Source organism: Pseudomonas fluorescens, from assembly GCF_000802965.1.
GTDB classification, from domain to species: Bacteria; Pseudomonadota; Gammaproteobacteria; order Pseudomonadales; family Pseudomonadaceae; genus Aquipseudomonas; species Aquipseudomonas fluorescens_A.
In genome coordinates this window covers 1-57,671 of record NZ_JSAK01000040.1, presented here as the reverse complement: position 1 = coordinate 57,671, position 57,671 = coordinate 1, and the positions used below count along the sequence as shown (strand labels likewise).

General features: G+C 56.0%; 52 protein-coding genes and 1 pseudogene (1 of these 53 running past the window's edge). 34 read left to right on the top strand and 19 right to left on the bottom strand.

Annotated features, from left to right (window positions below; all coding sequences use genetic code 11):
* A protein-coding gene (locus NL64_RS27600; protein WP_052321326.1) for a trifunctional serine/threonine-protein kinase/ATP-binding protein/sensor histidine kinase crosses the window boundary here: on the bottom strand, positions 1-1,019 show its 5' portion. The gene continues 4,531 nt to the left of window position 1, outside the view; only the first 1,019 of its 5,550 coding nucleotides appear in the window; its start codon is at positions 1,017-1,019; its stop codon lies beyond the left edge, outside the window.
* Between the two features lie 395 nt (positions 1,020-1,414).
* The gene (locus NL64_RS27595) at positions 1,415-2,431 is read right to left on the bottom strand and encodes a GlxA family transcriptional regulator (RefSeq protein ID WP_253277129.1); all 1,017 of its coding nucleotides are present in this window, start codon (positions 2,429-2,431) and stop codon (positions 1,415-1,417) included.
* A gap of 156 nt (positions 2,432-2,587) precedes the next feature.
* Here NL64_RS27595 and NL64_RS27590 point away from each other — a divergent pair, with 156 nt between their 5' ends.
* The gene (locus NL64_RS27590) at positions 2,588-3,379 is read left to right on the top strand and encodes a cysteine hydrolase (protein WP_172668712.1); all 792 of its coding nucleotides are present in this window, start codon (positions 2,588-2,590) and stop codon (positions 3,377-3,379) included.
* A gap of 97 nt (positions 3,380-3,476) precedes the next feature.
* Here the strand turns inward: NL64_RS27590 and NL64_RS27585 are convergent, their stop codons facing one another.
* On the bottom strand, positions 3,477-4,370 hold the full coding sequence (locus NL64_RS27585; protein ID WP_052321325.1) for a SphA family protein: 894 nt from the start codon (positions 4,368-4,370) through the stop codon (positions 3,477-3,479).
* A gap of 707 nt (positions 4,371-5,077) precedes the next feature.
* Between NL64_RS27585 and NL64_RS27580 the strand changes: the two genes are divergently transcribed.
* Positions 5,078-6,196, top strand: a complete 1,119-nt coding sequence (locus NL64_RS27580; protein ID WP_034151225.1) for an iron-containing alcohol dehydrogenase — start codon at positions 5,078-5,080, stop codon at positions 6,194-6,196.
* On the top strand, positions 6,193-7,557 hold the full coding sequence (locus tag NL64_RS27575; protein WP_034151224.1) for an amidase: 1,365 nt from the start codon (positions 6,193-6,195) through the stop codon (positions 7,555-7,557). The genes NL64_RS27580 and NL64_RS27575 overlap by 4 nt, the downstream gene beginning before the upstream one ends.
* Before the next feature lie 4 nt (positions 7,558-7,561).
* Here NL64_RS27575 and NL64_RS27570 read toward each other — a convergent pair whose 3' ends face one another.
* Complete coding sequence (locus tag NL64_RS27570; RefSeq protein WP_034151223.1) at positions 7,562-8,473, bottom strand: LysR substrate-binding domain-containing protein; 912 nt, start codon at positions 8,471-8,473, stop codon at positions 7,562-7,564.
* Positions 8,474-8,808: 335 nt separating this feature from the next.
* Here NL64_RS27570 and NL64_RS27565 point away from each other — a divergent pair, with 335 nt between their 5' ends.
* Entirely contained in the window at positions 8,809-9,702 is an 894-nt protein-coding gene (locus NL64_RS27565) for a tryptophan 2,3-dioxygenase (protein WP_034151222.1), read from the top strand.
* A gap of 65 nt (positions 9,703-9,767) precedes the next feature.
* Here the strand turns inward: NL64_RS27565 and NL64_RS27560 are convergent, their stop codons facing one another.
* Complete coding sequence (locus NL64_RS27560) at positions 9,768-10,829, bottom strand: glutathione S-transferase family protein (RefSeq protein WP_216594589.1); 1,062 nt, start codon at positions 10,827-10,829, stop codon at positions 9,768-9,770.
* Positions 10,830-10,997: 168 nt separating this feature from the next.
* Between NL64_RS27560 and NL64_RS27555 the strand changes: the two genes are divergently transcribed.
* Positions 10,998-11,606, top strand: a complete 609-nt coding sequence (locus tag NL64_RS27555) for a glutathione S-transferase family protein (protein ID WP_034151220.1) — start codon at positions 10,998-11,000, stop codon at positions 11,604-11,606.
* Between the two features lie 50 nt (positions 11,607-11,656).
* Here NL64_RS27555 and wrbA read toward each other — a convergent pair whose 3' ends face one another.
* From wrbA to NL64_RS27540, 3 genes are all read right to left on the bottom strand, one after another.
* On the bottom strand, positions 11,657-12,286 hold the full coding sequence (gene wrbA, locus NL64_RS27550) for an NAD(P)H:quinone oxidoreductase (protein WP_034151219.1): 630 nt from the start codon (positions 12,284-12,286) through the stop codon (positions 11,657-11,659).
* Between the two features lie 81 nt (positions 12,287-12,367).
* Entirely contained in the window at positions 12,368-13,318 is a 951-nt protein-coding gene (locus NL64_RS27545) for a ring-cleaving dioxygenase (protein WP_034151218.1), read from the bottom strand.
* Between the two features lie 80 nt (positions 13,319-13,398).
* The gene (locus tag NL64_RS27540) at positions 13,399-14,082 is read right to left on the bottom strand and encodes a nitroreductase (RefSeq protein ID WP_034151217.1); all 684 of its coding nucleotides are present in this window, start codon (positions 14,080-14,082) and stop codon (positions 13,399-13,401) included.
* A gap of 548 nt (positions 14,083-14,630) precedes the next feature.
* On the opposite strand from NL64_RS27540, the gene NL64_RS27535 reads away from it, so the two are divergent.
* On the top strand, positions 14,631-15,041 hold the full coding sequence (locus tag NL64_RS27535) for a cupin domain-containing protein (RefSeq protein WP_034151216.1): 411 nt from the start codon (positions 14,631-14,633) through the stop codon (positions 15,039-15,041).
* 462 nt (positions 15,042-15,503) lie between these two features.
* Here the strand turns inward: NL64_RS27535 and NL64_RS27530 are convergent, their stop codons facing one another.
* Positions 15,504-16,706: an NAD(P)/FAD-dependent oxidoreductase gene (locus NL64_RS27530; protein WP_034151215.1), complete on the bottom strand. Its 1,203-nt coding sequence runs from the start codon at positions 16,704-16,706 to the stop codon at positions 15,504-15,506.
* A 248-nt stretch (positions 16,707-16,954) separates the two neighbouring features.
* Complete coding sequence (locus NL64_RS27525; protein ID WP_034151214.1) at positions 16,955-17,347, bottom strand: response regulator transcription factor; 393 nt, start codon at positions 17,345-17,347, stop codon at positions 16,955-16,957.
* Between the two features lie 393 nt (positions 17,348-17,740).
* Between NL64_RS27525 and NL64_RS27520 the strand changes: the two genes are divergently transcribed.
* The 3 genes from NL64_RS27520 (at position 17,741) to NL64_RS27515 (ending at position 20,438) form a co-directional block, all read left to right on the top strand.
* Positions 17,741-18,664 (top strand): LysR family transcriptional regulator, encoded by a 924-nt coding sequence (locus NL64_RS27520; protein WP_034151230.1) that lies wholly within the window; start codon positions 17,741-17,743, stop codon positions 18,662-18,664.
* Between the two features lie 405 nt (positions 18,665-19,069).
* Positions 19,070-19,678, top strand: coding sequence for a lecithin retinol acyltransferase family protein (locus NL64_RS29935; RefSeq protein WP_080758159.1), 609 nt, complete (start codon positions 19,070-19,072; stop codon positions 19,676-19,678).
* A gap of 109 nt (positions 19,679-19,787) precedes the next feature.
* Entirely contained in the window at positions 19,788-20,438 is a 651-nt protein-coding gene (locus NL64_RS27515) for a response regulator transcription factor (RefSeq protein ID WP_034151213.1), read from the top strand.
* A gap of 23 nt (positions 20,439-20,461) precedes the next feature.
* Here the strand turns inward: NL64_RS27515 and NL64_RS27510 are convergent.
* Positions 20,462-21,913 (bottom strand): annotated as a pseudogene (locus NL64_RS27510) (catalase).
* A 178-nt stretch (positions 21,914-22,091) separates the two neighbouring features.
* Positions 22,092-22,922 (bottom strand): alpha/beta fold hydrolase, encoded by an 831-nt coding sequence (locus tag NL64_RS27505; RefSeq protein WP_216594591.1) that lies wholly within the window; start codon positions 22,920-22,922, stop codon positions 22,092-22,094.
* 922 nt (positions 22,923-23,844) lie between these two features.
* Here NL64_RS27505 and NL64_RS27500 point away from each other — a divergent pair.
* The 14 genes from NL64_RS27500 to NL64_RS30830 all read left to right on the top strand — a co-directional run bounded on the left by NL64_RS27500 (position 23,845) and on the right by NL64_RS30830 (position 36,787).
* Positions 23,845-24,855, top strand: coding sequence for a GlxA family transcriptional regulator (locus NL64_RS27500; RefSeq protein ID WP_034151211.1), 1,011 nt, complete (start codon positions 23,845-23,847; stop codon positions 24,853-24,855).
* 132 nt (positions 24,856-24,987) lie between these two features.
* Complete coding sequence (locus NL64_RS27495; protein WP_034151210.1) at positions 24,988-26,190, top strand: NAD(P)/FAD-dependent oxidoreductase; 1,203 nt, start codon at positions 24,988-24,990, stop codon at positions 26,188-26,190.
* A gap of 399 nt (positions 26,191-26,589) precedes the next feature.
* Positions 26,590-27,024 carry a CBS domain-containing protein gene (locus tag NL64_RS27490; RefSeq protein WP_034151209.1) on the top strand — a complete coding sequence of 145 codons (435 nt, stop codon included), beginning with the start codon at positions 26,590-26,592 and terminating at the stop codon, positions 27,022-27,024.
* 66 nt (positions 27,025-27,090) lie between these two features.
* The gene (locus NL64_RS27485) at positions 27,091-27,465 is read left to right on the top strand and encodes a CoA transferase (protein ID WP_253277128.1); all 375 of its coding nucleotides are present in this window, start codon (positions 27,091-27,093) and stop codon (positions 27,463-27,465) included.
* 583 nt (positions 27,466-28,048) lie between these two features.
* Positions 28,049-28,531 carry an MSMEG_0572/Sll0783 family nitrogen starvation response protein gene (locus NL64_RS27480; RefSeq protein WP_034151208.1) on the top strand — a complete coding sequence of 161 codons (483 nt, stop codon included), beginning with the start codon at positions 28,049-28,051 and terminating at the stop codon, positions 28,529-28,531.
* Positions 28,532-28,615: 84 nt separating this feature from the next.
* A complete protein-coding gene (locus tag NL64_RS27475) occupies positions 28,616-29,560 on the top strand; it encodes a Nit6803 family nitrilase (protein WP_034151207.1) in 945 nt (314 codons plus the stop codon).
* Positions 29,561-29,564: 4 nt separating this feature from the next.
* Positions 29,565-30,644 (top strand): MSMEG_0568 family radical SAM protein, encoded by a 1,080-nt coding sequence (locus NL64_RS27470; RefSeq protein ID WP_034151206.1) that lies wholly within the window; start codon positions 29,565-29,567, stop codon positions 30,642-30,644.
* A gap of 13 nt (positions 30,645-30,657) precedes the next feature.
* On the top strand, positions 30,658-31,221 hold the full coding sequence (locus NL64_RS27465) for an MSMEG_0567/Sll0786 family nitrogen starvation N-acetyltransferase (RefSeq protein WP_034151205.1): 564 nt from the start codon (positions 30,658-30,660) through the stop codon (positions 31,219-31,221).
* Positions 31,211-32,206 (top strand): sll0787 family AIR synthase-like protein, encoded by a 996-nt coding sequence (locus NL64_RS27460; protein ID WP_034151204.1) that lies wholly within the window; start codon positions 31,211-31,213, stop codon positions 32,204-32,206. Before NL64_RS27465 ends, NL64_RS27460 begins: the two co-directional genes overlap by 11 nt.
* A 1-nt stretch (position 32,207) precedes the next feature.
* Entirely contained in the window at positions 32,208-32,534 is a 327-nt protein-coding gene (locus NL64_RS27455) for an MSMEG_0570 family nitrogen starvation response protein (RefSeq protein ID WP_034151203.1), read from the top strand.
* A gap of 26 nt (positions 32,535-32,560) precedes the next feature.
* Complete coding sequence (locus NL64_RS27450; RefSeq protein ID WP_052321324.1) at positions 32,561-33,784, top strand: MSMEG_0569 family flavin-dependent oxidoreductase; 1,224 nt, start codon at positions 32,561-32,563, stop codon at positions 33,782-33,784.
* A gap of 56 nt (positions 33,785-33,840) precedes the next feature.
* Positions 33,841-34,689 carry a Pnap_2097 family protein gene (locus NL64_RS27445; protein ID WP_034151201.1) on the top strand — a complete coding sequence of 283 codons (849 nt, stop codon included), beginning with the start codon at positions 33,841-33,843 and terminating at the stop codon, positions 34,687-34,689.
* The gene (locus NL64_RS27440; RefSeq protein WP_253277126.1) at positions 34,686-36,413 is read left to right on the top strand and encodes a methylmalonyl-CoA mutase family protein; all 1,728 of its coding nucleotides are present in this window, start codon (positions 34,686-34,688) and stop codon (positions 36,411-36,413) included. Before NL64_RS27445 ends, NL64_RS27440 begins: the two co-directional genes overlap by 4 nt.
* Entirely contained in the window at positions 36,410-36,787 is a 378-nt protein-coding gene (locus NL64_RS30830) for a cobalamin-dependent protein (RefSeq protein ID WP_253277125.1), read from the top strand. The genes NL64_RS27440 and NL64_RS30830 overlap by 4 nt, the downstream gene beginning before the upstream one ends.
* A 25-nt stretch (positions 36,788-36,812) precedes the next feature.
* Here NL64_RS30830 and NL64_RS27435 read toward each other — a convergent pair whose 3' ends face one another.
* Positions 36,813-37,316 carry a DUF934 domain-containing protein gene (locus NL64_RS27435; protein ID WP_034151200.1) on the bottom strand — a complete coding sequence of 168 codons (504 nt, stop codon included), beginning with the start codon at positions 37,314-37,316 and terminating at the stop codon, positions 36,813-36,815.
* Complete coding sequence (locus NL64_RS27430) at positions 37,313-38,986, bottom strand: nitrite/sulfite reductase (protein WP_034151199.1); 1,674 nt, start codon at positions 38,984-38,986, stop codon at positions 37,313-37,315. Before NL64_RS27430 ends, NL64_RS27435 begins: the two co-directional genes overlap by 4 nt.
* Before the next feature lie 344 nt (positions 38,987-39,330).
* Between NL64_RS27430 and NL64_RS27425 the strand changes: the two genes are divergently transcribed.
* Positions 39,331-41,235, top strand: coding sequence for a sigma 54-interacting transcriptional regulator (locus tag NL64_RS27425; protein WP_034151198.1), 1,905 nt, complete (start codon positions 39,331-39,333; stop codon positions 41,233-41,235).
* 2 nt (positions 41,236-41,237) lie between these two features.
* Here NL64_RS27425 and NL64_RS30825 read toward each other — a convergent pair whose 3' ends face one another.
* From NL64_RS30825 to NL64_RS30810, 4 genes are read right to left on the bottom strand one after another with little or no spacing between them, the layout of a single operon-like run.
* Positions 41,238-41,522 (bottom strand): hypothetical protein, encoded by a 285-nt coding sequence (locus tag NL64_RS30825; RefSeq protein WP_253277124.1) that lies wholly within the window; start codon positions 41,520-41,522, stop codon positions 41,238-41,240.
* Between the two features lie 7 nt (positions 41,523-41,529).
* On the bottom strand, positions 41,530-41,760 hold the full coding sequence (locus NL64_RS30820) for a hypothetical protein (protein ID WP_253277123.1): 231 nt from the start codon (positions 41,758-41,760) through the stop codon (positions 41,530-41,532).
* Entirely contained in the window at positions 41,721-42,005 is a 285-nt protein-coding gene (locus NL64_RS30815) for a LysR family transcriptional regulator (protein WP_253277122.1), read from the bottom strand. Before NL64_RS30815 ends, NL64_RS30820 begins: the two co-directional genes overlap by 40 nt.
* The gene (locus tag NL64_RS30810; RefSeq protein WP_253277121.1) at positions 41,920-42,627 is read right to left on the bottom strand and encodes a hypothetical protein; all 708 of its coding nucleotides are present in this window, start codon (positions 42,625-42,627) and stop codon (positions 41,920-41,922) included. Before NL64_RS30810 ends, NL64_RS30815 begins: the two co-directional genes overlap by 86 nt.
* Before the next feature lie 604 nt (positions 42,628-43,231).
* Between NL64_RS30810 and ccoN the strand changes: the two genes are divergently transcribed.
* The 4 genes from ccoN to NL64_RS27400 all read left to right on the top strand — a co-directional run bounded on the left by ccoN (position 43,232) and on the right by NL64_RS27400 (position 46,831).
* Positions 43,232-44,659, top strand: coding sequence for a cytochrome-c oxidase, cbb3-type subunit I (gene ccoN / locus NL64_RS27415; protein WP_034151197.1), 1,428 nt, complete (start codon positions 43,232-43,234; stop codon positions 44,657-44,659).
* Positions 44,660-44,673: 14 nt separating this feature from the next.
* Positions 44,674-44,895 (top strand): hypothetical protein, encoded by a 222-nt coding sequence (locus NL64_RS27410; protein ID WP_034151229.1) that lies wholly within the window; start codon positions 44,674-44,676, stop codon positions 44,893-44,895.
* Positions 44,896-45,058: 163 nt separating this feature from the next.
* Entirely contained in the window at positions 45,059-45,985 is a 927-nt protein-coding gene (locus NL64_RS27405) for an alpha/beta fold hydrolase (RefSeq protein WP_437176937.1), read from the top strand.
* A 192-nt stretch (positions 45,986-46,177) separates the two neighbouring features.
* The gene (locus tag NL64_RS27400; RefSeq protein ID WP_253277131.1) at positions 46,178-46,831 is read left to right on the top strand and encodes a cysteine hydrolase family protein; all 654 of its coding nucleotides are present in this window, start codon (positions 46,178-46,180) and stop codon (positions 46,829-46,831) included.
* A 29-nt stretch (positions 46,832-46,860) separates the two neighbouring features.
* Here NL64_RS27400 and NL64_RS27395 read toward each other — a convergent pair whose 3' ends face one another.
* On the bottom strand, positions 46,861-49,782 hold the full coding sequence (locus NL64_RS27395; RefSeq protein WP_052321323.1) for an ATP-binding protein: 2,922 nt from the start codon (positions 49,780-49,782) through the stop codon (positions 46,861-46,863).
* Positions 49,783-50,786: 1,004 nt separating this feature from the next.
* Here NL64_RS27395 and NL64_RS27390 point away from each other — a divergent pair.
* The 6 genes from NL64_RS27390 (at position 50,787) to NL64_RS27365 (ending at position 57,561) form a co-directional block, all read left to right on the top strand.
* The gene (locus NL64_RS27390) at positions 50,787-51,134 is read left to right on the top strand and encodes a hypothetical protein (RefSeq protein WP_034151194.1); all 348 of its coding nucleotides are present in this window, start codon (positions 50,787-50,789) and stop codon (positions 51,132-51,134) included.
* A gap of 363 nt (positions 51,135-51,497) precedes the next feature.
* The gene (locus tag NL64_RS27385) at positions 51,498-52,355 is read left to right on the top strand and encodes a c-type cytochrome (protein ID WP_034151193.1); all 858 of its coding nucleotides are present in this window, start codon (positions 51,498-51,500) and stop codon (positions 52,353-52,355) included.
* A 15-nt stretch (positions 52,356-52,370) separates the two neighbouring features.
* A complete protein-coding gene (locus NL64_RS27380; RefSeq protein WP_034151192.1) occupies positions 52,371-53,741 on the top strand; it encodes a cbb3-type cytochrome c oxidase subunit I in 1,371 nt (456 codons plus the stop codon).
* Positions 53,741-54,556 carry a CbbQ/NirQ/NorQ/GpvN family protein gene (locus NL64_RS27375; protein ID WP_080758157.1) on the top strand — a complete coding sequence of 272 codons (816 nt, stop codon included), beginning with the start codon at positions 53,741-53,743 and terminating at the stop codon, positions 54,554-54,556. Before NL64_RS27380 ends, NL64_RS27375 begins: the two co-directional genes overlap by 1 nt.
* The gene (locus NL64_RS27370) at positions 54,557-56,578 is read left to right on the top strand and encodes a nitric oxide reductase activation protein NorD (RefSeq protein ID WP_034151191.1); all 2,022 of its coding nucleotides are present in this window, start codon (positions 54,557-54,559) and stop codon (positions 56,576-56,578) included.
* Between the two features lie 239 nt (positions 56,579-56,817).
* Positions 56,818-57,561, top strand: a complete 744-nt coding sequence (locus NL64_RS27365; RefSeq protein ID WP_034151190.1) for an SDR family NAD(P)-dependent oxidoreductase — start codon at positions 56,818-56,820, stop codon at positions 57,559-57,561.
* The last annotated feature ends 110 nt before the right edge of the window (positions 57,562-57,671 follow it).

Sequence of the window (57,671 nt, the reverse complement as noted above, 5' to 3'; positions counted from 1 at the left end):
AGCTCATTGACGACGGAGGTTTTTCCAATGCCGGAATATCCCGAGACAAGCACGAGTTCCGGTGAGCCGCTTGTCACCACACGGTCAAAGGTTGTGATCAATATTTCGACTTCGCGCTCCCGGCCGTACAGTTTCTCGGGGATCACAAGCCGGTCGGGTATGTCGTGTTCACCAAGCGGGAACTCGTCGATCTGGCGATCACGCTCCCAGCTTGCGAGGCAGCGTTGCAGATCCTGCTCAGCGCCGGCCGCAGTCTGGTAGCGTTCCTCGGCCGTCTTGGCGAGTAGCTTCATGACTATATGGGAGAGCGGAACGGGTACCAGCGTCAACCGCTCGCTGGGCGGCACCGGTTTTCGCGCGATATGGCAATGCACCCATTCCATCGGGTCGACCGCCGAAAAAGGTAGCGCGCCGGTAAGCATTTGGTAGATCACGACGCCGAATGAATAGAGATCGCTACGCGAATCGATGGAACGATTCATTCGACCGGTTTGTTCGGGTGCCATGTAGGCGAGCGTGCCGGCAATGGTTTCGGGCGATTCAGGCGCTTGGTGCTCGCGCGGCAGCCGCGAGGCAATGCCGAAGCCGGTGATCCGAGGCCGTCCGTCCCTGCAGTTCACAAGGATATGGGCAGGCTTGAGATCCTTATGGACGAGGCCGCACTGATGGAGTTGGCCCAGCGCCGCTGCGATGCCTACTGCGAAACGCAAGACCCTCTCCACTTCCATGGGCGCGGCGAGCATCCGCTCGAGCGGTTCACCGCCCGGATCCTCGAGCACTAATATAGTCTGGCCGTCTTCGCACAGAAGCTCTAGTGGCCGCACCGCCCACGCGCTATCGAGCTCATCCTTGAGTCTGAATTCGTGAGCGAGACGATCGAGGCTGGCGGACGTTGGGTAGTCGGCGGCGGGCCGTACAATCAGAACGCTGTCGGCGCCGCCATTGCCCGGGTACCGGCCTCGACAGAAGACGCGCTCGCCATCTTCCCACAAGATTTGAAGGCTTAGGTTGTTAACCATTGGCGCTGAAACCTAGTGAAGTGTCAATCTTGCACACTACTGTAGTCTGCTGCCCGGCGCAGCGCTGAGAGGACGGCTGATTTGTCTGCCAAAACCGGACAGGCTGCGCTCAACCAATCAAACCACGGCGTTTCCGCAGCATCGAGGTTGCAGCAGTAGACAGCACTCTATAGTACACCTCTGCGACCAATAGCACCTGTGGATCAGGTTGCCGTCGGGTGGCTCGCATCGGCCTTAGCCAACGTACGCGCCCGTCAGCAAAGGCAGAGACGCGTGTAGTCAGTCTGGATCGATGGTGGCACCCTCCCCTCAAGGTGTTTTGCGTGAAGTGATTGAGTCTGGTTTTGGACATTTCGCCGGCTGCCGGGGTAATAGGTTCGCGTGCAGTCTAGATACTATAGATCCACCTTTCTCCCAGACCGGCCATCTCCTTTGGTCTGGCGGGCGCTGCGGCGCAGTTCTTGTGGCGTCCGCCCAACGACTCTCACGAAGCAGCGAAGCATGTGATCGGCATCGCCGAATCCGAAGCCCTTGGCGATCTCCTCGAAAGTTTGGTGCCCGTCCTCAACCAGCGGCCGGGATGACTCGATACGAAGGCGTTCGATAGCTTTGGCCGGCGTCACCCCGATAGACGCCGCGAACACACGGCCGAACTGGCGTACGCTCATATGTGCGACGTCTGCCAAGCGTTCAACCGACAGATCGTCACGCAGATGATCACGCGCATAGCTCAGCACTTTGCGGATGCGATCTGAACCAGGGTCGAAATCCAGCAGCGAAGAGAACTGATATTGGCCACCTGCTCGCCGATAGTAGACAACCAGCATGCGCGCGACGGACCGCGCCACCTCCTTGCCCAGGTCCTGCTCGATCATGGCCAGTGCCATGTCAATGCCAGCCGACATACCGGCGGATGTCCAGACATTCCCTTCTTCGGTCCAGATTCGATCTCCGTCCACGCGCAGCGACGGATAGCGTGCTTGCAATTGCGGCGCGTAGTTCCAATGCGTGGTCGCGACACGACCGTCGAGCAGTCCGCTTTCGGCGAGTAGGAAGGCGCCAGTACAGACGCTGGCAGTGCGGCGAGAACGCGGGGACATGTGCCGTATCGCAGCCGCCATCGGCATCATCCTGTCATCGATCGGCGCGGTTGGCGCGCCGACGATGATGAGCGTGTCGAGGCGGTCGACAACCTGCAATGTTTCGGTCGCGACTTGTAATCCGCTTGAGGCGTAGATCAATCCGCCCTCTAGCGAAGCGACCGTGAATCGATAGCTCGAAGGGCGCGCACGATTTGCGTTGGAGAAGGCTTCGAGCGGGCCGCTAAGATCTAGCAATACGAAGCCCGAGTAGACCAAGAAACATATGTGACGCTGCATGAACGGAATGCCCGGAGTCTGGCTGGGAGTCATTAGACGCCCTTCCTGTTTGGAAGGTCAACGGGGTACCGAGCACGCCTGCCACATACAAGTAGCTATGCCTGTCGGCCGAAATACAAGGATAAATGTCCATTTCGTACCGTCTTCTCTCTGTACCGTAAATGCACCACCCACATTGAGGACGTGTAAATGACCTTCAACAGTATTCATCCCAGGAGAATGATCTCCTACGCCACGTTACTGACGGCCATCCTGATGGCGCCCGGTATCGGCTTCGCCGCCGAGAACCCTTACGCCGATCCGGTCAAGCCCTCGCTTCCGGCCTCCAGCTTCCAATGGGATTCAAGTCGAACTGCTCTGGTCGTGATCGACCCGCAGATCGACTTCATGAGCCCGGAGGGTGCGGGCTGGTCGGTCTTCGGTCAGAGCGTTACCGAGCAAAATCTAGTGCCGAATCTGAGCCGCCTTTTCGCGGCATCCAAGAAGGCCGGGACGGCCGTAGCCATCTCGCCGCACTACTACTATCCCCACGATCATAAATGGGAATTTGAGGGGCCGGCGGAGACCGTTCAGCACAAGCTTGGTCTGTTCGATCGCAAGGGTGCCTTGACGCTGGATGGTTTCCGTAACTCGGGTGCCGACTTCATGCAGGAGTTCAAGCCCTTCATTGAAGACGGCAAGACCATCGTCGCATCACCGCACAAATTGTATGGCCCCCAAAGCAACGACCTGATGCTGCAGCTGCGTAAGCAGCGGGTCGACAAGATCATCCTTGCCGGTATGGCCTCCAACCTTTGCGTCGAATCGCACCTTCGCGAGTTTCTGGAGCGTGGATTCGAGGTGGTCGTCGTACGTGACGCTGTCGCCGGACCGAAGCTTCCTGATGGTGACGGATACGGTAGCGCCCTGATCAACTTCCGCTACATCGCCAACGGTGTGATGACTACCGATGAGGTAGTGAAAAAACTGGAAGGGCACTGACCGTGGGTAGGACCCATTTCTCAGCCATTCACGGGAGCCGTTGTGGCTTCTGTGCATGCCGACTGACACGGTGTCACGCAGTGGCTCATCTATTTTTTTAAAAAGGTATGCTCAACTTAAGCCAATAAGCGTTACCGTCAGGACGGTTACGTACCTGAGTTTCATCTTGCCATTTTGCCGTCAAGAACCACCCTTTGTTACTGGTGTACTTGATCGAAGGACCAATGGCCAAACTGCGGCCTTTGTTATCCTCCAGCGTTTGGCCGTTATGCCGGTCGTCGGTGGTCTGCCATAGCGCATAACCGCCGACGCCTATCACCCAGCCGTTACCCAGCCCCCACCCCACCGCGTAATCCATGTGCAGTTCCTGGCCGGAGAGATAATCGGTGGCGTCGTTTTTGCGGTTGAAGTCGTACATGGTTTTGACATCGACATTCAGGCCCTGGGGGTCTACATAAGACAGCGCAATGACGGGCTCGAACACCCAGTAATTACGGCCGGTGTTGGCAAGGTCATTGCGATCGTATTTGCCCGTGGGCGCGATCGTATCGACGGCGAAGGTGACATGCAGCTTCTCGCTGAAGTGGTAGCCCAATGCCGGGGCAAAGATGATGTCGCCTAAACCGCTGTTGCTCTGTGATTGACCATTGAGGCTGACCGTCAAATCCACCAACGGCACGATGATATGAAAGGCCAGGTTGCCGCCGAGAATTTGCTGGTCTGTTACCCAAATCAACCGAGGGGCGACGCAGTCCACTCGTATGTCAAAGTTCACTGGCAACTTCTGGCCATGATTGCCACGAAACGTATCCGCTTCATAATGGGTGACGAAAAGCTGCCCATAAACACCCGGAGGCGGCATCGCGCCGGCCATGTAATTTTCGGCACCCATTGGATAAGACGAACCACCCCTTTCACTGGCATGGGTCAACCCGCCAATCAATGCGATAACAGTGAAACCCGCTAACTTAAACAACAAGCATTGTTTCATAATCAAAACCTTTTTATTATTATTCGGCGAACACGCAGGCAAAGCGAACGACAACATCACAGCGCGCCAGAGTCAGTTTCTTTAACAAGTATCGATAGCGAGGCATGCTGGAACCTCGGCAGTTTTATAAAGCTGCTTTATGCAAATGTCACGTGCAAAAAATGACTTTTACCGACTCTGGCGCGATGGCAGACAAGGCAACAACATTTGTTTGTAGCTGCCGACCGAAGACTCTTTGCCCTTGGATGTAGAGTGTTCGCTTCGGCGCCAGGCCATATTTTACAGGGCTTTGCGATGCATCGATCGGATAGATTACCGAGGCGACAGAGGCAGGCTCTACCAAGCCACCGGGAGCCAGCGGCACCTTATCGTTCGCAAATATGAAACTGTGCGTACAAACTCCAATTGTCAATTAATAACATGGATGTCTCTACACAAGTGCGCCTGCAAAACTGTAATCAAGAGCTGCTCTTGATGATTAATTTAGCGCCTTACAGAATTAACAGCTGACAGTTTTGTCAGTGACTCATTTGGGTAGCGCCCGCTTTCCAATTGTCCAAAACTCTGGACGCTACTTCCACATTAACCGGCTTGTGACTGCATCACCGATGCACTCATGCTTTCAGTACAAACACGTCCAAGACTCTCACACTGGAGGCAGTGCATTGCCGCCAATCTCTATTCAACACCCGTCTAGGTTGATAAAAATGAATCAATTGAATTGCCTGCCGCAGGATTCAGTCATTTGGGGCGTAAACATCGTCGCAGATACCGTTACCCGTCTTGGCGACTACGGTATTTACCGTCCGATCACATTCACGGTAGAGGCCCTGGAGCGCTTGAGCAGGACTTACCTGCAACCGCATATCAAGCAAGGGGTGGGCATCTTTACCGATCTGCCTGCGCATGTGCCCGATGTCGCGGTCCAGGAGGGATTAGCTGCCTGCATTCGTCTGAAAGCCAGTTCGATCATCGCGCTTGGCGGTGGCTCGGTGCTCGACGCGGCCAAGGCGGTGTCGTATTTGCACTTCCAGCAGACGGGCCGTTATCTTCCGATTGCGGCCCTGCCGACGACACTGTCCGGTTCTGAATTTTCGCATTATTTCGGTATCACCGAGACTGACGGCCCAGAGAAATTCAAACGCAGCTATGCGATCCGCGAAACGGTGCCCAAGGTGGTGGTGATCGACCCCATTCTCTTGCTTGATACGCCACGTCCTCTGTTGCTTTCCTCGGCCATCAAAGGCATGGACCATGCGGTAGAAGGGATGCGCCTGGTCGGTACGGATCATCCACACACGATCATGGCGGCAAGCGGATTAGAGCGTTTCTTTACCGTGCTCGAGAAATGGCCCAAAGAGATCGATACGCGCCGCGCCATTACCAACGGACTGGTCACAATCGACGACCTGATGCAGCTTCAGCTTGCCGCCTGGCAGTGTTATTTCTCCCCAGCATCGGTCATTTACGGGCTCAGTCACCGGATCGGTCATATTCTCGGTGGCACCTTCGGGCTGCCTCACAGTGCCACCTCGTGCATCACGCTGGCACCCGTCATTCGTGCGTGCGCCGAGTATTACGGTGCGAAATTCGATGCATTGTCCGAGCCGCAAGGCAACGAATCCGCCGCAGAGCAACTCGCCAACAGGATTGCCAATCTGGTGACCACCCTTGGCCTGCCAAACCGGATCAGTAGCTTCGATGTGGACAAGTCGCAACTGGCGAAAGTCGCCGATTTGCTCAAATCGAATTACCCGAAAGAGGTCGATGATCTGGGCAGCAATGCATCAGCCAAGCTCGATATGCTGCTGGAGAGTCTCTGGTGAGCGGCCTCTCTTCGGACAACCGGGCGCCGGGATTGCGCGAAGCCCGTGATGCGTTGGCGGGCGGGCGCACAAGTGCTTTTACCCTGACACTCCACGCATTGAGCGTCGCCTATGCGAGCCAGCGTGCGGTTAACGCATTCGCTACCATTGCGCGGGACAAGGCACTGGCGGCCGCGGCAGAAAGCGATCGCAAGTACACCATGGGTTGCGCCCGACCGCTCGAGGGCTTGGCGATCGGCGTCAAGGACCTCATCAATACCCAGGGCATCGAAACGCGTTATGGCTCAGCGGCCTACATCGGCAATCTACCGTCGGCAGATGCCGCTATCGTGCGCAGGCTGGTCGAGCAAGGCGCGATAATCATCGGCAAGACGACGACCCACGAATTCGCCTGGGGTGTCACGACGGCCAGCCACGAGTTTGGCAACACGCTTAATCCGCTCGATACACGCTGTATTCCCGGGGGTTCCAGTGGCGGTGCGGCGGCGGCAATTGCATACGGAGCCGTCGCGGCGGGCCTGGGTACCGATACCGGTGGCTCCGTGCGCATTCCGGCCGCTCTGTGCGGAGTGGTCGGCTTCAAACCGACCTTTGGGACATTTTCCACGCAAGGCATCTTTTCGCTGGCGCCCAGCCTGGACCACCCGGGTCTGCTTGGCGCCAGCGTCGACGACATAATTGTACTGGCGGATGCGCTGGGCGTTGCGCTCCAGGGCGGCGAAACTGCCAATTCGCCGCGCTTTGGGGTAATTCGCAACATCGAGCCGGTCCCCTTGAGTGCTGACGTGGCAAAGTCTTTCGAGCATGCCATAGACACCCTGGGCCACACTTACTCATGTGACGAGGTCGACACAGCCGGTCTGTTCGACGGGGCTTTCCAGGCATTCGCCGGCATTGTTCTGACCGAAGGTGGTATTACCCACTTCGCGCACAATGACTGGGACTTCATCACCCGCCATTACGGTGCCGAGACGGTTGACCGACTTGACCGCGCCAGAAACGTTGCCTTGAGCGACTACGCGAACTGGCAGCAAACGAGACGGCAATTCACGGCGAAGCTCAGCCGAGCCATGGCAAACGTCGATTATCTCGTACTGGCGACCTGCCCATGCACCGCGCCACGCGTCGATACATCTACGATGAGCATTGGCACTTGGCAGGGTACAGTTCGCGAAGCGCTGATGACCTACACTGCGCCGTTCAATCTCTCCGGCTTCCCGGCAATCTCGATTCCGTTGCCCCTACACCAGGGCCACCTTCGCGCAGGGTTGCAGATCGTAGCACGCCCCGGGGATGATCGTGGTCTACTACAGGTCGCGCTGAAGCTGGAACGCCTGCTGGCATCGGGCGCAAAGGTTTGAGGGGCTACTCGTCGTCGAAGGTTGTCGCCTTAGGGATCTCGACGGCGAGGAAATCTATCAGCGCCCGTACTGCAGGCAAAAGTCCGGTCCTATAGGGCATTAATGCGGTCATGCGCGCGTCGGCGACCATCCAGCCAGGCAATACGCGCCGCAACTTGCCGGCCTTTAGTTCTGCCCTGCAGATATAACCTGGCAGCGCAGCGATGCCCAGGTTTGCACAGGCTGCCTCCTTGGTTGAAGTCATGTCGTTGCTTTGGAACCTGGGGGTAATGGGTACTGTGATTTCCTTGCCTGAGGTTTCGTTCAACTGCCATTGCGCAGGTCCTCCCCGCACGATCGAAATCGTCGCGTGCTGTGCCAGATCTTCGGGGCTTGCGGGCGCGCCCATCTGTTCCAGGTATTGCGAACCGGCAAACAGGCACCACGGGACCTTCCCAAGCGCGCGCTGTATCAAGGACGAATCCTGCAACGGCGTGATGTGCCCCCGTATCGCCAGGTCAAAGCCTTCACCGACAATATCGACCAGCCTGTCAGTCAGTATTTCGACAATCTGCACTTTAGGATAGCGGGCAAGGAAGACCGGAAGCAGGTCACGCAGCGCGAACTGGGCGATTTCGACGGCGGTGGTGATGCGGATAATGCCGCTGGGTTCGGCAAGCCTTTGTCGCACGGCCTCTTCTGCGACGTCCGAGCTATGCAGCATGGCAATGGCGTGTTGGTAAAATTCGGCGCCAACGTCCGTCATGCTGAATTGACGCGAAGTGCGGTTAATCAGGCGGACGCCGAGATAAGCCTCCAATTCTTGAATCCGGTGACTGAGCGTTGATTTAGGTATGCGCAGGCTGTTACCAGCGGCGGTGAAGCCACCACGGTCGACTACTTGAACGAAGTAATAAACGTCCTTCAAATCCAGCATCTGGGTTCTAGCCTGAATAGAATCATGGTGGCGTGTGTCCTGAGCAATAATGTCGTGAAATTAAGCATAGGCACTGGAAGCACAAGTTTAGCCGTACGCCGCCACATGATAATGCACCGCAACTTCCGTGAGTACGAGAGATCGTTCACTTTTTTGGAACCTACCGTACAAGACCACCAACTTCTAAAGCCCTGCGAACAAATCTAATATTCCTTTATCTCCAAACAATATCCATTGCGCCGAGTTTTATTAAAGTCGCGTGCCGACTGTGCTTGCTGACAAGTGGCACTCACCCGAGGTCGTTGATGGGCGTGAAAACAACCAGGAGCATAGAAGTGAACGATACCTTTAACCTTGAAAAGCACGAGCCGAGCATCACTCCGACCGGGCAAACGCCCTACAGCGCGTGGATCCAGACCGACGCGCTGCACTCCCTCCAACGTACAGTCAGCGATCATCCTGGCGAGCATGCCTGGATCGCTCACGTGCAAGTATCCGAACTTTACTGGATGCTCATCATCAAGGAATTCCAGACCGCGCAAAGGCAATTACGCGCCGATGATTTGCCCCAGGCCTACCGAACGATGCTGCGCGTGGTTGAACATCAAAAAGTGATTGACGCGACTTGGGGCTCGATCGCCTGGATGACCCCAAACGACTTGCTGGCCATCCTTTCGCGTGCCGCTGCCACTTATGGCAAAGACACAGCACTGCAAGGGTGGACGTATCGGCATATGGTGTATCTGCTTGGGATCAAGCAAGCCGTGCATCTGCAACATTTCATGCCTCAACCCGAGCGCTGGGCACAACTTGAAAAGGCACTGGCTGAACCAAGCATCTATGACGATGTGCTGGCCTATTTGAGCCGCCGCGGCATGAATGTGCCAAAAGCGGTGCTCGAACGCGATCTGAGCGCGCCCTACTCCGCCAGCAAAGAAATCGAGCAGGTTTGGCGTAATATCTACGCGAGCTCCGACACGAACATCGAACTCCAACAGCTCGGCGAGTCGCTCGCCGATATCGCCGAGGGGTTCAGCAACTGGAAGTATCGCCACTTGATGGCAACACGCCGAACCTTCGGCGCACGGCCTGCCTACTTTGGTACCGAAGGCGTCGCATGGCTGGTGCCCACGCTGGATGAAATTCCGTTCCCGGAACTTTGGTCGGCACGCACCTTCATCGGCGATCCGCCACTGGTTTGTCCGCACACGGCCAAGCACGGGAGCTGACGACCCGCTAGCGGAGTCGACGTGCTCCCATGTTGTTCATCAAAAGTGCCCCGCTGAGCCGCAGCCTAAGCTCGGCGGGCCACCAGTGCATTCAGGTAGCTAGAGGGCGGCAGCGAGTCGATCGAAGCCAGGATGGCTTCTTTGCACAGGGAGGGCCGCTTGGTAAGCGCATCGACATACCGCGCGACGTTGGGAAGCTCATCCCACAGGGATGCCAGCCCGAGATACGCCAAGCGAACAAGGTTGACGCCCCAGACGACATCGCCAAGCGAGAAGGAGTTACCGTCCGGACAGGGGAATGATTTCTCGGCCAGTGCATGATCGAGCTCCATCAACAAATTCGCCACGTGCTTGCGAGCGGCCCGTTGAAACTCCGCGTCATGGCATACCATCTTGCCGCCGCTTTCCTTTGCGATCTTGGCGCGATAGGCGGCGACTAGAGCAGGCTCGCCAGCGTTGGAGGCGGCCAAAGCCTCTAGCGCAATGATTTTGCAGTCGTAAACTGTTTCCATCACCGACTTGAGAATATCTGGCCGCCTGTCGTCATCCGGATGGAAGCCGTAGAGCAGTGCTCCATTCGGAATTCTGTCGACAATGTCCACTTGGCGCATCACCTCGGCGCGTGCTTGCGCCTCATCGCACAACAGCTGAACCGGCTCACGTGACACAGTATCGAGATAGCAACATATTCGTTTGGAGTCCACGATCACCCGACCGGCCTCATAATCAATGAGCAACGGCACAACACAGGGATCAAAGCCTTCCGTTTCGACCGACGTCCGCCCACTGTAACGGGTGACGAAATCCTGGTTCAGCTCTCGGCTTGCGATCAAACGTAAACGGACATAGGCGGGACTGTAATGTTCCGCCGGGATTATCCCGTCAACACCCATCGCACACAGAATGATCATGTCATTCGAACGGTAGGATAACCCCTTCTCAAAAAGAACCGACCGCACCTTTTGCGAGCACAGCGAGCTCGCAGCATGGAACAGTTCGAAGCGCGGGGCCGGATCACCACCCACCAAGGTGATGCGAGCTTGGTCGACAATGGCAGCGCGAGCGGCGGCCGCCATTTTCATCAATTGCTCATTACTCACCATTACATCTGTATTATCAACACGCACAAATGATACTCCTTCGATCTAAGCAACGTTTTTTATAAAAGCTCTGCCTATAAAGTTATTACTTGATAAACGCGGTTCTGAAGTTAAAAGGACGATATGATTACTTCAGGCGCTGGCCCCGAAGAGAGTGCCGGTTATCTGTTGGGACCACGTTTCTCTGGAGTGAACATGTTGCGACTCTATGACAGTCGGTTCTCGGGGAACTCGTGGAAAGTACGCATACTGCTTAATCAGCTCGGGATACCGTACGAACGCATCACCCTGGATTTGGCCAAAGGTGAAGCAGCAAGTCCTGCGTTCAAGAAGATCGGCCGTTTCGCTCGAGTCCCCGTACTGCAACTTGACGACGGCAGGACCATCGTCGAGTCCGCTGCCATCCTGTTCTACCTGGCGCACGACAGCCGCTACCTTCCTGACGATCCCTATCTGCGCGCTGAAATATTCAGCTGGCTGTCATTCGAGCAGGCGGATCTGCAAAAGCCGCTTGCCCTGTGCCGCGTGTACCACCTGAGGGGTGTCGCTGATTCCATGGCACAGCAGATCCAGCAATTTCACGCCGACGGTTACCCCGCGCTGGAAAAGCTCGAGCAATGGCTATCCGGGCGCAACTGGCTTGTCGGCGACGCCTATACCGTGGCCGATCTAGGGGTATTTGGTTATGTCTCGCTGGCAACCGAGGGTGGATTCGACATGGACAAATTCCCGTCCATTCAACGATGGATAACACGGATCAAAGACCAGCCAGGATGGATCGATCTCATGCCGGTTGAAAAGTGAGGCGCCTGCAGTCGCTTCACTTAATAGAGGGATGAGCTTGGCTGTTCGACTCAGGCCGCTTCAGTGATTCGTTGTGGGCACCGCAATGACCTAGCGACAGAGGCGACTCGGCGGCCCTGGTATTGCGCGACTGCAAGATGGTCAGAATCCGGCATCACGGTATCGTGATCCGACACATGGGTTGCGCCATACGGCGTACCGGCCTTGAACATCGCCGGGTCAGCGTACCCGAGCGGCACGATGATGAGGCCGAGATGGGCCATCGGGCCATAGATCGACAGGAGGGTCGATTCGTTGCCGCCATGTTTTGAGGATGTCGCGCCAAACACTGAGCCCACTTTCCCATTGAGCTTGCCTGCAAACCACAAGCCGCCGAGGCTATCGATATACGCTTTCAGCTCCGAGGCGATGGAACCAAACCGCGTTGGTGTACCGAAGATGATGGCGTCGGCCCATTCAGCGTCAGCTTCGGTCGGCCTTTCGTACTTCTCATTCATGGCCTCTGCACTATCGAGCCAGCCGGGTGCTTGCAGCATGACTTCGTGGCTGACCAGTTCCCGAGCCCGGCGCAGCCGAACTTCGGCGTCTTGCGCGATCGCGCCTTGGGCAATCGCGTTGGCGAGAATTTCCGTGGAACCTGCACGAGAGTAAAAAACAATCAGAACTTTGGGTTTTGACATGATGGAACCTTTGTTTTACGGGGTGTGAACCGCGACGCTAAGCCGGCGTCGCGGGCGTGTTGGCAGTTGCGTTGCCGAGGTCTAGACAGAAATCGGCTCCAGCCGGGCGAGCAATTCGTCCTTGCGCTCGCTGAGCCACGCTGGGAGCTGGAACTCTGAACCAAGCTGGTCTTGCGGTTCGTCGATGGCAAAGCCGATGTCGGTGGTGGCCGCCTCGAACATCACCCCACCCGGCATTTTGAAATACATGGAACGGAAGTAATTCCGATGCACTGATTCGGAGGTATCGATATGCCCCATCGCCATCAACTTTTCTTTCAACGCCATTTGCTGCTCGACGTTATCCACGGCAAAAGCGACGTGATGGATTGTGCCTTCCCCGTAGATTGACGAGCCTTGCAAGCGATCGGGTTCATGCTGGAACTCGACGATGGTTCCCGGTGCACCACTGGCTGTTTCAAAACGGTGATAAGGGCCATCTTCAGCTGCATGGCGGAATCCAAGAGCGTCCTTCATAAAGATGATTGATTCAGCCACTTCGCGCAGCGACAGCGTGATGCTGTGCACACCACGGATGGCGAACTCTTCTGGAATGTCACTGGAGATGCACGGTGGACGGGTGTCCTGATCAGTGGCTACCAGATCGAACTCGATGCCGCACGGATGCTGAAAGCGCTGGCGCGTTTCGCCGAAACGCGACACCACTTCCTGATCAAACGGGACGCCTTTTGCGGCGAAACGGGCTCGCCAGAAGTCCAGGGAATGTTTGGGAACGGAATAGTTGATGACCCTGATCTGACCAGAACCCGGGCGAGCTTTCACGCCCCTTTGCTTGAATGGGAAAGACGTCACAAGCGTACCCACATCCCCTTGGGAGTTACCGTAATACAAATGGTAGATGGGTTCGTCACCATCAAGCAGGACCGTCTTCTTGATTAGGCTCTGGCCCAGCAGCTTCACGTAGAAGTCAACATCCTCTTGCGCGCCGGCGACGCCGACAGTCAGATGGTGAAAGCCTTTTATGGTTGTCATGTAGCTCTCCAGTTTTGTTTGGTCGAGCAAGGCCGCCACGGCTGTCAGCGCGGCTGGCGATTGCCTGGGAATTGCTGAAGCTATTCGTGGACGAAGGTGGTGAACTCTTCCATCTGCACCTTGGTCATACTCATCTGGTTCTCTGCCAGGCTGTTGTCGGCCCAGCCCAGAGACATGCCCGCTACAATCATTTGATCGTCGGGAAGGTTGAGTTCAGTGCGCAGCACTGGGTGCTGCAGGGACCAGATTTGTTGAGGGCAGGTATCGAGACCACGGCCCTTGGCTGCCAGCATGACGTTCTGGAGAAAGCAGCCATAGCAAATGAAACTGGCCCATTCCAGACGGCGATCCATCGTGAAAATGATACCCACCGGTGCGTCGAAAAAACGGAACTGGCGCTCGACGTCTCTACGCCGCCCGGATACGTCGCTTCGGCAGCAGCCTTGAGCGTCGCCCAGTTGACCGCGAAAGGAATTGAAACGGGTCGCATAGGGCTCATGTAGCGGCTGAGGAAAGAAGGAATATTCCGGTGCTAGGCCATCGGGCGCTGCGCGGTACGCCTCCACTGCGGCCGTGGTAATACGCTCGCGCGCCTCACCGGTTATCACATAACAGCGCCACGGCTGGCTGTTACTCGAACTGGGCGCATACTTTGCCGCTGAAAGGATGTCCTTCACCATTTCCATCGACACTGGTTGATCCAGAAAACCACGCTTGGTACGGCGTTCGCGTATCAGATCATCAATGAACGGGCTGGTTGGCATCGTTCTCGTCTCCTTATTATTAGATTGGTGTCTAAGTTATTTCGGTTTTATTTGCGTCCAATATCTTCCCGTTTCTGTTGACTTCCCTAGACGTAGCTAAAGCATATGAGCCTTCATGTATGCTGAGAAGGCGCTGGGTTTGTACGTTGGGTTCCGAATTGTCGAACGATGAATCCCGCTATTTCCTCTTTGATCGGCGAATTCCGTGATATGGCTTCTACAGCTCAATTCCCTTGACTGAATCAAACTTCGGGTTCCAACTAGATCCTCAATTTGAATTACTGGCGTTGCGGCAAAACCCAACATGCCCCACGGGTGGGCACGAGTGGATGCTCGCCAATGGTTACTTCCGGGCCAAGATGGCCTAGGAGAAGCTGATCGAGGACTCGGTGTGACCCACTTCGAGGCATGGCTCAAGCGTTGTGACTCTGCGCGCTAATCGGTGGGCCGACAGTTGGCGACCGCGCTTCAGATAGCCACCTACCCGCCTCTACCTCCCTGTCGGCGACATCAGCCGTCTTCCAGGCATTTCAAAAGAGGATATCCAAATGCAAATCCATCATCTTTTCGCCCTGCTGGCCTTTGTGTGCACTGGGCTAGTCATGGCTCAGGACAAGGCAGTATCCGCGCCCGTCCCGACCGTCAATAAAGTAATGGTCCAACCACTTCCCGAGTACCCCGGAAAGGAAGCGCTAATGCTCACGGTGGAGTATCCGCCCGGCGGTGCCGATCCGGTTCATCGTCATGATGCCCATGGCTTTATCTACGTACTCGAAGGCTCCATCGTCATGGCAGTGGCTGGCGGTAAGGAAGTCACGCTGACACCTGGGCAAAGCTTCCATGAAGGACCAGAAGACGTGCACACGGTTGGACGCAATGCCAGCCAGGACAAGCCCGCAAAGTTTGTGGTCTTCCTTCTGAAGGATGCAAATAAGCCCGCTTTCATCCCAGTCAAGTGACTGGAATTACCCAAAGACATTAGACCGAAAGCCGACGACGCCCTGTTAGTTGAAGAAAGGCTCGCCGGCATGTAGTGCTGGTGGGCCACCGAGTGGAACTTGAGGGGCTGTGCGCATCCGGTGCAGAGCGTTTGGTTTGGTGCAGTTCTCTTGTGCATTTTGAGGCTGTATTGCGTTTGCAGTCGTATCATTCCGCCGACTTTCATTGATTTTCGCCCCGAAACGATCAGCAGGTGGGCCAAATACCAGGCAGGTTATCGAGACGTAGACACTAAGGCTGTAGGTCAGCAGAGATCCGATTACCAGCATCGCCATTGCGCATATAACCAAGTGGCCGGCCAGTTTCAGGACGCGTCGCGGTGATTCTAAGAAAGCGAACATAGATAGCTCTCAAAAGAAGTTGTAGCGTCGCTCGGCGGGAGCCCGTCATGCTGTCACGGACGCTACGTTCAGGTTGGATTTTCAAGCCACGGGAATCATCGGGTCAGCTGCTGCCAGGGCGGTGGCCCGATCAGCTGCTGGCGGGTAGATCCACTGCGTGTTGATCTGCGTCTTGAGTTCCTTGGCCGATTCCTTGACCAACTTGAGCTGGCGATCCCAGCCTTCTGTAAACACCGCACCCCAAGTACCCAGATCGAGGCAGGTCGCATACTTGGGCTGACGATAGGGGGTGGGCGCAACACCTAGCAGGTCCGCAGCGACATTATTGCCGGCGTGACGGCCTAGAGAGATCGCATGCTGGCAGGACATGGCTGCGAAGTTGCCGAGGTCGTCGGTGGCGGCATAGGCGACGTCCCCAGCAGCGTAGACATGTTCCTGGCCTAATACCTTCAGATTCTCATCGACGTGCAAGCGACCTAGGACATCGCGCACACTGGACACCTGTTCGGTCAGCGGGCTGGCGCGAAAACCGACGGTCCAAATTACTGTTTGACTTTCGATTTGGCGACCGTCGGCGAGGGTCACGCCATAGGCATCCACCGCTGTCACACTGGTGTTGAGCACCCATTCGATACCCAGGTGTTCGGAGGCCGCGATGATCGACGGACTAATCCCATCTCCCATAGACGCGCCGATCTCAGGTCCACGGTCGATGATGATCACGCGGATATCCTGGTCGGTACCGAGCACGGCACGCAGGCGTGCCGGCATTTCGGTGCCGGTCTCGATACCGGTAAAGCCGCCGCCTACGACCACTACGGTATTGCGGGCAACGCTCTCGGGCCGATGCTTGAGGGATTTCAGGTGACTTTCTAAGCGCACAGCCGTCTCGATCTGGTCGACATCGAAGGCGTGGGTCTCAAGGCCCAGTACCTTAGGTCGGGCCAACTGGCTGCCGGCTGCAATTACCAGGCGGTCGTAGCTCAGGGCGCCTTGACGGCCAGTCTCATCGCGGTAGGCAACGGTCCTTGCCTGTTCATCGATGCGCACGGCTGCACCTTTGACAAAGCGCACGCCCACCGATTCGAACAACCCGCCCAGGGGGGCGAACATTTTGTGCACATCGGTTTCGTAGAAACGGGGGCGTATGCGCAATTCCGCTTGGGGCGCCAGCAGGGTGATTTCCACGTCAATACGACTGTACATGTCCAGCAGGCGGGCGGCGCTCAATGCACTCCATACACCACCGAAACCCGCGCCAATCACAAGAATTTGTTGCTTCATGATGTGTTCCTCAGAAGAAGTGGACAGCAATCTTGAATTTATTTTTCAAGCTTCATGGGACGATAACCCGGCACCAACAAAATGAAGGGACCTTTACTCGTTACAGCGAGTCGTCGGCTGTGAGTTCATGTTATTGATGGATTCGTCCAAGCGCACTGCTACTTCGGTTCAGCGAAACCATACGTCAGTGGTAGGCATATATACGAAGGTGCATGCCGAGTGCAGCGAGAAATTCCAGAGTGCGCTCATCAGTGCCGTTGGCCTAGGGCGGTTTCGATGTAGCTCAGCAGCCTGTTAGCATCACAGGGTTTTTGTAGGCAGGTAACCAAAGTCGGAGTATCGGCGCCAAGGCGTGGGGCCATTCCTAGATAAGCGGTGATGAATATAGTGGGGATGTGGAAGTCCTTCGCAACGAGCTGCTCATGCATCTCTACACCGCTCATTCCCGGCATCTGGATATCGGAAATCAGGCATTGTATTTCAGCGGGGTTGTTCCCGTTGAGAAACTCCAGTGCGCTGCAATACGTTCGAACTTCATAACCGCTGGACCGCAACAAGCTTTCCAAGGCTGTCCGAATGGAGTCGTCATCATCGACAACTGCAATAATCGTCGCATTGCGTATTTGAGTGTCTGGGATCATTTGGGTCGTTCGTGTTTGCGCCTGTTTTTATTACAACATACGCGGTCTTATAGCGTAGAGAAGTATACCTATGTATAGCTCGCCAAGATCAAAGTATTGATGTCGGACGCAGCAATCCGATGAAATTACCTGAGTTAAAGGGCCATCACCCTCCGATCTCAGGTGCCGTCGAAGTCATGTGCCAGACGACTCGTGTTTTTTGATAGGGCATACCCACGTACAAGGGCGCGAAACCAAGGGATACTCAGGCTGAACCCACGTACAAGTGACGTCTCGCACCTGGCTCGCATAAGCTGGAGCTGCATCGTTGGACTCCGACGACACTGGATGCGAAACGAGCGGTTGTTCGATATCCACTCACTCTACGGGCCTCGCGCCTGGGCGGCGAACATGATGAACAGAAATGACCTGCGTCACGCCGATATGAATCTGCTGGTTGTCTTCGAAACCATGATGCGCGAACGCAACGTTACCCGGGCCGGGGAGAGGTTGTTCCTGGGACAGACCACGATCAGCTGCGCACTCGGAAGGCTGCGTTCGATGTTCAATGATCCGCTGTTTATTCGTACTGGCCGGACTATGGAGCCGACTGCCCGCGCAGACGAAATCCATGCACGGCTCGCGCCGGCGCTGGATGGCATAGCCGTCGCCCTGAGCTGTACCCGGACTTTCGATCCGTGCACTAGTGAAGGGACGTTCCATGTCGGACTCTCTGATGACGTCGAGTACGGGCTGCTTCCACGCTTGATGAAGCACTTGCGTGACGAAGCACCAAACATCACCTTGGTGGTACGCAGGGTGGACCAACGGCAATTGGCCCATCTGCTTACCTCTGGGGAAATTTCCGTGGGTATCAGCCTTGCGCAGGAGTTGCCGGCCAGTGCCCATTGCAAGAGCCTGCGACCGATGCAACCAATGCTACTGCGCGCCGATTCGATCCCCGGCCCCTTGACACTGGATGACTTCTGCAAACGGCCTCATGTTGTGGTGTCTTCAATGGGAAATGTCATCGACGATGCCGACCATGCCCTAGGTCTGATCGGGCGGCAGCGCAAGGTGGTGCTGGCGGTACCGCAGTTCAGCGCCTTGCCTGCTTTGCTGACCGACAGCGACATGGTTGCCATCGTACCGGACTACGTTGCCCAAGCCATGGTGCGACTGGAGGGAATGCGTGCCGAGCTTGCACCGTTGGATCTGCCGACGCCGGACCTGTCCATGGCCTGGCGCGGCGCGATGCACAACGACCCACGTGAAAGCTGGTTACGTTCGTGTTTCTGTCGTTTTCTCGGCGAACAACAGGAACAGTCCGCGGCCTGAAGAAGGGGGCGGCTTCAGATCGATTCGCGCAGCGATCTCTATATCTTCGGCGTCACGCTTTACCAGATTTTGACCGGCTCGCAGATGCGCACGGTACTGTGGGCGACGACTCGCTAGGCGTTGATCGAGCGACGGGACGGCGCCTTCAGTTCTATTCACGACCGTATTCATGAGGCAGCCTATTCACGGATCCCCAGGGATTCACGCGACGGCCTCTCCCCGTACGTAAAGCCACCGTTCATCAGTACCAGCCCGGTATGCCTGTCGCCTACAAGTCGGCACTCCGCTTAATACTTAGGTTTAGAAGGAGCATATTAATGGGTCTATTAAAGTAATCGTACGTACAAATGTAATCTCACAACCCATGCGATATATTTCACATTAAAGGTTGTGGAGGATTTTATCGTGAGCAATATAAGAACCAGGATAGCAAGCGGCCTTTCATCTCTGCGCTCAACAATGGCTGCCTGCTTAACGCTAACAATAGCGAGCATATTCAAGCACTTGAATGCTATAATATTTGAAAGCCCCCTGCCCGTTGCGCTCCGCAACAGCAGAAAATCGCAAAAATGTTTATTTAGTTCTCCATTGATATTGGTGAATATCGAACAGGCAGCAGACAACTTACCTATAGGCGCACACCTGATTAGCCCACGTAAGTTTTATATGCATCATGGAATACATGTTGGCGGCGGAGACGTTGTTCACTACTCTGGATTCAGCAGTGCACTCAAATCCGGCCCTATCGAAGTAATTGACCTTGAAATCTTCGCAGATGGCAAGACAGTCTGGATGCTTCAAGAAAAATGCGAGTATTCCAACGATGAAATCGCTAATCGTGCGCGCTCAAGAGTCGGCGAGAGCCAATACAAAATTCTATCCAACAACTGCGAGCATTTTTGTAGTTGGTGCACCAGTGGAAAAAGTTACAGCGCTCAAGTCAAAGCATACCTGCATTGCCCACTTTTTCTTTTATCTTTTATTTCAACTTTAGAACCATTCCTTACTGCATGATTTCCATCAAGCCTCCCAAGCGGTTACAGTCGTACAACGAGCTTCTCAACACGCACCAAGGCGCTGTGCTATACTTTTTTCTCTCCGGATTTCTCAAAGAGAATCGTGTATGAAAGGCAATCTTCCATCCAATGAGCCGGGCAGTAAAAATTTTATTGTGTTCGTGGTGGATGACGATGCCTCGATACGCGACGCATTAAGTAGTCTTTTGCGCTCGGCCGGGATAAGAGTTGAGACGTTCGCGTCCACTGCGGAATTTCTTCAGCAACCGAAGACAAATGGCGCCAGCTGTTTAGTACTTGATGTACGACTTCAAGGTAATAGCGGTCTGGACTTCCAACGTCAGTTGGTTGAATCAAACGCAAACATTCCGATTATTTTCATCACCGGCCATGGGGACATTGAAATGTCCGTTAAGGCGATGAAAGCTGGTGCCGTGGATTTTTTGGCAAAGCCGTTTCGTGAACAAGATCTATTGGACGCGGTGTCAGCCGCACTTCAGGCCGATGTCAGACGCCGGGAAATCGAGCAACAACTTTCAGACCTGCATACGAACTACCAATCGCTGACAGTTCGTGAAAAAGAGGTTATGGCACTTGCAGCCAAAGGTCTGATGAACAAACAGATTGCCGGACAGATGAACCTGAGCGAGATCACCGTGAAAATTCACCGCGCACATGCAATGAAAAAAATGTACGCAAAGTCCTTTGCAGACCTGGTTCGAATGGCTCAGTCATTAGGGATTGGACATAATAGTTGATCAGAACGGTAGGCCTGATTGGTTTAAAAAGCCCGAACGTCCGACGCTCTAGTATCGGGGATTGGGCGTGGTCCCGAATGTACCAATGCAACACTAGGTATCAGCGCGGAGTCCATATATTTCCCGATTGATCTTGCTACAACCGGACCATATTCGGGATCGGCCTTGGAGCAATTGATGATATGACGTTGTTAGACATTCTGGGATACCGAGCGGAGTGAACGCGCGGTGTTGCCAAATAACGCTTATTTCTCCTTCGCAGTCATGGTCATCGTAGGGTCGATGATCCCAATGATCGGCGGCACCGGGCAACTCCAGCGGCGGGCCACGCCAATCCGGTTGGTCCGCCCATTCACCCTGGCTGTTGGACACATAAGACAGCGAGCCACCATGGTTACCGTGAACGCGCATTGCGCCATCACGATGGAAGCTGTGTACTGGGCACCGGCCGTGTTGACCGGAATCTGGTAATGATTGAAGCCCAGTCGATAGCGCGCCGCATCACTATAGGAAAACAAGTGCGCCTGCAACATCCGCTCCGGAGAAAAGCTGATGCTCGGCGCGATACTGGAGGGGGCAAACGCTGCATGCTCGACTTCAGAAAAGACGTTTTGCGGGTTGTGATTGAGTTCGATGAAACCGACCTCGATCAGTGGGTAGTCACCATGGACCCAGACCTTAGTCAAGTTGAGCGGGTTGACCGGATGAGACTTGGCCTGGGCCCCGGTCATGACTTGGATGTACAGCGTCCAGCTTGGAAAATCCACTGCCTCAATGTTGTCGAACAAATCGCGGTGGTGGCTTTCCCGATCCTCGTCGATCAGGTGTTCGAGTTCTTCATCGCTGAGGTTCGCAATGCCTTGCTGCGTCTTGAAGGTGAACTTTACCCAGTGCCGCTCATTGTTGGAATTGATGAGTGCCAAAGCCGTGCTGGACCGATAACTGCGCGGGATCCCCCGTTGGCTCATGACGATGGTGACCTGCTGCAGGCAGCGAAGACCAGAAGTCCCAGTTGCTTTGTGCGTTACGCATTCCCGTGTACGGATCGCGTTTTCACCGCGTGATTTGGGTCGAGGAAGCGCAATGGGGCGCTGAAGAAAAACTCCGGGGTATTCTGCCTTGTTCGGTATAGAACTTCATGGCAAAGCCGCGAATGTCCCTCTGGGCATCGGCTGCCCCCCGCTCTCCGGCCACCGTCGAAAAACGGATGAACATCGAAGTTTGTTTTCCTACGGCGCAAAACAGATTGGCTTTTGTATAGCGGGTGATGTCTTCGGTCACGATAAAGGTATCGAGAGCGCCAGCACCTTTGGCTTGAATACGACGTTCCGGAATCACTTCGCGATCGAAGTGGGCGAGCTTTTTCTGCAGCCGGACATCTTGTAGCAAGGCGGGCTCACGGGGGCCGGCGGTCTGGATGATGAAGTTGTTAACGACGGGGGGCCGTTGACCGTTGTCAGTCTGTTTTTTGACATGGCTTTGGTTCTAGATAGAGCGGGCTCTTAAAAAAAGCTACGGGGGTGACGACGAGAGGGTTTAAATCGATATGATCTTTCGATACATCGTACCTCTCGTATTCATCCGCCTACGGCAGGACGAACCCGGCGTCGCCGTAGCTGAGGCGGGAAGCAATAAGAACGGTGATGCGCCGAATCAGCTGCGCAAGAAGGCCAGCAAATCGTGGTTGCACTGGTCTTTATGGGTTTCGGTCAGACCGTGCGGCGCACCCGAATACACTTTCAAAAGCGCGTGCGGTACCAGTTTCTTCGAAGCGCGGCCCGCCGCGTCGATTGGTACAATCTGATCGTCATCGCCATGAATGATCAGGGTCGGCTTGTCGAATTTTTTCAGGTCCTGGGTGAAGTCGGTTTCGGAGAACGCTTTCACCGAATCGAAGGTGTTTTTGAAGCCGCCGGTCATCCCCTGCCGCCACCAGGAGTCAATCATGCCCTGGGAAACCTTGGCGCCTGGACGGTTGAAGCCGTAGAATGGACCGCTTGGAATGTCTTTGAAGGTTTGCGAACGATCGGCCAGCATGCCGGCGCGAATGCCATCGAACACCTCGATAGGCAAACCGCCCGGGTTGGCAGGGGTCTTGAGCATCAGAGGCGGAACGGCCGAGATCAGGCCGATTTTCGCGACGCGTGAAGTGCCGTGGCGACCGATATAGCGCGCCACTTCACCACCGCCGGTGGAAAATCCGAAAGCGTTCACGTCGCGCAGGTTCAGCGTGTTGATGACCGCGGCCAGATCGTCGGCGTAGTGTTCCATGTCATTTCCGTCCCATGGCTGGCTCGAGCGACCGTGGCCGCGACGGTCATGGGCAATCACGCGGAAACCGTGAGAAGCCAAAAAGTAGGCTTGGTAGTCCCAGCTATCGGCATTCAACGGCCAGCCGTGGCTCAAGGTGACGACCGGGCCATCCTTCGGGCCCCAATCCTTGTAATAAAGCTCAACACCCTCTTCGGTAACGATCGTTCCCATGATCCGCTTTCCTTTAATGTTGGCTAAAGCGGTTTTGGCGGGAGTCTGCGCTGACGCAGAGGTCGGCAGGGCCGCTACGGCCGCAATAGCCAAGCCGCCCAGCAATAGTTTTCGACGCAAAGACTCGTCAACTGAAAGTGAAGAATTGTCAGCCATGTACATGCTCCTGATAGTTCGGAATACAGCCGTTAAATATGAGCAAACACTATTGGTTATTTTTTATGTAATAGTATATGCGCCTTGTTACCTGACAAATATAAATTGAGTGAGTAGTTCAATCCATGATATGAGCAATGAAGCACTCATACTATTCGTCTTTGTAGATTGGTGAAGCGCACATACTCTAAATATTTTTTCCCCGTTTTCGCCATTAGTGTTCGCCTATCAATAACTACGCCAGCTTCATTGATGAACGTAAACAACATACCAGTTCGCGACTACGAATAGCGAACGAGGCACCGTTACTTTCCAGTGGTCTTTCCTATGGGTATAAACGACAGGGTGTAAATCACAGGACTTCAACGAAAGCCCATTTGCTAGGATCGTTCATGCACAAGCCTCGCTTACTCATATCTCAAGTTGTATATCAAGGCGCCAGACAGCAATTGAACGCCCTATAATTCGACGTGAGTTTTAGTAAGATTGAGACGTGTAGCGGTTCAAAACTCAGCATTCAGAGTTTTCGTATCGCGAACAAGACTATGACGCCCTGAAAGGGCCCGCCATGACATATGACCCTGATTTTCAGCCATTTTTCGATTGCACCGGACATAGGTAACTACACCCCTACCGTCTATACCCATTCCCTTGACAAGCCTGCGTGCAGAGCTTATTCCGGCACTCCGCTTGAACAGGAATGGTACAAATAGCAATGACTGGTCCCCGACAAGAGCAAACGACAAGCACACGACCGAAAAGGGAAATGATCCACGCCCCTGCCCCCCTTCCCTTGGAGCGACCTCGGCACCTGGTCTTCGTCGCCTATCAAAAAGTCGGCCTGCTTGATTTGACCGGTGCCCAGACGGTGTTCTGGACCGCGTCCAAAGCGATGCTTGAGCGCGGCTTGCCTGGCTACCAGTTACATACCGCGAGCCTGGAAGGCGGCCTGATCAAGACTGCCGAAGGCCTGACCGTGGAAACCTCACGGCTGGATCAGTTGACCGAATTAACGATCGACACATATATCGTGCCTGGCGCCCCTGATATTTCCCAAACCCTGGACGACTATGAAGACCTTGTAAATTGGCTGCGCACCACTTCGCACCAGGCTAAACGTACTGCCTCGGTGTGCAGCGGTGCTTTCCTGCTGGCCAAGGCCGGATTGCTCGAAGGCCTGCGCGCAGCCACTCACTGGGCAATGTGCGACACGCTCATGCAACGCTTCCCTTCAATCGACGTCGATGCCGACGCAATTTTTATCCAGCAGGGTTCGGTCTGGACCTCGGCCGGGGTGAGCGCCGGTATCGATCTGGCCCTGGCGCTTGTGGAGGCTGACTGCGGTCACGAAGTGGCCATGCAAGTGGCCAGGGAAATGGTGGTATACCTCAAGCGCCCCGGCGGCCAGGCACAGTACAGCCAATTGCTGCAATCTCAGTCCAAAGACGGTGCAGTATTCGAGCACCTACACCTGTGGCTTGAACAGAACCTGGGCGACGAAACACTCACCGTCGAGCGTCTGGCAGAGCAAGCGCGAATGAGCCAGCGCAACTTCGCCCGGGTCTACAAGCTCAGGACTGGCCGTACTCCGGCCAAGTCCATCGAACTGTTTCGTCTGGAGGCCGCAAGACGGATGCTGGAGAACTCCCCGCGCAACATTGACCAGATCGCATACCTGTGTGGCTTTGGCGACGAAGACAGGATGCGCAGCACCTTCCAGCGCAATCTGTCAATTTCTCCCCGGGACTATCGCAGCCGTTTCACGCGTGCTGACTGACCAGTTATCGATCCGGTACGGGTACACCTAGACCTTCGGAGCTGGCAGAAACTCGGGGTTTTATGGCCTATGTGATAGGCAGCGCTGCTTTTAGGATGAGCGTCCTATTGGTATTCCTGTCAGAGCAAGCTCATGAAAAAGCATATTTTGGTTATTGGCGCAGGATTCGGCGGAGTCTGGAGCGCATTGAGCGCTGCTCGGCAGTTAGACATACATGATCGTCAAGATGTGCAAATTACTGTACTCGCTCCCCAGGCCGAACTGCGGATTCGCCCGCGCTTTTATGAGGCCGATGCCCACAAGATGTTCGCCCCACTGGATGAGTTGTTCGAGTCGGTGGGTGTGCGTTTCATCAAGGGTTCGGCCAATAGCATCGATGAGCAGGAAAAAACCGTCGGTTACTTTAGCGAGTTTGGTAACCCGGGCATATTGCGCTACGACCGACTGGTGCTGGCATCAGGCAGCCAACTCGTTCGTCCTAATGCAGGAGGTATTCACGAGTACGCCTTTGATGTTGATCAGATCGAAGAGGCAGTCTACCTGGAGAAGCACCTCAATACCCTCAAGGACCAACCCTATAGCGTCGCGCGGAACACAGTCGTTGTTGCCGGTGGCGGCTTCACGGGTATCGAAACCGCAACCGAGATGCCCGCGCGCCTGCGCGCCGCACTAGGCGACAACACTGATGTGCGGGTGATAGTCGTGGATAGGGCTCCTCAGATTGCGGCTGCCATGGGCGATGGCATCCGTCCTGTGATTGCTGAGGCATCAGAGCATCTGGGCATCGAGTGGATTCTGAACGCTTCCGTTTCCTCGGTCGATGCGCAAGGCGTAACCCTCGCCAATGGCCAGCGGATCGAGGCCAGGACTGTGATCTGGACCGTGGGTTTTCGCGCCAGCCCCCTGACCGAGAAACTGACAGGTGCGCGCAACGCCCAAGGGCGGCTCCATGTTGACCACAACCTGAAGGTTTTAGGCCAGGCAGATATATTCGCCGCTGGCGACGTTGCGTATGCCGCCACCGACGATCTCGGAAACTTCTCGGCGATGTCCTGTCAGCATGCGATCGCCCTTGGCCGACATGCTGGAAACAATGCCGTCGCCGATCTGTTGGGTGTAACCCCGACCACCTACCGTCAACCCAAGTACGTGACCTGTGTGGATCTCGGCGCGTGGGGGGCAGTGTTCACCGAAGGTTGGGACCACAAACCAAAATTGATTAAACAGGAAGCAAAAGAACTCAAGACCCAGATCAACACGCAGTGGATCTACCCACCGGCCGCCGATCGTGCCACAGCCTTGGCTGCGGCCGATCCACTGATACCGGTGGTATGAGATTCGCCCACCTATAATCTCGCTAACCTTGGCAGACGGGGGATCGGGTGAATTGCAGGATTCAGCTTTGCATCTTTTCCAGCACGAAGGATGTCGTCTCGAACGGCGTCCTGGCTGCCCCAGCCTTTGGCCTGTTTTATCCAGACCGGCTCACCAGTGCAGATTTCAGCGCACGAATGGTGGCGTTATTGAAAGCTGATTGAGGGTATTAGGTGCCATAAGGTGGAGTCAATCGAGGGGAGTTATCTTTGAACTTGCATCGTTTGGCGACGATGCAATTGTTCACTCCAGGACAAATCCTCAGATTCCGCGTGGGGTTTCTTCCCCGTGAAAACTAAAAATATACCAACTCAAATTGGACGTTTGCGTCCAGCCAACAAAACGTAAATAGAGATTTCGATGAAAACCGTAGCGCAGTTACTCACCTCCAAGCAGAAGCAAAATATCTATACGATTGCGCCTCATGCTACCGTCGATGATGCATTGAGCATGATGGCTTTGCGTAACATCGGCGCCTTGCCTGTGGTCGAGAACGGGCGATTGGTTGGTATCGTCAGCGAGCGTGATTATGTGCGCAAGGTCCATCGCCATGGGCTCCCTTCAACTGAAATCCAAGTCGCTAGCATCATGAACTCACCAGTGCTAACGGTCGCACCGAATCAAACAATCCGCGAATGCATGTCGCTATTCACCGACCGTTATCTTCGACACTTGCCAGTCGTGGACGAAAATCAGCTGATTGGACTGTTATCCATTGGCGATATCGTCAAAGCAATGATTGCAGAACAGGATCAATTGATCGAGCAATTGGAACAGTACATACGCGGGCATTGATCATCGCGTACCAGCTTGGTTACCAAGCAGGATCGCCTATCCTCCCCTTCTTTTTGGACGTGGCTGATGGTAGCGGCCTACAACGGCAACCGCTGGGCCACATTGTGCAAGGTGCTGGGCCACGAAGAAGGGATCGCCGACCCGCGCTTCGTCAGCTCCGCGCAACGGGTCATCCACCGCGCCGAGTTGTGCGCAGCGCTGACCGATGTGTTCATCAGCAAGCCAACGGCTCACTGGCTGCACGTATTGCATGAAGCGGACGCTCTCTGCTCGAAGGTGGCCGACTACAGTGATCTGATGAAGCATTCGCAGATCGCAAGCAATGGCATGTTGGTTGAGCACAAGCATCCTGTGCAGGGTGTCGTGCGGGTCCCGGGGGTCCCCATCAAAAGCGTGCAGGCTGCGCAAACACCCTATACGCCAGCCCCGAAAAAACGGTGAACATTCTCGCTCGGTGCTGCTCGACTTTGCGTTTTCCGAAGCACAGATCGCCGCGCTACAGGCATAGAAGGCATTGCACTTTAGCGACCCCTTTGAAGGCCAATGGCTAAACCCGGGCTCTTTCATCGCGACGCGCCCGGGTTTGTGCTTTTCTGCAAAACACGCCTTTATTCAAGCTCGCTGTAGATGTCGCCGGCTTGTTCCCCGCCAGCTTTGCCCCCTTCCTTACCCAACAGTCACCCCTGCGAAGCTGCCTTCGCCACATAGGTTGTCCCACTCATGCGGACACAACTCCTGCCCGATAGTTTCCACGCGGTCCAAGCGAGGAACCCGGTTCGCGCGTGACTACGACATCCCGTATTAAACCACTACGAAACTCCGTATTTATACGCAAGTTCGTGATCCGGTCATGAACTGGGAGGGATCTAAAAACTCGAAAAAAATATTTTATTCGTTGTATATCAATAGCTTGAAGATTATCTCAAGCAGCAGAATTCAAATGGCACGCTTCTCGCTCCAGTCCCTGTAACTGATCGGCCGATCCCGGCCATCGATAACAGCAAGCACTACTGGAGACGACAACATGCCCAATGTGGATATTGCCCACTACCAAGACGGCGACTTTTTGGTGAACTACGAAGAAAAGGTCTTCGAGGACGTCAAGGCCGCTGAGGGTGACAAGGCCCTGCTGACCTTCCACACGATCGCCTTCGAAGGCTCCATTGGCCTAGTCAACATGCTGCAAGCCAAGCGACTGCTGCGTAAGGGTTTTGAAACCAAGATCCTGCTCTACGGGCCAGGCGTGCAACTTGGCGTGCAACGCGGGTTCCCCACCCTGGGCGCCGAAGCCTTCCCCGGCCACCTGGCCGTCAATAACCAGATCAAGGCATTCATGGCGGAAGGCGGTGAGGTCTATGCCTGCCGTTTCGCCTTGCAGGCCTTGTATGGCCAGACCGAAAAAGCCCTGATCGAAGGCATTCGTCCAATCAACCCCCTGGATGTCATGGATCTGCGTCTGCTGATGCGTCGCGAGGGCGCGATGATCATCGATACCTGGACTGCCTGAGTCGCGGCCCGCCCGCCCCACGCAGGAAACGGGCGGGCCTGCAAAGACCTTTAGCCTCCCGCCACCGCCTCAAGGAACTAATCCATGCCCGTTATTCGCGCCGCCGCTGTGCAGTTCAGCCCCGTGCTCTACTCGCGTCAGGCAACCGTCGACAAACTCTGCCGCCAGCTGCTGGAGCTGGGCCGCGAAGGCGTGCAGTTTGCTGTCTTTCCGGAAACTGTGGTGCCGTACTACCCCTATTTCTCTTTCGTGCAGCCACCCTTTGCGATGGCCAGGCAACACCTAAAGCTGCTCGAAGAGTCGGTCACCGTGCCCTCGGACGTAACCCGCCAGATCGGCGAAGCCTGCTGCGAAGCCAACTTGGTCGCCTGTATTGGCGTCAACGAGCGCGATGGCGGCACGATCTACAACGCTCAGTTGCTGTTCGACGCCGACGGAACGCTCATCCTGCACCGGCGCAAGATAACCCCCACCTATCACGAGCGCATGGTATGGGGCCAGGGCGATGGTTCCGGCCTGCGCGCCACCGACAGCGCCGTCGGCCGCATCGGCGCACTGGCGTGCTGGGAGCATTACAACCCACTGGCCCGCTACGCGCTAATGGCCGACGCAGAACAGATTCACGCCGCGATGTTCCCCGGCTCTCTGGTCGGGCAGATCTTCGCTGATCAGATTGAAGTGACCATCCGCCACCACGCCCTGGAAAGCGGCTGCTTTGTGGTCAACGCCACTGCGTGGCTCGATGCCGGGCAACAGGCACAAATCATGGCCGACACCGGTTGTACCATCGAACCGATCTCCGGTGGTTGCTTCACGGCAATCGTCTCGCCGGAAGGCAAGCTGCTCGCAGAGTTGACCGAAGGCGAAGGGGTGATCATTGCCGACTTGGATTTCGCCTTGATCGACAAGCGCAAACGCATGATGGATTCAGTCGGCCATTACAGCCGCCCGGAATTGCTCAGCCTGCAAATCGACCGCCGCGCTACTGCGCATGTGCATGAACGGTGCGAGGCTTGCGAGCATGAATAGCCAAATGATTGCCAGCGATCTGCTGGCCCAGTTGCAATGCCATGGCGTTCGCTGGCAAGGCGCTGAAGGGCTCAGCCGCAAGGGCGGTGCGGGGCCGTCGGACCACAAGGCGTTGAGTCTGGGCGCACACACCGCCATGGTGCCGATGCTCAACCGCGCATCGCTGAACTCGCCCTACTCCGCCGTACCTGACGTTGGCGGCGGTCAGGCGCTGATCTTTCGCGAAGGCTTGCAGGTTGGCCAGGTACAACTGCCGGGCGTGCCGAATTTTTACGGATTGAGCACTGAAGACGGCACGCAGTACTGGAAGATCGCGACGCTGCACAGCAAGGATGTGTTGGCGACAACTATACTGCAACACTGCATCCGCATGAACGAAGCAGCCACTTCGTGCCAGTTCTGCGCCATCGACCAATCCCTGGCATCAGGCAAGACTATTGCCCGCAAGCGCCCGGCACAATTGGCGGCGGTCGCAAAAGCGGCGGTCGAACTGGACGGCGTCAAGCACATGGTGATGACCACCGGTACGCCGCAAACGCCCGACCGTGGAGCGGCAATCCTTTGCGAGTCAGCGGCGGCCGTGACGGCCGCGGTGGACCTGCCGATCCAGGCACAATGCGAGCCGCCGGACGAGGATGTCTGGTTCCAGCGCCTCAAGGATAGCGGCGTGGTCTCGCTTGGCATGCACCTGGAGGCAGTCACCGACGAAGTGCGCCAGCGGATCATGCCGGGCAAGGCCGAAGTACCTTTGCAACGCTACTTCAGCGCCTTCGAGGCCGCGGTCAAGGTCTTCGGCCATGGCCAGGTCAGCACTTACATCCTCGCCGGGCTGGGCGACAGCGAGGAGGCGATCGCCAACATGTGCGAAAGGCTTGCACGCATGGGCGTGTATCCCTTCGTTGTTCCCTTCGTACCGATCGATGGTACCCCGCTGGCCCAACACCCAAAACCCGACAGCGCCTTCATGCAACGGCTCTATCCGCGTATAGGTGCGAGCCTGCGCCGGTATGGCCTGCATTCGAACAACATCAACGCCGGCTGCGCCAAATGCGGCGCCTGCTCGGCCCTGAAACATCACGAGTGACAGGAGCCTGACCATGGCCGAACACGCTTTTGCCTTGAGTGAAGACACTTTCCGGGATTTCCTCGCCGACGATTTGCTGGTCAAGCCGGCCAGCGAAACCTGGGAGCGCATCGGCTACTACGCACTGCGCCGCGGGGTGTTCTGTGAAGAGCAACGCTTGCTGGAGAAAGACAAGGACGAACGCGACTTTCAGGCCATTCCCATTGTCGCCATAGCCCACCACTGCGGCATGCCGGAACAGGTGATCGGCGCCGTGCGGATCTACCAGACCGATTCCGGCGTCTGGTTCGGTGGTCGACTCTGCGTGGAGCGGGCCTACCGCCGCCACGGCATGATCGGCAAAGCCCTGGTCAATGAAGCCGTATCACGGGCCATCGACCTGGGCTGCCAGACCTTCCTGGCCACCGTGCAGATCGCCAACCAGCAGTATTTCCATGGCTTGCACTGGCAGACTCTCGAGGCCATCGAACTGCTTGGCCAGCCCCACGTGCTGATGCAGGCAGACCTTGATTGCTACCCCTTCATGCCGCGTCAGGTTACCTTGACGCCTCGCCGGAGCCGTCGCCATGGGGACTGATCTGCGCACCCTGTTGGCGGCCCTGAAAAACACGCCGGCGATGCTTTCCAAACAAGCCATCCAGCAACCGGCGCGAGCGCTCCCGACGCGGGCTTGCAGCGACGATGAACGCTACGCGTTACCCGGTGACGACACCGCAGCCATCCGTTGTGGCGATCAATACCAACTGCTCGCCATCGAGGGCATGCTGCCGAACTTTGTCGCCCAGGCCCCATGGTTCGCCGGCTGGTCGGCGGTCATGGCCAACGTCAGCGACATCACCGCCATGGGCGGCCGTGCCACAGCAGTGGTCAATGCCTATTGGCACCACGATGTCGACGCAGCCGACAGCGTGCTCGCCGGCATCCGCGACGCCTGCAGCGCCTATGGCCTGATCCTCGCAGGCGGTCACACCAGCCTAACCCCCGACAACCCGACAGCACTGGCCGTGGCGATCACCGGCTGGGCCCGCAGCCTGCTCTCGAGCTTTCACGTCGCACCCGGCCAAACCCTGGCCATGGTCGTGGATCTGAACGGCCAATGGCACGGTCAGGCGCCCTACTGGAAAGCCTTCGAAGGCGTACCCGGCGAACGCTTGCGGGAAAAGCTCGAAGTCATCCCACGCCTGGCCGAGGCCGGCCTGTTAGTGGCTGCCAAGGACATCAGCAACGCCGGGATTCTCGGTTCCTTGCTGATGCTGCTCGAGCCCACCGGATGCGGGGCCCGCATCAATCTCGATGGCCTGCCCCGGCCTGGAGATGCACCCCTGGAGCGCTGGCTGCAAGCCTTCCCCAGCTACGGCTTCCTGTTGACCCTCAAGCCAGAAGACCTGGCCACCGTGCAGGCGGCCTTCGCCTTCGAAGGTTTGCACTGTGCGCCAATCGGCACGATCAACGACAGCGCCTGCCTCGACGTACAGCTGGCCGACCAGCACGACCAATTCTGGAACCTGCGGCAACAGCCCTTTACCGGCTTCAGCTACCCCAACCTGATCAAGGAGCACTGACATGCCCGCCGTCAACATCCGCTTGCGCTGGCCCGATGGCCAGGAGAGCAACGCCTACTCGCCGTCCACCACCATCTTCGAACACCTGCAAGCGGGCAAAAGCTACCCCATGGCTGAATTTCTGCGCCGTGCCGAAACCGGCCTCAACAGTGCCTCCGAACGGGTCAGGCAGGTCAAGGGTTTCTATTGCAGCGCAGCGATGGACACGCTCGGCAGCCTGCGCCTGAGCGCGAACAAGTTCACCGCATCCGAGGCGCTGGTCGAGGTATTGGAAATCAAGACCCAGGGTGCCGGCCAGGTGAACTACGCCGGATTTTCCGAAATTTGAATCACGACTTTTCAGAGGACCACAGCATGACCCACTACAAAGCGATCGTCATCGGCGGCGGCCAGGCCGGCCTTTCGGCCAGTTACTACCTGCAACAGCAAGACATCGACCACCTGGTGCTGGAAAAGCACACCCTGACTCATACCTGGCGTAACCAGCGCTGGGACGCCTTCTGCCTGGTGACGCCAAACTGGCAATGCGCCCTGCCCGGCTATCCCTATGCCGGTGACGACCCGCACGGGTTCATGAAAAAGGAGCAGATCATCAGCTACCTGGACGGCTTCATCGCCAAGGTCAACGCCCCGGTGCGTGAAGGCGTGACCGTGCTGCGCATGAGCCCTCGCGCAGAAGGCGGTTACCTGCTCAACACCAGTGCAGGCGACTTCAGCGCCGACCAGGTTATCGTCGCCAGCGGCGGCTACCACACCCCGATCATTCCGCGTCTCGCCGAACGCCTGCCGGTCGAGATCCGGCAGATTCACTCCGAACAATACCGCAACCCCGATGCGCTGCCAGAGGGCGCGGTCCTTGTGGTCGGCTCCGGACAGTCCGGCGCGCAGATCGCCGAGGACCTGCACCTGGCCGGCCGCAAAGTGTTCCTTGCGGTGGGCGATGCGCCGCGCTGCGCGCGCTTTCACCGGGGCAAGGACGTGGTCGACTGGCTGGCCCAGATGGGCTACTACGACATTGGCGTTGATGTGCACCCGCTGCGCGAGGGTGTGCGCGACAACACCAACCATTACGTCACCGGCCGCGACGGCGGGCGCGACATCGACCTGCGTCGCTTCGCCAGCGAAGGCATGCAACTGTTCGGCCGCCTGGACAGCCTGGACGGCACCACCCTGAAGTTCGCCCCGGACCTTGGCAGCAACCTCGACGCCGCTGACGCCGTGTACAACAGAATCAACGCGAGCATCGACAAGTACATTGCGGAAAAAGGTATCGAGGCCCCTGCTGGCACTGCCTACGAACCGCTGTGGAAACCCGGGCAGGACATCACCGAACTCGACCTGGCAGGTTCCGGCATCACCAGCATCATCTGGTGCATTGGCTTCCAGCCGGACTTCACCTGGGTCGACGTCCCCGTGTTCAACGGCCGCAGTTATCCAGGTCATCAACGCGGCGTAACTTCCCAGAAGGGGCTGTATTTCCTCGGTTTGCCCTGGCTACACACCTGGGGCTCGGGGCGGTTTTCCGGGGTGGCGCGCGATGCGCAGTTTGTGGTCGAGCATCTGGCCGCTGGCCGCTGATTTTTCGACTGGCATTTATCCGTCGGCCCTGCGCGGGCCGACGTCAGGGGTTCAGCATGCATAACGTCAGCCTCGAACAGACTTACCTCGCCGGCATGCCCAATCTGGCCTACACCGGCTTGTCCGAAAACTGGCTGCTCAAGGAATGCGGTCACCAGCATTGGCTGGCGCTCGCCGCACTGTACGACCGCCCTCTACCGGACTTTGTCGACCCACAGGGGCGCATCGCCTATGCCGCCTTCACCCTGGTCAAAAGCCAGGGGCTGCAGTTGCAAGCAATCACCGAAAATCGCTCGTTCAGGATAGAAACAAAACTCGGCCGGGCCGGCCAAACCCGACATTACAGCGAACAACGGCTGATGCTCAGCCAGCGCTGTGTCGCAGATATCAGCCTGATGTCGACCTTTGTCAGCCGTCACACGCCGGGGGATAATCGTAGCGTCGCCAAAGCCTGCCTCAAGGGCGCCCAGCCGATCGAGACCACCCTCCCCACCTCCCTGCAGGCCTTACATGCGTTCGGCAAGCAACTGCGTAAAACCGACTGGCTCAAGCACTTCGAGATCAGCCGTACCGCGTCGTCAACAATGCCGGTCTTCTCATTCACCCCTTGCCCCGACGTCGACTTCAATGGCGCCGAATTTCTTTATTTTGCCAACTTCCAGGCGCTGGTCGAGCGCGCCGAGTGGAGTGTCTTGGGGCTGCGCCGCCCGGGATTGGTACGGCAACGGGAAATCCATTTCCACGGGAATCTCAACATAGGTGACAGCGTTCACGTTCAACTGCGTACCGCTGAAGCTGGCCAACACTCGCGGCATTGGTGTGAGATTTTTCGCCAGTCCGACGGCTACAAACTCGCCGATGTCTTTACCGAGAAAACCTGGCCTCGGGAGTGCACAAGACCATGACTCATTCTCCTTTGTACCGCCCCCAAGGCTTGCAACTCAAAGCGCTTTACCGCCACGGCGACCTGACCGGCATCGAGCATCTGGACAGCGATCCGGGAAAGCCACCTTATCTGCGCGGCCCCTACACCAACATGTACACCCACAAACCCTGGACGATCCGCCAATACAGCGGTTTTGCCGACGCCAAGTTGCCCAATCAGCGTTTGCGCCAAAGCCTCGCCGAGGGCGCCCAGGGACTGTCTGTTGCATTCGATCTGCCGACCCATCGTGGCTACGACTCCAACGACTCTCACTGCGCCGCCGACGTCGGAAAAGCTGGCGTGGCCATCGATAGCGTCGAGGACATGCTCGAGTTGTTCGACGGCATCGCACTGGACCGGGTCTCCGTGTCGATGACCGCAGTATTGCCGGTTCTGGCAGCCTTTATCGTGGCCGCCCAGGAGCGTGGTATCGCCATGGAGCAACTGAGCGGGACCATCCAGAACGACATTCTCAAAGAGTTCATGGTTCGCAACACGTACATCTTTACCCCCGAACCCTCACTGCGTATCTGCACCGATGTCATCGAATACCTCGCCCGGCACATGCCACGCTTCAACCCGATTTCGGTGTCCGGTTATCACTTCCAGGAAGCCGGCGCCGATCCGATACTCGAATTGGCACTGACCCTCCTCAACGCACGTACCTATGTCGAGCAGGCGCGACTTCGAGGTCTGGATGTCAACGCCTTTTGCTCGCGAATGAGCTTTTTCTTTGGCGTCGGCAACGACTTCTTTACGGAGGTGGCAAAGTTGCGGGCTGCGCGGGTTTTATGGAACGAGATCAGCGAACAACTGGGGTCTGACAACCCGAGCGCCAGGGCCATGCGCATGCATTGCCAAACCTCCGGCTGGACGTTGTGCGCACAGGAGCCGATGAACAATGTCGTGCGCACGACTGCACAGGCCATGGCCGCGGTATTTGGTGGTACCCAGTCACTGCATACCAATGCCTGGGATGAAGCCCTCGCGCTGCCCAGCGAAAGTTCGGCACGGCTGGCAAGCAATACCCAACAAATCCTGCAAGCAGAAACCGGTCTGTGCAATGTCATCGATCCTTGGGCCGGCTCTTACATGATGGAGTCCTTGACCGCGACGGTGTGCCGTGAGGTGCGCGCGTGCATTGCACGGATAGACGGCGAAGGCGGCGTGGTCGCGGCGATCAACAACGGCTCCATCAGCATGATGATCCATGCCCAGGCAGTCCAGACACAGGCGCGGCTCGATAGCGGTGAGCTGCGACGGGTCGGAGAAAAGACTGCGCGCGCGACATCCCAGGCCCTCCATACGACACATTCGGTGGAAAGCTTCTTGGTCCGTCAGCGTCAAATTCACCGACTCAAGCAATTGCGTATCAGGCGAGACGAGGCAAAGGTGCAGGCGCACCTTCAGGCACTCACCCATAGCGCGCGGAGCGGTCAGGGCAATCTGCTGGAACTGAGCATCGCCGCGATCAGCGCCAGAGCGACCGTAGGCGAGTGCACGAAGGCACTTGAAAAAGCCTGGCCTCGTCACCGTCAGGCACCTGCTTTTCTGCCCGACGGCTATGGTTCCCTCGCGCCGGATCGCCTGGTTGGTCAGCGCTTTGTGAACGTACTTCACACTTTTCGACACAGCATGGCCGGCCGCCACAGGTACTGCTCGGAAAACTCGGCCAGGATGGCCATGACCGCGGATTCCGCTTGATCGCCTCCGTACTCGTCGAGGCAGGATTCAGGGTCACGATGCTGCCACTGTTTCAGAGTCCAGCTGAGTTGCTGGCCTCCATGGACGGCGCCGGGCCGGTCGACTTGATCGGGTTTTCCAGCCTAGCAGGTGCGCACAACGAAATACTCTGCGACCTGCTCGACCATCTGCATCGCCAGCGCATCGACGTCCCCGTCGTGTTGGGCGGGATCATTGCGCAATCGGACATCGCCTCGCTCACCGCGCAGGGTGTCAGTGCTGTCTTCGGTCCCGGGGAGGATCTGGTCGTAATTGCCCAACAGTTGATGAGCCTTGTCGAGCAACACTCGTTTCCTGTCGTTAATCCGGCCACCCAGGCCTTTGCCAAGACCTAAGTATCACTGATTGATCGAGTACAGGTCAGCGGCGCCGAAACAGCGGCCGGGGTTCAATCACCGAACGTCCATACAGCACGCTCATACCGGCCAGCCCTTTCAGGGCATCTTCAGGGGATTTGTCTTCACGCACGGCAAAACTGGTGAACCCGCACTGGCGCATATGGCTGAGCTGATCGCGCAGCACGTCGCCGATGGCGCGCAACTCGCCTTCCCAGCCCTGTCTCGTTCGCAGCAGATAGGCCTGGCTGTAGCCGCGTCCATCGCGAAAGCTGGGAAAATCCAGGGCGATCAGTGGCAAGACACCCAGCCACATTTCAAGGCTTTCCAGATCGTCATCGGGCCCGAGCCACACGCCATCCACGCTAATTTTTTGCAGCTCGCCCTTCTCCTGTCGCTGGCGCCAGCGAGCCAGTGGCAGGATCAGCGGGCCGGCCGGGAGTTCTCCCTCGGTGTCGCGAATCAAGGTCCAGTGATCATCCACAACGTGACGCGCCCCTCCTTCGCACAACATCAGCAAATTGTTCATGCCAGGGCCTCCGCGTGCTTGGGGTAGACCCGCTCCTTGAACGGCTCGATACCGATGCGGGAAAAGGTATCAATGAAGTTTTCCTCGACTTCGCGATAGTCGACGAAGGTGTCGACGATCCGCTCGATAACATCCGGAATTTGCTCGGCGCTGAATGACGGGCCGATTACTTTGCCCAATGCCGCGGCTTTGCCCTGAGCGCCACCCAGGGTGATCTGGTACCACTCCATGCCGTTTTTATCGACGCCAAGGATGCCTATGTTGCCGATGTGGTGATGACCACAGGCATTCATGCAGCCGGAAATGTTCAGGCTGAAATCGCCCAGGTCATGCAGGAAGTCCAGGTCGTTGAAACGCGCCTGGATCGCCGCGGTAATGGGCAGCGAACGAGCATTGGCCAGGGCGCAAAAATCACCACCGGGGCAGGCAATGATGTCAGTCAACAAGCCGGCATTGGCCACCCCCAGACCTTGCTCGCAGGCCCGCGTCCACAGCGCGAACAAATCGCTCTTGTGCACATCCGGCAAAATCAGATTCTGCTCATGAGCGATACGTATCTCACCGAAACCAAAAAGCTCCGACCAGTCGGCCACCGCCTCCATCTGCTCTGCCGTCAAGTCGCCAGGCGGTGTGTCCGCCCCGGGTTTTGTCGACAGCACTGCACTCACATAGCCCGGAACTTTATGCCCCTGGGTATTACGCGAGACCCAGCGTGCAAAGTCTGGAGAAGCCATCAGCTGACTGCCAAAACTCAGCTCGGTATCAATCACCGATTGATACGTCGGTGCGACAAAGGCACGGGCGACACGTTGATATTCGGCCTCTGTCAGTTGTGCCGGGCCATCCTTGATTTGCTGCCACTCCTGTTCGACTTCAGCGGCAAAAGCTTCGATGCCCAGCGACTTGACCAGGATCTTGATTCGCGCCTTGTACTTGTTGTCACGGCGTCCGTGACGGTTGTAGACCCGCAGCACCGCTTCGACATAAGACAGCAAATGCTCCCAGGGCAGGTCTTCGCGGATCTGCTGCGACAAGATCGGAGTACGCCCCAATCCACCGCCGACCATCACCCGCAAACGCATATGACCGGCTTCGTCGGCATACAGGTACAGGCCGATGTCGTGCATCATGATCGCCGCGCGATCCTGTTTTGCAGAACAGATGGCAATCTTGAACTTGCGGGGCAGGTACAGAAACTCCGGGTTGATCGTCGACCACTGGCGGAGGATTTCCGCTAAAGGTCGCGGGTCCATCAGTTCATCGGCCGCGACCCCGGCAAAGGCTTCGGTGGTGATGTTGCGCACGCAATTCCCCGAGGTCTGGATCGCGTGCATGTCCACTTCTGCCAAGTGCTGCAGAATCTCGGGCACCTGGTGCAGTTGGACCCAGTTGTATTGCAGGTTTTGCCGGGTGGTGAAGTGCCCGTAGCCGCGATCATAGTCGCGAGCGATTCGCGCTAGGGTGCGCAACTGCCGCGCCGACAGAGTGCCGTAGGGTATGGCCACCCGCAGCATATAGGCGTGCTTTTGCATATACAGGCCGTTTTGCAGACGCAGCGGCAGAAACTCCTCTTCGCTCAGCTCTCCCGCTTGATAGCGTTCAACCTGATCGCGGAACTGCTCCACACGCTCCAGAACCAGTGCACGGTCGTAGTCGTCGTATTGATACATGGTCGGGACCTCATCAGTGTTTGCCCTCTCGCACGGGGCAACTTCGATGGGGCCAATATGCGCTTGCGCAAATATTCGTTACAGATTCAGGTAATGCATAAAAAACCGGATCAGATACTGGCTAATCCATACGGCACTCACGCCTGATCTGATATCGCTTTGTCAGTATTTTGTGGTTCTGTACTTAAACAGCACCAGTCAATTGCACCCTTCACTTCGCCCACCATTACTCAAGCAGATCAAATCCATCTGAGACGGTTTTTTATTGCTCATCTGATGCTGTCAATGAATCACGCACTCCCGTAGATATACGAAAATTCGTAATGCCACGAGATATCGTACCCATGAGCGAGACCGACTCCATCAGCGGCTGGGCCGACCTGGCCTACTCTTCGCGACACATGGTTTTCGAGCATTGCACCGAAGCCATTGCCCTGCTCGACCCCTTCTCTGATCGCTTGGTGGACCTGAACATCGCAACCTGCAAGTTGCTCGGTTACCCGCGTCAGGAACTGCTTGATTTTCCTGTGAGCAAGCTGTTCGGGCATCAGTTGCCGGACTTGATCGTGTTTACCCAAGCCGTCATGGATAAAGGTCGAGGCTGGACTGAAGAACTGAGTTGCAACTGCAAGACCGGTGAGCGCATCGAATTGGCGATTTCCGCCACGACCTTGCAGATCAAGGGCCAGCAGCAGCTTATCCTGGTACTGCGCGAACTGAGCCATGAGAAATACCAGCGCGACCAAGCCCACACTGAACGCACCATGCGTGGCGGCCTGATCGAGTGGCGCAATATCCTCAATCTGTTCCAGGAGTCGGAGCGCGATAACCAGTTGCTACTCAGTTCGGTGGGGGACGGCATCTACAGCATCAACACTGAGGGCTTGGCTACTTTTGTCAATCCGGCTGGGGCTCGCATGCTGGGTTGGGAGCCCAAGGACATGATTGGAAAGAACATCCACCGCATTCACCACCACACCCATGCCGACGGCAGCCATTACCCGGTCGAGAGCTGTCCGATCTACAAGGCGGTGCGTGATGGTGTGGTTCATGAAGGACGCCAGGAGATCTTCTGGCGTCGCGATGGTAGTTCGTTCCCGGTAGAGTTCACCAGTACGCCAGTGATTTCCGATGGCCGAATCGTCGGGGCCGTGGTGGTCTTTCGCGATATCACCGAACGGCGCAATACCGAAAACCAACTGCAAAGTGCGCTTGATGAACTCCAGGTACTCAAAAAACGACTGGAAGAGCAAAACGCCTACTTGCAGGAAGAGATTCAAATCGAGCACAACTTCCGCGAGATCGTCGGCCAGAGCGCCCCAATTCTAAAAATCATCAAGCAGATCGACGTAGTCGCCCCTACCGATGCCAGCGTGCTGATCAACGGCGAGTCGGGTACCGGCAAAGAATTGATAGCCCGCGCGATTCATCAGGCCAGCCGCCGCAACGCAAGCCCGCTGATCCGGGTCAACTGCGCGGCGATTCCCGCCGAGTTGTTTGAAAGCGAATTCTTCGGGCACATCCGCGGCGCCTTTACCGGTGCAGTCCGCGATCGTGTCGGGCGCTTCGAACTGGCGGATGGTGGCACGCTGTTTCTCGACGAGATCGGTGAAATCCCCCTGGAACTGCAAAGCAAGCTGCTGCGGGTTTTGCAGGAGGGCCAGTTCGAACGGGTCGGCGAGGAGCGCACGCGCAAAGTCGATGTCAGGATCATCGCCGCCACCAATCGGGACCTGCGTCTGGAGGTCGCGGCCAAGTGCTTTCGCGAAGACTTGTATTTCCGCCTCAACGTATTCCCGATCCAGTCTCCCGCGCTACGCGATCGTCCCATGGACATCGCTCTTCTCGCTGCGCACTTCCTAAAACAGACCGCAAAGCGGCTGAACATGCCCGGGCGTCGTCTGCGCAATTTGGATATCGAGCGCCTGCAGCACTACTCTTGGCCAGGCAATATCCGTGAACTTCAAAACGTCATCGAACGTGCGTTGATCACTTCAATCGGCGAAGACCTTACCCTCGATCTACCCGAAGAGCAGAAACACAGCCCTCATCTGACTCAACTGCCCAGCGCCTCGCTCACGATCATGACCGATGCCCAGTTGCGCGAACTAGAGCGCAACAATATGCAGGCTGCACTTAAGGCCGCTGACGGTAGATTGTTCGGCAAAGGTGGGGCAGCTGAACTGCTCGGGCTGAAACCCACTACATTGGCTTCAAGGTTCAAACGGCTGGATATAAAGCCCGGATAGAATCACGTCGGGCGGGTACCTGCCTGCAGCTCTTCGGTGAGCAGTGCTACCAAGGCCTGGACGAGATGTTCAGTGCGAGCCTCGGCGCCAATTACCGCGACCTCTGTGCTGTGCAAGGTCGGCAATTTTTCAGACGGCCCCAGTATCCGCATCCCTTCCTGCAGGAACGACGCACCCAATGCGGTAATGCCCAACTCGTCTATCACTGCGGCTTGCGCGCTGATCAGGTTGCTAGCCAGACAGGCTGAGGTCAATTCCCTGCGGACAGAGGCCAGGGCATCTATCATGATTGCCCTATACGCGCAGGGTGGTCGCATCACCACCAGGCGTATAGGCTTGACGCTTCGATTTCGTAGTCGTTGGCGGCAATCCATACCAGAGGCTCGCGCCAGATGATTCGCCCCTTTGAGCGTTGGGACCGATTTTTCGCTTAGCAATGACTACGTCCAACTGTCCGGCTTCGTAATCGGCAAGCAGGTCATGGCTCAAACCAGTGGTGAGCTCCAGCTGTATTTCGGGATACAACGAGGTGAAGTGCGACAACAACTGGGCAACTGTGTGGGCACTAGGTTTTCGGAGATACCCAGGCGCAGAGGATCGACGGTTGCCGGCTCCCTGATTTCACGCAAGAAGGTGTCGAAATGCACCATCAACTTGCGCGCGCCAACCAGCAGACGCTCTCCATCAGGGGTCAGTGTCAACTCGCGACTGCTGCGCTCGAACACACGCTGACCGAGTATCTCCTCCAGCCGGATGATCTTCTGGCTCACCGCCGATTGCGAACGGGCTATCCACCTGTGTTGCAACATTGAAACTGCCGGTCTGCACCGCCGCGATAAGCGACCGAAGCTGGTGGATTTCAATTTCGCTGGCTTGCATGGTGAATTCGTCTTTCTTCTGGATGCCATTAGATTTATGCGTTTGAGTTCTGAATTGCAAACTCTGACCATCGAACGCCTTACTCAACGAGGCGTTAAAAATGGCAGACGATAAAGCAGTAGAGATTGTCGAAAGCTTCTGGGTGAAGTCTGGCAGGCAAAAAATCCGCAAGCGGCATCGCGCTTTGTACCCGAAGACTTCGTTATTACTTCCGGTGGAGTCGATATTGTCGGCAGTGAAGCCTTCATTCAATGGATAAGCGTCTTTCTTGCGAAAATCGAAGACTTCGAATTTGGCAGCATCGAGGCGTTCCAGCATTACCGAAGGTACCCGAGTCGCCTTCCGCTGGAAGCTGAGCGGTAAAACCGCGGTTTTATCGGTGCCCGCTCGTGCAACAGCGCCTTTGAGATGCTCGGTACCGCAGTGTGGGAAATTCGACCAGACGGCCTGCTGGCGCACAATTGGGTGGAACGTAACGCCCTGGAAGTCCATCGGGACATCATCGGTTGACATCTGGAGCGGCTGCGCTGCCCATGGATCTCGCCGGAGCTAGGCCTAAAAACACTTGATCAGGGCGCCGCGACCGGCCTCTGGTGCGCGACTAGCGCCGCGCTGAATGGACTCGGTGGGGTTTACGAAGACTGCAACATCGCCACCATTAACGAATTAGAGTTAGGCCACAACGGAGTATTAAACCGGGCAGTCGATATAGAAAATGCCGAACGTCTGTGGACTGTATCGGTACATTGGACAGGACTCACACTGCCTTGATTTGAGCTGTAAAAGTCCTTTATACCGAACAGCTGGTTTCCTTCCGAAATCGCCGGGTAGCCTGACCGGCTACGCCGAAGTGAACCAGGTCTCAAAGGCCATGCAGCCCCAGTTCGATAAACGAGCAAAGTTTCGGTACAAGGCTCATCGGCGTTTTCGGCTGGAGCTTCAGCGCTACGCCAGTTAGGGAGGTCGCCGTTTTGTTTATTGATCATCCACACCTTAGGCGAAAACGTCCAATTCACAACGTTTAACATGCCTACCCCTTAAATACTCACATCTCTTAACGAGCTTGTTCCGCGAAACCTCGTAACTATTCCTCTGAGGGACATCGAGAGACCGCCAAATGAGCATCGTGATCGAGAACCCAGCCTACAACTATAAGGTCGTCCGCCAATTTGTCGTGGCAACCGTGTTCTGGGGCGTCGTGGGGATGACAACGGGGGTGTGGATCGCCTCGCAACTGGTGTGGCCGCAGATGAACCTCGACTTGCCATGGACCACGTTCGGCCGTTTGCGTCCGTTGCATACCAATCTGGTGATTTTCGGGTTTGCCGGTAGCGCACAGTTCGCTGCCAGTTACTATGCCGTCCAGCGCACCTGCCAAGTGCGGCTGTTCTCGGATAACCTCGCCGCGTTCACCTTCTGGGGCTGGCAGTCGGTGATCGTGGTGATGCTGATCAGCCTGCCACTGGGCTACACCACCACCAAGGAATACGCGGAAATCGAGTTTTCCGGCGCGGTGTGGATGACTGTGGTCTGGGTCGCTTATGCCATCGTCTTTTTCACCACCGTAGTGAAACGCAAGACCAAACACATCTATGTCGGCAACTGGTTCTTCGGCGCGTTCATTGTGGTGATCGCGATGCTGCATGTGGTCAATCATCTTTCGATTCCGGTGGGCTGGTTCAAATCCTATCCAGTGTATTCCGGGACGACTGACGCCATGGTGCAGTGGTGGTACGGGCACAACGCCGTGGGTTTCTTCCTGACCACCGGCTTTCTGGGGATGATGTACTACTTCGTTCCGAAGCAGGCAGAGCGTCCGATCTACTCCTATCGCCTGTCTATCGTGCACTTCTGGGCGCTGATCACCCTGTACATCTGGGCCGGTCCGCACCACCTGCACTACACCGCGCTTCCGGACTGGGCTCAGTCGCTGGGCATGGCAATGTCGATCATCCTGCTGGCACCAAGCTGGGGCGGCATGATAAACGGCATGATGACCCTGTCGGGCGCCTGGCATAAGCTGCGCACCGACCCGATCCTGCGCTTCCTGGTCGTGTCGCTGGCGTTCTACGGCATGTCGACCTTCGAAGGCCCGATGATGGCGATCAAGACGGTCAACGCCCTTTCCCACTACACCGATTGGACCATCGGCCACGTGCATGCTGGGGCACTGGGTTGGGTGGCGATGATCAGCTTCGGCGCGACCTACCACATGGTGCCGAAAATTTTCGGTCGTGAGCAGATGCACAGCATCGCTCTGATCAATGCGCACTTTTGGCTGGCCAGTATCGGCACCGTTCTATACATCGCCTCGATGTGGGTCAACGGCATCACCCAGGGGCTGATGTGGCGTGCAATCAACGACGACGGCACGCTGACCTACTCCTTCGTCGAAACCTTGCAGGCCAGTCACCCTGGGTTTGTGGTGCGTTTTGCCGGCGGTGTGTTTTTCCTCAGTGGCATGTTGCTGCTGGCCTACAACGTCTGGCGAACAGTACGGATGGCCGATGCGGCAATGGCGGAACGCGAAGCGCAGATTACTTGAGGGGCGAACTGATGATAATCGAGATTATTTTCAACATTTTTGGAGTGATTTCACTCTGGCTGGCGATTGAATACTCCCTGAAGCACCAGTCAGTGGAGCACATTGATGAGGCAAGTCTGATGCCATTTGCCGACGACCCTGAAGTGGCACAAAGGGTCGAAATGGCGACGGGGTTGACGGTGAAGTCAACCGCAACTGAAACGATGGAGTGGGTATCGGGAAGTCTGTTCGTTTGACCATCATTCCTCTTCCCGATGAACCATGGAAAGCACCTTTCGCCTAGCGTGACTCGTACGGCCACAGTCGACGAAGTCGCAATTCAACTTCATAGCCGGCACTCGGGGTCAGAAAATGACAGACCAGATGCAGCTTTCTCCTGATGAAGCGACACGACGAAATATGGTGCTAATGGGCGTCGGAGTGGTGATTGCCTCCGCGCGGCCCAAAGCAGTTCAGGCGCAAACCACCGCGCCGGCAAAATCCCAAAACGTGACTTCTGCCACCATCACCACCATCGATGACGTAGTTCTTTATTACAAGGATTGGGGTCCGAAAAGCGGTCCGGTGGTGACGCTTAGCCACGGCTGGCCACTCGATTCGGACAGTTGGAAAGGACAGGCATTTTTTCTTGCCTCACAGGGTTTTCGGGTCATTACCCATGGTCGGCGTGGCCACGGGCGCTTCAGTCAGCCTTGGAACGGCAATGACATGGATCACTACGCTGATGACTTAGCCACTGTGATCATTACCCTCAACCTAAAAAACATTGCGGTGATGGGGTTTTCCACGGGCGGTGGCGAAGTCGCTCGCTACATTGGGCGTCACGGTACATCTCGCGTATCGAAAATTTGTCTGATTTCCGCTGTGCCTCCGCTGATGTTGAAAACTGACGCAAATCCCGGTGCTTCACCGATCAAGGTTTTCGACGGCATTCGCGCGGGAATCACCCAAGACCGATCGCAGTTGTTTATAGACATCCCCAGCGGACCGTTTTATGGCTTCAATCACCCAGGAGCAAAACCCTCTCAAGGCATGATCAACTCATGGTGGATGCAAGGCATGGTCCGTGGCTTCAAAAACACCTTTGACACGATCAAGGCCTTCTCCGAAAAGGACTTTACCCAAGACCTGAAGAAATTCGACAAGCCCACATTCATCATCCATGGCGACGACGATCAGATCGTGCCCATCGACGCCGCTGGCCGCGCCTCGAAAAGGCTGGTGCCCAACGCGACTTTAAAGGTTTACCCCGGTGCGCCCCATGGGCTAACCGAAACCCATCGCGAGCAATTAAACAAGGACTTGCTGGCGTTCTTGCATAGCTGATTGGCGTTTCAATGACAGGTGATAAAAATGTCCGACAAATTCCGCCCCATTATTGGCCGCCGCTCCTTTATAGCTGGCGCGGTGATCGCCGCAGCCGCATCCGCACTACCTTCCTTTGCCGACGACAAACCGGCGCCCTCGGTCAAAGAAAAATACGCCGACCCGAAAAATCCGGCGCTGCCTAAATCGTCAATGAAACTCGACATCGCCCACGCGGCGTTGGTCGTCATCGACCCGCAAATCGACTTCATGAGCGATAAGGGCAAAGCCTGGGCGGTTGTGGGTGAAAGCGTAACCGAACAGAACTTGGTGGCCAATTTGCTGCGCTTGTTCAAAGCAGCGAAAGCAGCGAATATCACCGTGGCGATATCACCGCATTACTATTACCCACATGATCACCGTTGGCAGATCCAGGGTCCCGCGGAGCAATTTCAGCACGACATCAAGATATTCGATCGCCCCAGCGCCTTGAGCCTGGAAGGCTTTCTCAACTCCGGCAGTGATTTCATGCCCGAATTCAAACCCTATATTGAGGACAACAAAACCATCGTTTGTTCGCCGCACAAACTGTACGGCCCGCAAGTCAACGACCTGACTCTGCAACTACGTAAGCAGCACATCGACCAAGTGATCCTGGTGGGCATGCTCGCCAACCTTTGCGTCGAATCACACCTGCGCGATCTACTAGAACAGGGCTTTGAAGTCGCTGTGGTGCGCGATGCCGTAGCTGGGCCAAAACTGCCCGAAGGCGATGGCTATCAAGCGGCGTTGATCAATTACCGCTTCATGGCCAACGCTCTGTGGAGCACCGACGAAACCGTCGCGATGCTCGGAGGTAAGGCCTGATTACCTACCGCCGGATTTAGCGAGGGCCGCTAATTTTGACTGTCCAAAGGGGCGCCTGGCAGGTTTCGCGCGTGAGGCAGTTTGTGAAGCAGTTGCCTGGCGGTGCGCAGATCAACGGAGTCGAAACCCTCGCTGAACCGTCGGTAGACTTGCCAAATCAACTCGTAGGCTTCGTTGTTGCGCCCCTGCAAAACGCGCAACCTAGCCAATGTGATAGAAGTACGCAACTCCCAGCCCAAAGCAGTCTGACGATACGCGCAATCCAACGAACGTTGAATACAAGTCTCCGCTCGATCAAAGTCCGGCGTCGATTGTGTTGAATAAATCTCTGCGGCAATGCGTAGCAATTCTGGGGTATCAAATGTTTCACCGTTGTCTTCGACCATGCATTGTGCGCTAACGATTATCTGCCGGGCATTGTCGAACTCGCCCCGGAGTGCCATTCCCTCTGCGAGACTTTTCATGAACATCGTGCTGAGGACTTGATGATTTTCCTCAGTTAATAAAGTCAAGCACTGCTGCAACAAAACTACACCGCAATCCACATGGCCCTGACGAATCATCAAAATGCCTTTAAGCCCCATACCCACGGCCTGATCCGGATTAAGTGCATTTTTGCTGGCGTTGAGTATCAGTTTATCGATAGTACTTTCAGCAGTAGCCCAATCGCCCACCCAGAGAAATACCGTAGACACGTAAATTAAAGAAATGCAGATGGTCACCGGATGTTTTAGATTCTGCGCATCCGCTAGAGCCTGTTGGGCAATCACCACTGCCTGGTCCGGGTAACCCCGCAACCACAAGGTTCGGGCCAGGGACACCAGTGCACGAATCTGATGGTCGTAGCCGAAATAAATAGCATCGCCATGCGGTTGTGACGACACCATGTTCAGCCCGGCCGTACATAGCTGCTGCGCCTGCGCCTGCTGACCAACAAGATGGCAGGAAACCCCCAACATCCATTGCGCCATGGCAATGCCAGCAGGACCGGACACTCGTGTACTGACTTCCATGTTCTGGTGGGCGACTAGCAAAGCGCTCTGAAAATTTCCCACCCGCGTAAAAAAAATGTTGAGCCCCGCCAACAAGCGCAATTGCCGAGGGGCATCGTCGAGACGTATTGCCAAATCAATCCCGCGAATCAAAGCCGTGTGCACCGCCGGGGTGTTGCCGTGAGTGAACATTGAGGAGATGGCGAACGCTTCTAGCAGAATGATTTCCTGCGCACTGCCACCTGCTTCGTCCCGCGCGGATAACGCCTGCTCACTCCATCGCAAGCACTCATTCAGCATCGACAGCCCCAAAAACAGCGGTACCGTTGCCGCAGTAAGGCGGATACCGATGGTCAGATCTCCCGTGTCGGAAAATGACCATTCCAGCGCCGCGCGTATATTACCCAGATGCTCAAGATATCGGTGAGCGTGCTCGTACTCCAGAAAAGTGACAGAGGTCACATCCAGCCGCTCCAACAGTGCAATCTGATAAAGCGCATGCCGTTTGGCTATATCTTCAGCCTCGTCACTCTGCCGCAATTTCTCTAGGGCATAGACACGAGTGGTGTCGAGCAGCCGATAACGCATAGTACGTTCGAAAGATTGAGCCGAGATCAACGACTTCAAAACCAATCGCCCAATCATATCGATGACCTGTGCCTCGTCAGCTCCGGAATCCGACACCACTTCTGTGGCTGTATCGAGAGAAAAACCTCCACTGAGTACCGATAGACGGCGTAGCACCATCGCCTCCATCGAAGACAGGAGACTGTAACTCCAATCGAGCATCGCGTTGAGGGTCTGGTGTCGCGGAAGTGCAGTGCGCCGGCCATTCCAGAACAGACTGAAACGACTGTTCAACAAATCGGCAGTACCCTGGATGCCATATGCTTCGACCCGGCGGGCGCCCAACTCGATGGCCAACGCTATGCCGTCGAGCTTGCGGCAGATATGCGCGACAACTGGCGCATCGTCGTCACTCAGAACAAGGGGAGTACCACCGGCCGAAGCCCTATCTACAAACAATTGAACGGCCGGGAACTCCAACGCATTCGCCGCAGACAGATCGCTTTGCTCTGGCGGGCAAGCCAATGGACACAAGCGATGAACGTTCTCACCTTCCGCTTGAAGAGGTTCACGGCTGCTCGCGAGAATATAAAATTGTCGCGCCTCCCAGAAGAGCCTTTCTGTCAGCGCAGCAACCGCGTCAATCAAGTGCTCACAACTATCAAGAACCAAGAGTAGGCGTTTGTTCTTCAAAAACACCACGAGTTCACGGGTGCTATCCGAGCCTTTGCAGAGGACTCCAAAAGCCGTGGCTAGCGTGCCCACCAATAGCGCAGGATCGGTCACGGAACCGAGATCGAGAAAGTACACAGCCCCCTCGAAGTGCGACAGCAATGTGTGCGCAACTGCAACAGCCACGGTGGTTTTACCCATTCCTCCTGGACCTGTAATGGTGATGAATCGCCGCTGTTTCAGGTTGTTTGCCAGAAAGGTAACCGTATCATCCCGACCGACCATCCTAGTCAAGCGCGGGGGCAGCCCTTCGGCTGACCATGCTTGCATACGTAAAAGTTGCGCTTTGGGCCGGGCCGGATTCGGCAAAATTACAGGAGCAACAAAGCTATAGCCCCGACCAGGAGCGTTGACCACAAAATTGGCGTCCGAGTCGCTGCATGACAGAGCCTTGCGCAAGCCACAGATATGTACTCGCAGGCTACTGCCTTCAACGACCACGTCCTGCCAGACGATCCTAATCAGCTCCCGATTACTCACCACTTTTCCAGCGTTGACGATCAGCACAAGGAGGATATCGAGCGCACGACCACCGATTTCAACGCGGCCCCCTTCTTTCAACAGCAACCGTTTGGCGGGGAAAAACTGGAAATCGCCGAAGCAAATTTCGATCGGAACGAGACGCTGCGCATCCTCAAAATTGAAATTCAGACTATCCATCTTGCAAATACTCACTGCGCAGAAGATAGAAAAGTCTGAAGGAAGACATTCAAGTGGACAGGATTGGGGTTGATCCCGCCGTAACCGAAAGCATCAGACCATCGATTTTTTCGGATCCGTCGAAAATGAACCGCTCAGTATTGCAGTGTAGGGCAGGTCTGGCCCGAACGGGAATCACTTCTATGTTGAGGTGACACCTCAAGTGAGTAGCGAATGAGGGCAGTCAGCATCGAAAATGCCGGACTCCAGTGCACCATAACAGAGCTTTGGGTAGAAAAATGATGGTGTGTTTACGGGGAGGCATAAACCCGCAAAAGACAACGGCCGGTTTCTTTCTGGCAATGTCGGGCTATCTGATCGACTGCGTCGAAGTAAGCCAAAGTAAGCCGGCTCTAATTGTGTGCTACCGCCGATCAGAAGCCTAAAGGAAAATTCGGCAACGCAAGCAAGGCCTGTTTCAATCACAGGGCGGCGGTCACCACACTATTGACCATCCGGCTTCAGCGTCCAGGTCCAATTCACTACTTTTAACGTGCAACCCCCAATTATTCACATCTCTTAACGAGCATGTTTAGCGAAATATCGTAATTATTCATGTTGAAACATAACGAGTGATTGCCAGATGAGCACCTCGATGGAGATCCCCACTTACAACTACAATGTCGCGCCCACTCGTCGTGGCAGCCGTGATCCGGAGTGTCGTAGGAATAGCTATAGAGCAGTGGGTCGCCTAACACCTAACAACTGGTATAGCCGCTGGGGAATATCAACCTGCCGTGAACCCGTTTGGCTGTTGCGTACATCCGGCGTCACAGCCGTCTGCAGTCACAGGTTGGCGGATGTCTGCGCAGCCATTAACCAGCCAGATACCTTTATGAACTTTTTTGCTTGAGTCTTGTTGACGCCCTTGCTTCTCAAGTCACTGACATTACTAGAGTAAATTGTTGGCATACTTTATGGGGTACAAAAGCGAACTTAACGCAAATAAGCCGAAGGACATTGTCATGACTCGTTCAATAGCTCTCGGATTTACCTTATGTGCATTGTTGACCCCGTTGTGCCAAGCGGACCAGGTGATCCGTGAAGTCCCAGACACAACTGCCGGCAAGGGATTCGGTGCCTTGACCGGAATGATGGCCGGTGCGGCAGGCGGCCCAATTGGCGCATTGATTGGTGCTGGCGTCGGCTTTTTCGCTGGCAGTTCGGTGCAGAAAGCCTTAGGCAAGACTGAAACTGCCTATGAAGTGAAAGACGCGCAAGGCGAGATTCGCACAGTGCGCTCACCCAATGCGCGATTTGAAATCGGTCAGCAGGTCACGCGCAAAGGTGCGCGTTTGGTGGCATCCGAATAGTAAAAAAACCGCTATGGGTCTCTCGGCGTCACTGATTCGGCGAGTCATAGGGTGACGGAGCATCATTACGACATGACGTCATTATGACTATCAACATAGTCATTGGAGCCATATTAATGGCGAAAAATAAAATTCCCAACTTTAAGCTTGTCTATTTTTTTTGACCGCATCAGCTGCATTAACACTAATTACATAAGGCGAATTACCTAGAGCTTCTACCTTTGCAATCTCGGGAGGCAACCGTGCCAAAAGTCTTGACGCTCGTCAGTTATACAGTGCTCGTGCTGATGGCCTGCGCGGTCCTCTATGCCGGAGTGATTAGTATTTCTTATTGGACCGGAATAGGCGTATAGGGAGATCGCAATGAATAAACGTCAAACACGCTCGTTCGCGCTGATATCGACGATTATCGCTGCTGTAGTCTTTTTAGGTATGACCGTAGATAGTCACCGACAGTTTCCCACGCTAACCAATGCCCAACAGATCACGCCGCAAGTCACTCGCGGCAAGGATGTCTGGCATGAATACAATTGCGTCAATTGCCACACCTTGTTCGGCGAGGGAGCTTATTACGCCCCGGACCTAACGAAAATCACCCAACAGCGCGGCGCCCCGTATCTCACTGCGTTCCTCAAAGACCCTTCCAAGTTCTATGATGAACAACGCCATCGCCGCCTGATGCCGAACCTGAAACTAAGCGGTGAGGAAATTGCCGATTTGATCGCCTTCCTCGACTGGGTGAGCAAAGTCGATAATCAAGGCTGGCCACCGCGCCCGATTCTGGTCACCGGTGCATCGATCCCCGGCATGGACCTTACCGTGGCACAGCAAAATACCTCCGGCAACCAACCGCCTCCTGCCGCCCGCCCGATATCCGGCAAGGAAGACCCGATGGCCCTGGGTGAGGCACTATTCCGAACAACCGCAACACCGGTCTGCAGCGCTTGCCACTCGATTGCTTCGGGCGTCAACCTCGCTGGGCCATCTCTGGCTGGGTTGGCCAGTCGAGCCAAGCAGATCATTGCCTCGCCTGAATACAAGGGCAAGGCCAAGGACGCCGAAGGCTTCATCCGCGAATCCATCGTCACGCCGAGTGCCCACCTGCATCCGGGCGACATGTTTTCCGCCAACGGTATGTCATTTATGCCGGACACCTTCGCCAAATCGCTGACGTCCGAACAAATCGATCAACTGGTCGCCTACCTGGCGTCGTTCCAGTAACTGAAGGAGATGACTATGCGCTACAGATCTCAATCCGTCGCTTACTGGTATTTCGCAGTTGCCATGGTGCTCTTCGGTCTGCAACTGGTATTCGGCCTGCTCTCGGCGGCGAAATACCTAGGGCCGGACCCACTGCTAAATTTCCTCCCTTTCGATGTCACCAAGTCCATTCACACCAATCTGTTGATCGTCTGGGTGCTGACCGGGTTCATAGGAGCCACCTACTGGATGGTGCCGGACGAGTCCCGTAGTGAGTTGCATAGCACCAAACTGGCCTATATCCAGCTCGGACTGTGGACGGCGATGGGCGTGACCGCTGTCCTTGGATATCTGTTCGGATATGGCACGGGGAACAAGCTGCTTGAACAGCCGCTGCCCCACAAGATTGTGATCGTGATTTGCATGCTGATGTTTTTCTACAATATCGGCATGACGATCAGGAAAGCCGGGCGTTTTACCGCCACCGAAGGCGTACTGCTGCTAGGCTTGGCCAGCGCCTCCGTGCTTTATCTACCGGCGCTTCTGAATTATGAAAACTACGTGGTATCGATTTATTACCGCTGGTGGACGATTCACCTGTGGGTCGAAGGTGTCTGGGAGATGATCCAAGGCGGTTTCCTGGCCTATTTGCTGATCCGTCTGTCCGGCGCTGACCGCGAAGTGATGGAGAAGTGGCTGTATGTCATCGTCGGCCTAGTGTTCATCGCCGGGTTTTTAGGTACCGCCCACCATTATTATTGGATCGGCGTTCCCCATTACTGGCTGCCGCTTGGCGGTTTCTTCAGTGCGCTGGAGCCGGTGGCGCTGGTTGGAATGGCGATTTATGCCTATAACGCAATGCGCCGATCCGGTCTTTCTCACCCCAACAAACTGGCCTTGCATTGGACCCTGGGCAGCGCCGTATTTACCTTGTTTGGCGCTGGCCTCCTGGGTTTGGCCCACACCTTCCCCGACGTCAATAAATGGACTCATGGCACCCTAATTACCGCCATGCATGGCCATGGAGCCTTTTATGGGGCCTATGCCATGATCGTCTTGGCCATGATTACTTATGCGCTGCCGGGCTTGACTCGTCGGCCCGTGGAGGAAAGCAGCATCGGCTATTGGGCGTTCTGGCTACAGTTGGCGGGAATGTTCGGCATGACCCTATCATTTGCCACTGCAGGAATTGCGCAGGTGTACCTGGAACGCATTCTCGGCATGGGCTATCTGGATGTGCAGTTGAAAATTCAGGTGCACTTCCTGATGCTGGTGGCGACGGCGTCGATGTTCACCCTGGGTGTGGGGCTGTTTATCTTCGATTTTTTCCGCCATGCGCCGGATTTCAATGTCGATGAGGCCGATTCGCGCCACCCCTCTCCTCAATCGTCAGGCTCAGCGTTGTGATGGACCGTTCGCTGACACACATGGAGCCCGCACTGCGCCAAGCGGAGCCCTATTACCAGGCTTGTGGCGACGAAGTAGCAATCTTCGAGCAATGCCATGCAGAGCGATTGGCAATCATGCTCAAAGGGCCAACCGGTTGTGGCAAGACCCGCTTTGTCGAATACATGGCCTGGCGTCTCAAACGCCCTTTGATTACCATCTCTTGCCATGACGATCTAAGTGCAAGCGACCTGATTGGGCGTTTTCTGATCGGTCACCAAGGCACCCATTGGGCTGAGGGCCCACTGACCCGAGCCGTGCGCGAGGGCGCGATCTGTTACCTAGACGAAGTGGTCGAAGCGCGGCAAGACACGATTGTCATTCTGCACCCGCTGACCGACCATCGACGCATTCTGCCGCTGGACAAAATCGGCGAGACTCTCGAAGCCTCACCACGCTTTCAACTGGTGGTTTCTTACAACCCCGGCTACCAACGAATTCTTAAGGATTTGAAGCCCAGTAGTCGACAGCGCTTTGTGGCGCTGGATTTTGATTTTCCACCGGCCGAGCGCGAAATCGCCATCGTCATTCATGAAGGTGGGACCGACTACACCACCGCGCACGCGCTGGTCACTCTCGCCCATCGGCTGCGCGCCTTGCAGGACCGGGGTCTGGTAGAGGTCCCCAGTACCCGTCTATTGATCGCCACGGCACTGTTGATCTCCCGTGGTATTTCTGCGCCCATCGCATGCCGGGTCGCGTTGATCTCGCCGCTGTCCGATGACGCGTTACTGGTCGCGGCCATGCGCGACCTCGTCGACCTGACATTTATCTAAATGGCTGAAGCCGAGGACCTCATCACCGACGTCGCGCGTCATGCAACGGCGTATGCCCAGGCGTTGTGGCGTCGTCATCAAGCACCCTCAGACACCACAAAAATCGTCACCCTTGGGGATGTAGCACATCACCTAGATTTACTGATACAGGCAGTTTTTAACACCCACTATTCGCTACGCGTCGCACAACCACCTTTGCCCCCCACTCTTCTGAAAAAGTTTTTTCAGCGTGACGAAAAGCCGTGTCGGCAAAACGCCGTTCCGATGACCGATGGTGTGTCGATATGGCTGCCGGATAATCTGGAAAGCGTCGATGGCACGCTCACGCTGCAACGCTTTAGAACACAGGCCTTGCAACAAGCGATGCGCGCCCAACGAGGCAGCGCCAGCGCCCTGGCGTCCCTCGACAACCCAATGCAGCGAAGCGTCTATCTGCTCCTTGAAGCTTGGGCTGCCGATACGGATCTGGTTCGACTATTGCCGGGGTTGGCACCATCGATCCGTAGCTTACGTAAACATGCCTTGGCGACTCGGCCGCATATCGATGCTTTCCCCACCCCACGCCAGCCGCTGGAAAACCTCCTCCGCTCACTGCTGCGCAGCGAGTACGGCAAACCTCTTGAGGGGCTGGGCATTCCCCAAAAAACGGCCAACTCGCTGCAACAGTCGGAAATCCTTGCGGAACGATACATGTCCGCTGAAGGACCTCCCGGATTCGGCGCTCATCTGCTTCTGTTAGATGCCTGGACCGGCGAACTCCGAGCGCCGTCGGTGCAACAGGAAGTACCACAACTTCCCGGCGAAATTGACACTGCCGACACCCTGCCACACAGCGCGCGCCTTAAACGCCAGCCAAATGTGCGCGATGCTCGTGCAGACGAGGACGAGGATCAGGGGCAAGGCTTGTGGATGGTGCAACCCGCCGAACCGCTGGAAAAGGCAGAGGACCCCATGGGAATGCAGCGCCCTACAGATCGGGATACCACCATAGCCGCTGATGATTTTGCCGAGTCATTAGCCGAACTCAACGAAGCTCGATTGGTGGTCACAGCGGGCCGGGCCAAAGAAGTGCTGCTGTCCGACGTCACGTCACAAGCGCGCGTTCGCCATGCCGCACAGAACCTCGCCAGCAACTCCATCAGCTACCCCGAGTGGGATTACCGCTGCCAGATCTACCATGATCCGGGCACGACCCTGCACCTGTGTCCCGCCTGGGAAGGCCCGCAGCAATGGGTCGAGCGAACCCTCGAAACTCACCGACCGGTGCTCGATGCTATCCGCCGTCAATTCGAAAGCTTGCGAGCCCAGCGCGTCAGGTTGCGCAAACAATTGGAGGGCGACGATATAGATCTGCAAGCTTATATCGACGGATGCGCCGAGGCCCAAGCCGGACTGAACATGCCGCAGGCGCTGTATCAGACTCAGCGCCGTAACCGGCGCGACATGGCAATTATGTTACTGATAGACGTCAGCGGATCTACTGATAGTTGGCTGTCCTGCCACCGCCGGGTAATAGATGTCGAACGTGAGGCGTTACTGCTGGTTTGTCTGGCGCTGGAGAGCTTGGGTGAGCCCTATAGCGTGCTGGCGTTCTCCGGCGAAGGACCGCAGCGAGTCACGATCCGTACTCTGAAAGCATTCGATGAGTGCTACAGCCATGAAGTCGGCCGGCGCATTGCGGGACTTGAACCGGAACTCTATACCCGGTCCGGTGCAGCCCTCCGCCACGCCAGCACGTTGCTCATGTACGAAGGGGCAACACACCGACTCCTGTTGCTACTTTCCGACGGCAAGCCGAACGATGTCGACGAATACGAAGGTCGCTATGGTGTGGAGGATATGCGTTCAGCTGTGACCGAAGCCATGCTGCAAGGTATTCACCCCTTTTGTTTAACCATCGACCGCCAGGCAGCGAATTATCTGCCAGCAATGTTTGGATTGAGGCAATACGCTTTGTTAACCAGGCCGGAATTACTGCCCCGCGTGCTGCTTGAATGGATCAAGAGGCTGGTGATTGCTTGACACTTTATCAACTGATTATCAGGAGATTACGAAGAGTGCCATAGCTGAACCAGCTTTTCATCAACCATATTGCGACCAGAGTCATAACGACTAGCTGGTGTCATCATGACTACATTAGCGGTTTGTCATAATGACTCTAGTTACATTTAAACACCTGTTTTTATTGATATTTATTGTTGGCACACTTTATGAGTGTTTTTTGCCACTCACCATTTTTATCAACAAATGAGGACTTCACAATGCATGACAATTTTGAAGGACGTATCGCTGTAGTGACTGGCGCCAGCTCCGGTATTGGCTTGGCCGTTACTAACCTGTTGCTCGCTCGGGGTGCCAAGGTTGTTACGATGTCACGTCAAATGGGCGGGCTGGAAGAGCTGAAACAGCGCTTTCCTCATCAATTGACGTGGGTCTCTGGAGATGTGACGAAAAAAGAGGATCTCAGCCGGCTGGCAGAACAGGCATCAAACGTAGGCCCCATTCATTATCTTGTCCCTAATGCGGGAATTGCAGAACTTGCCGATGGGTTTGACACTGAAGCATTCGACCGGCAATGGGCTGTCAATGGTGCTGGCGCCTTGAATACACTAGCCCAACTACAAAAACACTTGGCAAAACCAACATCAGTTGTGTTTATCGGTTCTTTTTTGACAAAAATAACGTTTCCGGGCCTTGCAGCCTATATTGCTTCAAAGTCTGCCCTACTGGCACACGTACGTACATTGGCGGTCGAACTCGCACCGAAAGGGATACGGATCAATGTGGTTTCTCCTGGTCCAACTGCCACACCTATTTGGGCAACCTTAGGTCTTCCTGAGTGCGACTTAGTGAAGGTTGCTGGCGAAGTTAACAAACGTCTTCTGGACGGTCAATTTTTAGATCCCTTAGCGGTTGCGGACGTTGTGTTGTTCCAATTAAGTAACGGCGCTAGAAATGTTTATGGTCAAGATTGGGTGGTCGATAGTGGTTATAGTATTCGATAGAAAAATGGACGTCAGCGCTATCCTAAACTCTATCTTAGCTTCCAATGCAACTGACTTATACAACCCTGTTCGTTTTGTCAGTGTTAATTGGTATGCGTCCGGGCATCACG

What these genes read in the sequence shown, in the direction of transcription:
- NL64_RS27365 (WP_034151190.1), top strand. Translation starts at nt 56,818, where the DNA reads ATGCATGACAATTTTGAAGGACGTATCGCTGTAGTGACTGGCGCCAGC.
- NL64_RS27440 (WP_253277126.1), top strand. Translation starts at nt 34,686, where the DNA reads ATGACTCATTCTCCTTTGTACCGCCCCCAAGGCTTGCAACTCAAAGCG.
- ccoN (WP_034151197.1), top strand. Translation starts at nt 43,232, where the DNA reads ATGAGCATCGTGATCGAGAACCCAGCCTACAACTATAAGGTCGTCCGC.
- NL64_RS30810 (WP_253277121.1), bottom strand. Translation starts at nt 42,627, where the DNA reads ATGTCAACCGATGATGTCCCGATGGACTTCCAGGGCGTTACGTTCCAC.
- NL64_RS27515 (WP_034151213.1), top strand. Translation starts at nt 19,788, where the DNA reads ATGAAAGGCAATCTTCCATCCAATGAGCCGGGCAGTAAAAATTTTATT.
- NL64_RS27385 (WP_034151193.1), top strand. Translation starts at nt 51,498, where the DNA reads ATGAATAAACGTCAAACACGCTCGTTCGCGCTGATATCGACGATTATC.
- NL64_RS27535 (WP_034151216.1), top strand. Translation starts at nt 14,631, where the DNA reads ATGCAAATCCATCATCTTTTCGCCCTGCTGGCCTTTGTGTGCACTGGG.
- NL64_RS27590 (WP_172668712.1), top strand. Translation starts at nt 2,588, where the DNA reads ATGACCTTCAACAGTATTCATCCCAGGAGAATGATCTCCTACGCCACG.
- NL64_RS27490 (WP_034151209.1), top strand. Translation starts at nt 26,590, where the DNA reads ATGAAAACCGTAGCGCAGTTACTCACCTCCAAGCAGAAGCAAAATATC.
- NL64_RS27405 (WP_437176937.1), top strand. Translation starts at nt 45,059, where the DNA reads ATGGTGCTAATGGGCGTCGGAGTGGTGATTGCCTCCGCGCGGCCCAAA.
- NL64_RS27520 (WP_034151230.1), top strand. Translation starts at nt 17,741, where the DNA reads ATGAACAGAAATGACCTGCGTCACGCCGATATGAATCTGCTGGTTGTC.
- wrbA (WP_034151219.1), bottom strand. Translation starts at nt 12,286, where the DNA reads ATGTCAAAACCCAAAGTTCTGATTGTTTTTTACTCTCGTGCAGGTTCC.
- NL64_RS27595 (WP_253277129.1), bottom strand. Translation starts at nt 2,431, where the DNA reads ATGACTCCCAGCCAGACTCCGGGCATTCCGTTCATGCAGCGTCACATA.
- NL64_RS27545 (WP_034151218.1), bottom strand. Translation starts at nt 13,318, where the DNA reads ATGACAACCATAAAAGGCTTTCACCATCTGACTGTCGGCGTCGCCGGC.
- NL64_RS27485 (WP_253277128.1), top strand. Translation starts at nt 27,091, where the DNA reads ATGGTAGCGGCCTACAACGGCAACCGCTGGGCCACATTGTGCAAGGTG.
- NL64_RS27525 (WP_034151214.1), bottom strand. Translation starts at nt 17,347, where the DNA reads ATGATCCCAGACACTCAAATACGCAATGCGACGATTATTGCAGTTGTC.
- NL64_RS27580 (WP_034151225.1), top strand. Translation starts at nt 5,078, where the DNA reads ATGAATCAATTGAATTGCCTGCCGCAGGATTCAGTCATTTGGGGCGTA.
- NL64_RS27380 (WP_034151192.1), top strand. Translation starts at nt 52,371, where the DNA reads ATGCGCTACAGATCTCAATCCGTCGCTTACTGGTATTTCGCAGTTGCC.
- NL64_RS27505 (WP_216594591.1), bottom strand. Translation starts at nt 22,922, where the DNA reads ATGGGAACGATCGTTACCGAAGAGGGTGTTGAGCTTTATTACAAGGAT.
- NL64_RS27445 (WP_034151201.1), top strand. Translation starts at nt 33,841, where the DNA reads ATGCATAACGTCAGCCTCGAACAGACTTACCTCGCCGGCATGCCCAAT.
- NL64_RS27430 (WP_034151199.1), bottom strand. Translation starts at nt 38,986, where the DNA reads ATGTATCAATACGACGACTACGACCGTGCACTGGTTCTGGAGCGTGTG.
- NL64_RS27470 (WP_034151206.1), top strand. Translation starts at nt 29,565, where the DNA reads ATGATTGCCAGCGATCTGCTGGCCCAGTTGCAATGCCATGGCGTTCGC.
- NL64_RS27555 (WP_034151220.1), top strand. Translation starts at nt 10,998, where the DNA reads ATGTTGCGACTCTATGACAGTCGGTTCTCGGGGAACTCGTGGAAAGTA.
- NL64_RS27480 (WP_034151208.1), top strand. Translation starts at nt 28,049, where the DNA reads ATGCCCAATGTGGATATTGCCCACTACCAAGACGGCGACTTTTTGGTG.
- NL64_RS27460 (WP_034151204.1), top strand. Translation starts at nt 31,211, where the DNA reads ATGGGGACTGATCTGCGCACCCTGTTGGCGGCCCTGAAAAACACGCCG.
- NL64_RS27540 (WP_034151217.1), bottom strand. Translation starts at nt 14,082, where the DNA reads ATGCCAACCAGCCCGTTCATTGATGATCTGATACGCGAACGCCGTACC.
- NL64_RS27585 (WP_052321325.1), bottom strand. Translation starts at nt 4,370, where the DNA reads ATGAAACAATGCTTGTTGTTTAAGTTAGCGGGTTTCACTGTTATCGCA.
- NL64_RS27370 (WP_034151191.1), top strand. Translation starts at nt 54,557, where the DNA reads ATGGCTGAAGCCGAGGACCTCATCACCGACGTCGCGCGTCATGCAACG.
- NL64_RS27435 (WP_034151200.1), bottom strand. Translation starts at nt 37,316, where the DNA reads ATGAACAATTTGCTGATGTTGTGCGAAGGAGGGGCGCGTCACGTTGTG.
- NL64_RS27475 (WP_034151207.1), top strand. Translation starts at nt 28,616, where the DNA reads ATGCCCGTTATTCGCGCCGCCGCTGTGCAGTTCAGCCCCGTGCTCTAC.
- NL64_RS27465 (WP_034151205.1), top strand. Translation starts at nt 30,658, where the DNA reads ATGGCCGAACACGCTTTTGCCTTGAGTGAAGACACTTTCCGGGATTTC.
- NL64_RS27400 (WP_253277131.1), top strand. Translation starts at nt 46,178, where the DNA reads ATGAAACTCGACATCGCCCACGCGGCGTTGGTCGTCATCGACCCGCAA.
- NL64_RS27530 (WP_034151215.1), bottom strand. Translation starts at nt 16,706, where the DNA reads ATGAAGCAACAAATTCTTGTGATTGGCGCGGGTTTCGGTGGTGTATGG.
- NL64_RS27570 (WP_034151223.1), bottom strand. Translation starts at nt 8,473, where the DNA reads ATGCTGGATTTGAAGGACGTTTATTACTTCGTTCAAGTAGTCGACCGT.
- NL64_RS27375 (WP_080758157.1), top strand. Translation starts at nt 53,741, where the DNA reads ATGGACCGTTCGCTGACACACATGGAGCCCGCACTGCGCCAAGCGGAG.
- NL64_RS27395 (WP_052321323.1), bottom strand. Translation starts at nt 49,782, where the DNA reads ATGGATAGTCTGAATTTCAATTTTGAGGATGCGCAGCGTCTCGTTCCG.
- NL64_RS27425 (WP_034151198.1), top strand. Translation starts at nt 39,331, where the DNA reads ATGAGCGAGACCGACTCCATCAGCGGCTGGGCCGACCTGGCCTACTCT.
- NL64_RS30825 (WP_253277124.1), bottom strand. Translation starts at nt 41,522, where the DNA reads ATGATAGATGCCCTGGCCTCTGTCCGCAGGGAATTGACCTCAGCCTGT.
- NL64_RS27390 (WP_034151194.1), top strand. Translation starts at nt 50,787, where the DNA reads ATGACTCGTTCAATAGCTCTCGGATTTACCTTATGTGCATTGTTGACC.
- NL64_RS27450 (WP_052321324.1), top strand. Translation starts at nt 32,561, where the DNA reads ATGACCCACTACAAAGCGATCGTCATCGGCGGCGGCCAGGCCGGCCTT.
- NL64_RS27455 (WP_034151203.1), top strand. Translation starts at nt 32,208, where the DNA reads ATGCCCGCCGTCAACATCCGCTTGCGCTGGCCCGATGGCCAGGAGAGC.
- NL64_RS27495 (WP_034151210.1), top strand. Translation starts at nt 24,988, where the DNA reads ATGAAAAAGCATATTTTGGTTATTGGCGCAGGATTCGGCGGAGTCTGG.
- NL64_RS27500 (WP_034151211.1), top strand. Translation starts at nt 23,845, where the DNA reads ATGATCCACGCCCCTGCCCCCCTTCCCTTGGAGCGACCTCGGCACCTG.